The sequence below is a fragment of the Streptomyces yunnanensis genome, from assembly GCF_029011865.1.
Taxonomy (GTDB): Bacteria; Actinomycetota; Actinomycetes; order Streptomycetales; family Streptomycetaceae; genus Streptomyces; species Streptomyces yunnanensis.
In genome coordinates this window covers 913,305-970,975 of sequence record NZ_CP095749.1, presented here as the reverse complement: position 1 = coordinate 970,975, position 57,671 = coordinate 913,305, and the positions used below count along the sequence as shown (strand labels likewise).

45 protein-coding genes and 1 pseudogene (2 of these 46 cut by a window edge) are annotated in these 57,671 nt (G+C 71.7%); 19 read left to right on the top strand and 27 right to left on the bottom strand.

Going from position 1 to position 57,671, the window contains the following annotated elements:
* The 7 genes from MOV08_RS03920 to MOV08_RS03890 form a co-directional block, all read right to left on the bottom strand.
* Nucleotides 1-758, bottom strand: the 5' portion of a protein-coding gene (locus tag MOV08_RS03920) for a class I SAM-dependent DNA methyltransferase (protein ID WP_275306266.1). 1 nt of this gene lie to the left of the window's left edge; the window shows 758 of its 759 coding nt (coding positions 1-758); the start codon lies at nt 756-758; only part of the stop codon is in view: it crosses the left edge, with 2 bases visible at nt 1-2.
* A 248-nt stretch (nt 759-1,006) separates the two neighbouring features.
* A complete protein-coding gene (locus MOV08_RS03915) occupies nt 1,007-2,020 on the bottom strand; it encodes a DUF1259 domain-containing protein (RefSeq protein ID WP_275306265.1) in 1,014 nt (337 codons plus the stop codon).
* 621 nt (nt 2,021-2,641) lie between these two features.
* Nucleotides 2,642-3,070: a MarR family winged helix-turn-helix transcriptional regulator gene (locus tag MOV08_RS03910; RefSeq protein WP_039629507.1), complete on the bottom strand. Its 429-nt coding sequence runs from the start codon at nt 3,068-3,070 to the stop codon at nt 2,642-2,644.
* 62 nt (nt 3,071-3,132) lie between these two features.
* Entirely contained in the window at nt 3,133-4,977 is a 1,845-nt protein-coding gene (gene asnB, locus MOV08_RS03905) for an asparagine synthase (glutamine-hydrolyzing) (RefSeq protein WP_275306263.1), read from the bottom strand.
* 394 nt (nt 4,978-5,371) lie between these two features.
* The gene (locus MOV08_RS03900; RefSeq protein ID WP_275311690.1) at nt 5,372-7,552 is read right to left on the bottom strand and encodes an FUSC family protein; all 2,181 of its coding nucleotides are present in this window, start codon (nt 7,550-7,552) and stop codon (nt 5,372-5,374) included.
* A gap of 182 nt (nt 7,553-7,734) precedes the next feature.
* A complete protein-coding gene (locus MOV08_RS03895) occupies nt 7,735-8,679 on the bottom strand; it encodes an ornithine cyclodeaminase family protein (RefSeq protein WP_275306262.1) in 945 nt (314 codons plus the stop codon).
* A 108-nt stretch (nt 8,680-8,787) separates the two neighbouring features.
* Nucleotides 8,788-10,035, bottom strand: a complete 1,248-nt coding sequence (locus MOV08_RS03890; protein ID WP_275306260.1) for a chitinase — start codon at nt 10,033-10,035, stop codon at nt 8,788-8,790.
* A gap of 164 nt (nt 10,036-10,199) precedes the next feature.
* On the opposite strand from MOV08_RS03890, the gene MOV08_RS03885 reads away from it, so the two are divergent.
* The 3 genes from MOV08_RS03885 to MOV08_RS03875 all read left to right on the top strand — a co-directional run bounded on the left by MOV08_RS03885 (nt 10,200) and on the right by MOV08_RS03875 (nt 13,435).
* Nucleotides 10,200-10,820 (top strand): L-threonylcarbamoyladenylate synthase, encoded by a 621-nt coding sequence (locus MOV08_RS03885; protein WP_275306258.1) that lies wholly within the window; start codon nt 10,200-10,202, stop codon nt 10,818-10,820.
* 14 nt (nt 10,821-10,834) lie between these two features.
* Nucleotides 10,835-11,386, top strand: a complete 552-nt coding sequence (locus MOV08_RS03880; RefSeq protein WP_275306257.1) for a hypothetical protein — start codon at nt 10,835-10,837, stop codon at nt 11,384-11,386.
* Nucleotides 11,387-11,632: 246 nt separating this feature from the next.
* Entirely contained in the window at nt 11,633-13,435 is a 1,803-nt protein-coding gene (locus tag MOV08_RS03875; protein ID WP_275306255.1) for a coagulation factor 5/8 type domain-containing protein, read from the top strand.
* 120 nt (nt 13,436-13,555) lie between these two features.
* Here the strand turns inward: MOV08_RS03875 and MOV08_RS03870 are convergent, their stop codons facing one another.
* Nucleotides 13,556-13,963: a DUF3224 domain-containing protein gene (locus MOV08_RS03870; protein ID WP_275306253.1), complete on the bottom strand. Its 408-nt coding sequence runs from the start codon at nt 13,961-13,963 to the stop codon at nt 13,556-13,558.
* A gap of 102 nt (nt 13,964-14,065) precedes the next feature.
* Between MOV08_RS03870 and MOV08_RS03865 the strand changes: the two genes are divergently transcribed.
* The 3 genes from MOV08_RS03865 to MOV08_RS03860 all read left to right on the top strand — a co-directional run bounded on the left by MOV08_RS03865 (nt 14,066) and on the right by MOV08_RS03860 (nt 16,623).
* Nucleotides 14,066-15,049 (top strand): helix-turn-helix transcriptional regulator, encoded by a 984-nt coding sequence (locus MOV08_RS03865; protein WP_275306251.1) that lies wholly within the window; start codon nt 14,066-14,068, stop codon nt 15,047-15,049.
* Between the two features lie 261 nt (nt 15,050-15,310).
* On the top strand, nt 15,311-15,496 hold the full coding sequence (locus MOV08_RS44035; RefSeq protein WP_420834124.1) for a tryptorubin family RiPP precursor: 186 nt from the start codon (nt 15,311-15,313) through the stop codon (nt 15,494-15,496).
* Between the two features lie 77 nt (nt 15,497-15,573).
* On the top strand, nt 15,574-16,623 hold the full coding sequence (locus MOV08_RS03860; protein ID WP_275306250.1) for a cytochrome P450: 1,050 nt from the start codon (nt 15,574-15,576) through the stop codon (nt 16,621-16,623).
* A 48-nt stretch (nt 16,624-16,671) separates the two neighbouring features.
* Here MOV08_RS03860 and MOV08_RS03855 read toward each other — a convergent pair whose 3' ends face one another.
* Both MOV08_RS03855 and MOV08_RS03850 read right to left on the bottom strand, forming a co-directional pair.
* Nucleotides 16,672-17,547: an NmrA family NAD(P)-binding protein gene (locus MOV08_RS03855; protein WP_275306248.1), complete on the bottom strand. Its 876-nt coding sequence runs from the start codon at nt 17,545-17,547 to the stop codon at nt 16,672-16,674.
* A gap of 45 nt (nt 17,548-17,592) precedes the next feature.
* Entirely contained in the window at nt 17,593-18,012 is a 420-nt protein-coding gene (locus MOV08_RS03850; protein ID WP_275306247.1) for a nuclear transport factor 2 family protein, read from the bottom strand.
* A gap of 112 nt (nt 18,013-18,124) precedes the next feature.
* On the opposite strand from MOV08_RS03850, the gene MOV08_RS03845 reads away from it, so the two are divergent.
* Entirely contained in the window at nt 18,125-18,712 is a 588-nt protein-coding gene (locus MOV08_RS03845) for a TetR/AcrR family transcriptional regulator (RefSeq protein WP_275306245.1), read from the top strand.
* A 65-nt stretch (nt 18,713-18,777) separates the two neighbouring features.
* On the opposite strand, the gene MOV08_RS03840 is transcribed toward MOV08_RS03845, so the two are convergent.
* Both MOV08_RS03840 and MOV08_RS03835 read right to left on the bottom strand, forming a co-directional pair.
* Nucleotides 18,778-19,677: an RNA polymerase sigma factor SigF gene (locus tag MOV08_RS03840; RefSeq protein ID WP_039629493.1), complete on the bottom strand. Its 900-nt coding sequence runs from the start codon at nt 19,675-19,677 to the stop codon at nt 18,778-18,780.
* 293 nt (nt 19,678-19,970) lie between these two features.
* Nucleotides 19,971-20,426 (bottom strand): SRPBCC family protein, encoded by a 456-nt coding sequence (locus MOV08_RS03835; protein WP_275306243.1) that lies wholly within the window; start codon nt 20,424-20,426, stop codon nt 19,971-19,973.
* Between the two features lie 313 nt (nt 20,427-20,739).
* On the opposite strand from MOV08_RS03835, the gene MOV08_RS03830 reads away from it, so the two are divergent.
* Nucleotides 20,740-21,723 (top strand): HEAT repeat domain-containing protein, encoded by a 984-nt coding sequence (locus MOV08_RS03830; protein ID WP_275306241.1) that lies wholly within the window; start codon nt 20,740-20,742, stop codon nt 21,721-21,723.
* Nucleotides 21,724-21,798: 75 nt separating this feature from the next.
* On the opposite strand, the gene MOV08_RS03825 is transcribed toward MOV08_RS03830, so the two are convergent.
* Both MOV08_RS03825 and MOV08_RS03820 read right to left on the bottom strand, forming a co-directional pair.
* A complete protein-coding gene (locus tag MOV08_RS03825) occupies nt 21,799-27,225 on the bottom strand; it encodes a toxin glutamine deamidase domain-containing protein (RefSeq protein ID WP_275306240.1) in 5,427 nt (1,808 codons plus the stop codon).
* A gap of 194 nt (nt 27,226-27,419) precedes the next feature.
* Nucleotides 27,420-27,887 (bottom strand): hypothetical protein, encoded by a 468-nt coding sequence (locus tag MOV08_RS03820; RefSeq protein WP_275306239.1) that lies wholly within the window; start codon nt 27,885-27,887, stop codon nt 27,420-27,422.
* Nucleotides 27,888-28,216: 329 nt separating this feature from the next.
* On the opposite strand from MOV08_RS03820, the gene MOV08_RS03815 reads away from it, so the two are divergent.
* The 3 genes from MOV08_RS03815 to MOV08_RS03805 all read left to right on the top strand — a co-directional run bounded on the left by MOV08_RS03815 (nt 28,217) and on the right by MOV08_RS03805 (nt 34,573).
* The gene (locus MOV08_RS03815) at nt 28,217-30,430 is read left to right on the top strand and encodes an ArnT family glycosyltransferase (RefSeq protein ID WP_275306237.1); all 2,214 of its coding nucleotides are present in this window, start codon (nt 28,217-28,219) and stop codon (nt 30,428-30,430) included.
* A 185-nt stretch (nt 30,431-30,615) separates the two neighbouring features.
* The gene (locus MOV08_RS03810) at nt 30,616-33,441 is read left to right on the top strand and encodes a sensor histidine kinase (protein ID WP_275306236.1); all 2,826 of its coding nucleotides are present in this window, start codon (nt 30,616-30,618) and stop codon (nt 33,439-33,441) included.
* 190 nt (nt 33,442-33,631) lie between these two features.
* On the top strand, nt 33,632-34,573 hold the full coding sequence (locus MOV08_RS03805; protein ID WP_275306234.1) for an NAD-dependent epimerase/dehydratase family protein: 942 nt from the start codon (nt 33,632-33,634) through the stop codon (nt 34,571-34,573).
* Nucleotides 34,574-34,632: 59 nt separating this feature from the next.
* Here MOV08_RS03805 and MOV08_RS03800 read toward each other — a convergent pair whose 3' ends face one another.
* The 3 genes and pseudogenes from MOV08_RS03800 to MOV08_RS03790 all read right to left on the bottom strand — a co-directional run.
* Nucleotides 34,633-35,679 carry a methyltransferase gene (locus tag MOV08_RS03800; protein ID WP_275306232.1) on the bottom strand — a complete coding sequence of 349 codons (1,047 nt, stop codon included), beginning with the start codon at nt 35,677-35,679 and terminating at the stop codon, nt 34,633-34,635.
* A 368-nt stretch (nt 35,680-36,047) separates the two neighbouring features.
* Nucleotides 36,048-36,698 (bottom strand): RraA family protein, encoded by a 651-nt coding sequence (locus MOV08_RS03795; protein ID WP_275311689.1) that lies wholly within the window; start codon nt 36,696-36,698, stop codon nt 36,048-36,050.
* A gap of 393 nt (nt 36,699-37,091) precedes the next feature.
* Nucleotides 37,092-37,265, bottom strand: a pseudogene (locus MOV08_RS03790) (MerR family transcriptional regulator); the annotation flags it as partial.
* 228 nt (nt 37,266-37,493) lie between these two features.
* Here MOV08_RS03790 and MOV08_RS03785 point away from each other — a divergent pair.
* Nucleotides 37,494-39,038, top strand: a complete 1,545-nt coding sequence (locus MOV08_RS03785) for an FAD-dependent monooxygenase (RefSeq protein WP_275306231.1) — start codon at nt 37,494-37,496, stop codon at nt 39,036-39,038.
* Nucleotides 39,039-39,049: 11 nt separating this feature from the next.
* On the opposite strand, the gene MOV08_RS03780 is transcribed toward MOV08_RS03785, so the two are convergent.
* A complete protein-coding gene (locus MOV08_RS03780) occupies nt 39,050-40,696 on the bottom strand; it encodes a multicopper oxidase family protein (protein ID WP_275306229.1) in 1,647 nt (548 codons plus the stop codon).
* A gap of 114 nt (nt 40,697-40,810) precedes the next feature.
* Complete coding sequence (locus tag MOV08_RS03775; protein WP_275306227.1) at nt 40,811-41,335, bottom strand: hypothetical protein; 525 nt, start codon at nt 41,333-41,335, stop codon at nt 40,811-40,813.
* A gap of 434 nt (nt 41,336-41,769) precedes the next feature.
* On the opposite strand from MOV08_RS03775, the gene MOV08_RS03770 reads away from it, so the two are divergent.
* Complete coding sequence (locus tag MOV08_RS03770; protein ID WP_275306226.1) at nt 41,770-42,879, top strand: hypothetical protein; 1,110 nt, start codon at nt 41,770-41,772, stop codon at nt 42,877-42,879.
* Between the two features lie 40 nt (nt 42,880-42,919).
* Here the strand turns inward: MOV08_RS03770 and MOV08_RS03765 are convergent, their stop codons facing one another.
* Nucleotides 42,920-43,687 (bottom strand): GNAT family N-acetyltransferase, encoded by a 768-nt coding sequence (locus MOV08_RS03765; RefSeq protein ID WP_275306224.1) that lies wholly within the window; start codon nt 43,685-43,687, stop codon nt 42,920-42,922.
* Nucleotides 43,684-44,556 carry a class I SAM-dependent methyltransferase gene (locus MOV08_RS03760; RefSeq protein WP_039629482.1) on the bottom strand — a complete coding sequence of 291 codons (873 nt, stop codon included), beginning with the start codon at nt 44,554-44,556 and terminating at the stop codon, nt 43,684-43,686. The genes MOV08_RS03765 and MOV08_RS03760 overlap by 4 nt, the downstream gene beginning before the upstream one ends.
* Nucleotides 44,557-44,615: 59 nt before the next feature.
* On the opposite strand from MOV08_RS03760, the gene MOV08_RS03755 reads away from it, so the two are divergent.
* On the top strand, nt 44,616-46,100 hold the full coding sequence (locus MOV08_RS03755) for a N,N-dimethylformamidase beta subunit family domain-containing protein (RefSeq protein WP_420834123.1): 1,485 nt from the start codon (nt 44,616-44,618) through the stop codon (nt 46,098-46,100).
* Here MOV08_RS03755 and MOV08_RS03750 read toward each other — a convergent pair.
* Nucleotides 46,084-46,815, bottom strand: a complete 732-nt coding sequence (locus MOV08_RS03750) for an HAD family hydrolase (RefSeq protein ID WP_275306220.1) — start codon at nt 46,813-46,815, stop codon at nt 46,084-46,086. The genes MOV08_RS03755 and MOV08_RS03750 overlap by 17 nt on opposite strands.
* A gap of 5 nt (nt 46,816-46,820) precedes the next feature.
* A complete protein-coding gene (locus MOV08_RS03745; RefSeq protein ID WP_078875386.1) occupies nt 46,821-47,984 on the bottom strand; it encodes a serine/threonine protein kinase in 1,164 nt (387 codons plus the stop codon).
* A gap of 295 nt (nt 47,985-48,279) precedes the next feature.
* Between MOV08_RS03745 and MOV08_RS03740 the strand changes: the two genes are divergently transcribed.
* The 4 genes from MOV08_RS03740 (at nt 48,280) to MOV08_RS03725 (ending at nt 52,695) form a co-directional block, all read left to right on the top strand.
* Nucleotides 48,280-49,575, top strand: coding sequence for an extracellular solute-binding protein (locus tag MOV08_RS03740; RefSeq protein WP_275306219.1), 1,296 nt, complete (start codon nt 48,280-48,282; stop codon nt 49,573-49,575).
* Between the two features lie 5 nt (nt 49,576-49,580).
* Nucleotides 49,581-50,552: a carbohydrate ABC transporter permease gene (locus MOV08_RS03735; RefSeq protein ID WP_067343877.1), complete on the top strand. Its 972-nt coding sequence runs from the start codon at nt 49,581-49,583 to the stop codon at nt 50,550-50,552.
* Complete coding sequence (locus tag MOV08_RS03730) at nt 50,549-51,406, top strand: carbohydrate ABC transporter permease (protein ID WP_275306218.1); 858 nt, start codon at nt 50,549-50,551, stop codon at nt 51,404-51,406. The genes MOV08_RS03735 and MOV08_RS03730 overlap by 4 nt, the downstream gene beginning before the upstream one ends.
* 176 nt (nt 51,407-51,582) lie before the next feature.
* The gene (locus tag MOV08_RS03725) at nt 51,583-52,695 is read left to right on the top strand and encodes a radical SAM protein (protein WP_275306217.1); all 1,113 of its coding nucleotides are present in this window, start codon (nt 51,583-51,585) and stop codon (nt 52,693-52,695) included.
* Nucleotides 52,696-52,716: 21 nt separating this feature from the next.
* Here the strand turns inward: MOV08_RS03725 and MOV08_RS03720 are convergent, their stop codons facing one another.
* Genes MOV08_RS03720 through MOV08_RS03710 form a run of 3 tightly spaced genes read right to left on the bottom strand, consistent with a single transcriptional unit; the run spans nt 52,717 to nt 55,342 of the window.
* Nucleotides 52,717-53,769, bottom strand: coding sequence for a mevalonate kinase family protein (locus MOV08_RS03720; protein WP_275306215.1), 1,053 nt, complete (start codon nt 53,767-53,769; stop codon nt 52,717-52,719).
* Nucleotides 53,766-54,260: an NUDIX domain-containing protein gene (locus tag MOV08_RS03715; protein ID WP_275306213.1), complete on the bottom strand. Its 495-nt coding sequence runs from the start codon at nt 54,258-54,260 to the stop codon at nt 53,766-53,768. Before MOV08_RS03715 ends, MOV08_RS03720 begins: the two co-directional genes overlap by 4 nt.
* 50 nt (nt 54,261-54,310) lie before the next feature.
* Complete coding sequence (locus MOV08_RS03710) at nt 54,311-55,342, bottom strand: NAD-dependent epimerase/dehydratase family protein (protein ID WP_275306211.1); 1,032 nt, start codon at nt 55,340-55,342, stop codon at nt 54,311-54,313.
* Nucleotides 55,343-55,692: 350 nt separating this feature from the next.
* Between MOV08_RS03710 and MOV08_RS03705 the strand changes: the two genes are divergently transcribed.
* Nucleotides 55,693-57,525, top strand: a complete 1,833-nt coding sequence (locus MOV08_RS03705; RefSeq protein ID WP_275306209.1) for a hypothetical protein — start codon at nt 55,693-55,695, stop codon at nt 57,523-57,525.
* Between the two features lie 97 nt (nt 57,526-57,622).
* Here the strand turns inward: MOV08_RS03705 and MOV08_RS03700 are convergent, their stop codons facing one another.
* Nucleotides 57,623-57,671, bottom strand: the 3' portion of a protein-coding gene (locus MOV08_RS03700) for a Type-2Aa cytolytic delta-endotoxin (protein WP_275306207.1). 548 nt of this gene lie beyond the right edge of the window; 49 of the gene's 597 nt are visible here — the last part of the coding sequence; the start codon falls outside the window, past its right edge; it ends in the stop codon at nt 57,623-57,625.

Genomic DNA, 57,671 nt, shown 5'->3' with positions numbered 1-57,671 from the left:
CATCCCCCTTCCCCGCCCTCGTTCACCGGCTTCTCCCACACCGACACATGCCGATGACTCTCGTTCGTGAACGGTTCGCCCGTCCACCCCTCCCACCGCTCACGCAACCGCAACCCGGCCAGCTGCGCCATCAGATCGAGCTCCGCCGGCCAGACATACCGGAACGGGATCGACTGGTAGTTGCCGCGCCCTTCGGCCACGTCGACGTAGTTCGAACTCATCGCCTGGGTGGCCACGTCGTAGACGTCGAACGCCCACCGCGTCGGGCTGACGTGGAACGGCACGACGCGCTGGCCCGGTGGCAGCTTCCGCAGCTCGGGGATCCCGACCTCGATGACGAAACAGCCGCCCGGTTCGAGGTGCGCCGCGACGTTGCGGAAGCAGTCGACCTGTGCCTGTTGGGTCGTCAGATTCATGATGGTGTTGAAGACCAGGTAGGCGACGGAGAACGTCCCGTCGACCCGCGTGGTCGCGAAGTCGCCGATCGTCACGCCGACGTCGTCGCCACCCGGCTTGTCCCGCAGCCGGGCGACCATCGCCCGTGACATGTCGATGCCGTGGACGGGCACACCGCGGCGCGCCAGCGGCAGTGCGATCCGCCCCGTCCCGACGCCCAGCTCCAGAGCCCGACCCCGCCCGGCGAGCCGGGCCAGGAAATCGACGGTCGGATCCACGACGCCCGGCGCGAACATCCCGGCCGAGGCATCGTCATAGGTCGCCGCGACACTCTTCCCGAAGTAGCCGTCCTCGTCGTCCATGCTCGGACCGTACTGTCCACAGCGCCCGCTCCGCCCGCTATTTTCGCCGGGCCCCCGGCGCCCACCACACGTCCCTCGGGCGGACCGCCGTCGCGGCGTCCAGCTGAGCGCGGACATCGTCGTCCAGGAGCGGCACGGTCACCGGCGCGTTCCCCCGTCGGGGAGAACAGTGGGGATGCCCCACTGTGCCGGCCGGTGCCGTGCGGGCTTCCGTGCGTGGCCCTCCTTCCGTCGGCCGGGGCCGTGGTTCAGCTGCCGGCCGGCACGACGTCGGTGGCGTCCACCGCGTGGCGCAGGGCGCGGGCCAGTCGCACGGCGTCGCCGACCGCCCACACATGGACGAAGAACAGCCGGGGTTCGTCCGTCAGCCCGTGGTTGTGGAGTTCGACGAGCTTGGCGTCGGCCTTCCGCAGCGCCCGCAGGACGCGCGGCACCTCCTTGGCGATCATGCAGCAGTCCGCGCTGATCGCCGCCCGGCCGTGGCCGAGCGGTTGGAAGTTGAACGCGCTGGTCGAGCCCAGGCCCGGCGGCAGCACCAACTTGCCGTCGCTGATCTTCTCCTTACGGACGAAGATGCACTTGTAGATCCCGTCGTCGACGGAACCCTTGGCGCCCATCGCGTCATCGATCCCGTCGGTGTCCAGATCGACCTTCTCGTCCGGGTCGGACGCCTTGTCGGGCGGGGTGCCGGTGCCGTCGAACGCCTCGCGGAGACCGCGGGCCATGGCCACCGGTTCGTCGCCGTGCCCGTGCACATGGACCCACCAGACGTCGGGCCGCTGGGAGAGCAGGTGCTTGTGCAGCGCGGTCAGGTGGAGGCGGTGCTCCTGCAGGGTGTCGACGAAGTCCTGCAGCTCGTGTTCGGTCACGACGATGTCGCCCATCACCAGGGTGCTGTCGTCGGCGTAGCGGACGAACGAGACGTGCGAGCCCAGGGCCAGGGGCGCCTTGACGCGAACGTGATGGGAGTCCACGCGGAGGTCCCGGCGGGGCAGGCCGGTGTGGTACATCACCTTGCGTTTCATGTCGCCGGTCCGGCCCAGCGCCTTGGCCACTTTCTTCCAGTCGGCGAGGGTGGTGTGGACCGGTTCGATCAGCTTCCGTCCGCCCGACGTGATCGGTTCGTGCGGCAGGGGGGCGGGACGGGCGCGAGCCGAGGCGGGCGCCGCGGCCAGCAGCGGGGCGAGGGCCGCCGCGGTCAGTACCCGCCGACGGGGGGAGCCCGTGTGCGGGTCGGTGGTCTGCTGTCTGTCTCCAGCCATTACGTGAGCACCTCCACGATGACCTTCATGAGGAGATGGCAGCATGGCGGATCTGAAGCCCCGTCACATCGTTCTTGGCGGCCAGGTGGTCTCAGTGTCATCGTGATGGGTGAGCGGGTGGGGCCGGATGGCCATGGGCGGGGGTGCCGGCAACCGCCGTTCGCGGTGGCCGGCTCGGGGCGCCGCCGCCCTCCGGACGACACGGTGCCCCGTCCCTGCCGGGGCAGGAACGGGGCATCGCGTCCTTCAGCTCGTGGTCCGGCGCGTGTGTATGGCATCCGTCCAAGCGGCGAGCAGTCGCTCGTACTCGGCTTGCTCTTCGGGCCATAGTGGCCGACCGACACGGGCGGCCATGAACGTGCGTATCCGTTCGTTGGCCTCGGCGGTGGCGTCTGGGACGCATGTGGGCGCCATGGGGAAGATGATATTCGCCTGGCTGGTCTGGGGCTATTACCGCGTTTGGGTGATGCTGGCAAGCTCTGCCCTTGATGTCACGCACATATGCCCGCGTCGTGTTCGCTCGCGCCGCCGACCGGCTTCGCCGACCTGACCGGGGGCCGGCGGCCGACTCCCGGGAGGGCCGGGCCGGGCTCGGTACGTCCTTCACGACCCGCTGACGCATCAGTCGCCGGACTCGGCGAGCCGGCGCAGCAGCGGTTCGACCTCGGTCAGCCGGCGGATCTCGTCCGGCTGCAGCGCGGTGAGGCGGCGGGTGAGCACCCGTGCCTCACCGCGGGCGATGTCCGCCAGCGCCGCGGAGCCGCGTTCGGTGAGCAGGACCCGACTGGCGCGCCGGTCCTTCGGGTCGGCCTCGCGGCGTACCAGGCCCGACGACTCCAGGCCGAGGACCGCCGCGGTGGCGGTCGGTTGGGAGCAGGGCACCCACTGCGCGATCTCCCCGATCCGGGACGGCCCGCGCTGGGTCAGCAGCGCCAGCACGGCGACATGGGTCAGTTGGATGCTGCCTGCCGTGGCGGACCTGCGCAGGCTCCGGGTCAGCCGGTGCAGCGAGATCACCAGTTGCAGCGCCGCGTCGTCACCGATTGTCATCGCTCACCCATCGCCTCGTACCGGACCCGGTCAGTGGCGTGCCCCGCAGGGCCCGTCGTGGATCAAGTGAGCGTAATCGTGGGGGAGTACATCTCCAACCACAGCGCCAGATCCAGTGTGCGTTCGAGGCCGCGTCGTGATGCCTGGGTGATCTGCGGCGCCTCGTGTTGCGCCGCGCGCCGCAGCCAGTCGCGGTCGACGAGGTCGAAGACCTGGTGCGAGGGGCGCGCCAGCAGGTCCTTGGCGTGCTGCTGGAGTGCGACCGCGTACTGCGGATCCTGTGTGGACGGGTACGGGCTCTTCACCCGGTCGTACACCGACCTGGGCAACAGATCGGCGGTGGCCTCGCGCAGCAGGCTCTTCTCCCGGCCGTCGAAGGACTTCAGGGACCAGGGCGCGTTGTAGACGTACTCGACCAGGCGGTGGTCGCAGAACGGGACGCGCACCTCCAGCCCGACGGCCATGCTCGCCCGGTCCTTGCGGTCCAGCAGGATCCGGACGAAGCGCGTCAGGTGCAGATAGCAGATCTTCCGCATCCGGAACTCGAAGTCGCTCTCCCCGTCGAGCCGTTCGACGTCCTTGATGGCCCGGTCGTAGCCGTCCTGGATGTAGGAGCCCAGGTCGAGGGCGCCGGTGACGTCGGAGGTGAGGATGTTCTCGTCGTCGCCGAAGTGCTGGGTGAAGCGGACGAGCCAGGGGAAGGTGTGTGCCTTGCGCGCGTCCTCGTCGAAGAACTGCTTGTACCCGCCGAAGACCTCGTCGGCCGACTCGCCGGACAGGGCCACCGTCGAGTGCTCCCGGATCGCCTGGAACAGCAGGTAGAGGGAGGCGTCCATGTCGCCCAGGCCCATCGGCATGTCGCGGGCCCGCAGCATCTTGGCGCGGACGTCGAGGTCGGCCAGGGCGGCGGAGTCCAGCACGATGTCCTGGTGCTCGGTCCCGGCGAGCCGTGCCACGTCGTGCACGAAGGGGGTGTCGGGGGTGGCGCGCAGGTCGTCGGCGATGAAGTTCTCGGTCTGGCCGACGAAGTCGACGGCGAAGCTCCGCACCGTCTCGCCCGCGTCGGCCAGTTGACGGGCGGCCAGCGCGGTCATCGCCGAGGAGTCCAGCCCGCCGGAGAGCAGGGTGCAGCGCGGTACGTCGGCGACCAGCTGGCGGCGGACGATGTCGTCGAGCAGCGTCCGCACGTGCGCGATCGAGGTCTCCTGGTCGTCCTGGTGGGCCCGGGTCCGCAGCGACCAGTAGACGTGCCGGCGCAGTCCCTCGGAGTCGACGGTGACCACGGTGCCCGGCTCGACCTCGTGCATGCCGTCCCACACGGCGTGGCCGGGGGTCTTGACGAAGGCGAACAGCTCGCGCAGGCCGTCCAGGGCGACCCGCCGCCCGGCGAGCGGGTTGGCGAGGATCGCCTTGGGCTCGGAGCCGAACAGCACGCCGTCGGCGGTGGGGTGGTAGTAGAACGGCTTGATGCCCATCCGGTCGCGGACCATCACCAGCCGCCGGCGCCGCTCGTCCCAGACCGCGAAGGCGAACATCCCGTTGAGGTGGTCGGCGACCGCCTCGCCCCACTCCAGGTAGCCGTGCAGCACCACCTCGGTGTCGGAGTCGGTGGTGAAGCGATGGCCCCTGGCCGTCAGTTCGGCGCGCAGTTCGACGAAGTTGTAGGACTCGCCGGAGTAGACGATGACGACCTCGGTGCCGTCGGGCCGCTCGACGGCCATCGGCTGGCGCCCGCCTGGCAGGTCGATGATGGCGAGGCGGCGGTGGCCGAGCGCGGCCGGTCCCCGAACCCAGGTGCCGCGGTCGTCAGGGCCGCGGCAGGCCATCGTCTCGGTCATCGCGTCCACGGTCTCCTGCTCGGAGCGCAGATCGCGGTCGAAGGATATCCAGCCGGTGATACCGCACATGCCGTGTCCTCCTGCTCCGCACTCTGGGGCCGCCGATGCCGCGGACGGCGGGAGGTGCCGCCGTGGGTCGGGGTCGGGGAGGGGGTGGGCAAGGCCGGTGCGCCGGCTGCCCGATCCGCTCCGCCAGAGTCAGTTGTATCGAGCACCTATGTAACGAGAGTGTTCCTCGGGTGCCGGTCGCGTCAACCGGAGCGTAACGCGGAAAGGGGCGCGCAGTGGTGCGCCGGAGCGGCCGGTGATCCCTGGTGGCGCGCCGCTGAGCTGCGGTTTCATCGAGGGAGAGGGGGCGCCGGCGGCCCGGACGAGGGCCCGGGCGCGCCACCCGAACGGGGGAAAGGTTTTACCTGGAGATTGCGGAGGCGGGCCGGGCGGCGTGCCCCGCCCGCCGTCCGCGTCAGCCGTTCTTCCGGCCGCCCCGCCCGGCCACCGGCACGTCCAGGGCACGGGCGATACCCACCACACCCTCGTCGAGCCGCTGGAGGTGCCGCAGCACACGGAAGGTCACGGTGTGCGACGGCGGCACCGGGGAGCCGTCCGCGTCCAGCAGCGAGGCGATGCTGGCGCCCGCCTCCACCTCGCCGTCGGCGGGCTCGTCCGCCACCCGCGCCGCGATCAGCTCGATGTTGCGCTCGATGCGCCGGCCGACGCGTCCCAGCCGGGGGTCGGCCGCCACCGATCGGCTGGCCGGCAGGAGTTCCGCCGTCGCCGCCAGCGACCGGGCGTGATAGGCGCAGGTCTCCAGGAGTGCCACCAGATAGCGCGCGGTCTGCCGGCGGACCCGCAGCGGGGTGATGGGGTGCACCAGCGGCTGGGTGGAGTCGCGCAGGTCGTTCAGCGCGGTGTCCAGGTCGCGCGCCAGGGTCAGCAGGTCCGCCGTCGGCCCGCCGGACAGCTGGGCCACCGCCGCCGCAACCGCCTCCCGCAACCGTTCCAGGACGGCGCCCAGATGCTCGTCGGTGCGCCGGTCGGTGTGCACCGGAAGGATGACCGCCGCGGCGATGATCCCGCACGCCGCGCCCAGCGCGGTCTCCTCGATGCGCAGCACCAGCGTCGCGACGCTGTAGGTGTTCAGGACGGTGTAGAGCAGGCCGAGCATCGCGGTGACGAAGAAGGACATCAGCGCGTACGACAGCGGCGCGGTGAAGAACATGCCGAAGACGCACAGCAGCACCAGCGCGAACGCCGTCCAGGTGTGGTTGCCCACCAGCCCCGCCAGCGCCACACCGGCGATCACGCCCAGCACCGTGCCGACCAGCCGGCGGTACCCCTTGACCAGGACCTCGCCGGTGGACGCGGTGTTGAGGAACACCACCCAGCAGGTCAGCACCGCCCAGTACCAGCGCTGGGTGGACAGGAACTCCCCGCCGACGATGGCCAGCGCCGAGCCCACCGCGACCTGGAACGCGGCCCGGGTGGTGGGCCGCTGCAGCCCGGTGTGCACGTCCTCCTCGGCCTCCTCGGCACCGACGATCGCCAGGTCCTCGGCGTCGAACTCCTCCCGCGAGCGGATCGTGGCGGAGGTGTCGTCGGACTCGTCCTGCGGCCCGTCCAGCGCCAGCCGCAGACCCAGCACGGCGCGGGCGGCCTCACCGAGCGCGCGGAAGGCGTCCTGGACGGCGCCCGAGCCGCGCGGCAGGTTGTCCTCGTCGCGGTAGCCGAGCAGCCGGTTGCGCACGTGGGCCAGCGCGGTGCCGCGGTCGTCGGGCGCCCGGCGGGCCATCAGCAGCGCCAGGGCCTCCAGGTCCCGGCGGAGCGTGGCCACGGCATCGCCCTCGGACTGCATGCGGTTCGCGGTGGCCGGCACCGGGGCGTGCGGCAGGTGCAGGGTGAGGGTGTCGGTGCGCTCCGCGCTGCGCGCGTTGAGCAGCGTCATCCCCAGGCGTTCGGCGGCGATCTCGGCGTCCGCGATGCGGCGCTGGAGCAGCGCCGCGGTGGTCGCGTCGCGGGTGCCCTCCTCCAGGCGGCCCTGGATCATCAGTGCCGTCTCGTGCAGCCGGGCGGTGTGCCGCCGCAGGTCGTCGAGGACGCCGTCCAACTCCTCGGGCCCGGCGTCCACCAACTCCCGGTGGGTTGCCACCAGCTGCGCCAGGCGGGCCCGGAACGCCTCCCGCAGTCGGCTCAGGGTGCGCTCGGGGGTGTCCGGGAAGGCGGCGAAGCGGGCCACGGCACTGCACGCGAACGCGACGGCCAGGGTCAGGAACAGCTCCGGCAGCGTGGCCACGGTGGCGTGCACGAACAGCGAGATGAAGTAGACCTGAAAGCCGATCAGACCCAGCGCCGTGCCGCGGTCGCCGAACCGGCGGGCGTACGCGGCGCCGAAGATCAGCGCGATGAAGAACAGGTCACCGGCGATGATCCGACTGTGCAGCAGCGCCCCCAGCGCCACCGCGGCCAACGCCACCGGCAGGCCGAGGGCGAGGGTGACGGCCTGGCCGCGCACCTCCTTCTCCCGGATGGCGAAGGTGGCGACCATCGACGCCATGGCTCCCGCGACCAGGAGCGTGACGCCGGTGTCGAGCAGGGCCAGCGCGACGAGGGTCAGCACGATCGCCCCCACCGTCCGCAGCCCGGCCATCAGTCGCAGCAGTCCCGGGTCGGAGGCCGCGAAGCGGTTCCAGGTGCCCGTAACGGTCCGTCGTATTGCTGCCTTCACGCTGCCGTACGCTCCCCATCTTTGGCATCGGCCGAGGTCACGCGCCTCGGCCGGGCGCCCCCAGCATCGCACGAGGGCCGTCGGAACGGCCGTCGTGTGTGCCGTCAGGTGGCTTCGTAGGCGGCACCCGCGACCGCGAGGTCCTCCCAGGCCATGCCGACGCTCTTGAACAGGCGGGGGCGGTCGGGGTCGACGGCGGCGGCTCCGGTGGCCAGGCCGGCGAGCGTCACCAGTGCCTCCCGGTCGAGCCGGCCGCTCTCCAGCTCCGGGATGAGGTCGCCGGCTTCCCGGGCCGCGGCGGACCGGGACTCCACCACGACCGTGCTGCGCAGGACGGTCGTGCCGTCCACCTCGCGGCTCCCGCGCTCGTGGGAGCCGACCGCGGCCACCATGGCGTGCGGCGGGAGCAGGGCGCCGTCGAACAGCGGGGCACGGGCGGTGGTGCAGCAGGCGACGAGGTCGGCGCCGGCGACCGCGGACGGCTCGCCGGCCTCGACGCGCAGGCCGGTGTCCCGGCGGGCCGTCGCGACGAACCGCTCGACGTTGGCGGGGGTCCGCCCCACCACGGTGACGTGGGTCAGCGGACGCACCGCGCGCAGTGCGTCCAGGTGGCCGCGGGCCTGGGGACCGGTGCCGAACACCACCAGGCGGCTCGCCTCGCGGACGGCGAGCAGGTCGGCGGCGAGGGCGGAGACGGCGGCGGTGCGCACGGTGGTCAGCGCGATGCCGTCGAGCAGCGCGAGCGGGGCGAGGGTGGGGGCGTCGAAGAGCAGGTACTGGCCCTGCACGCGGGGGAGTCCGGCGGCCGGGTTGTCGGGGGCGACGGTGGCGATCTTGACGCCCGCGTACCGGCTGCGGTGCGCGGGCATCAGGAGCAGTTGGCCGTGCTCGACGGGCACGATGGTGCGCGGCGGGTCGGCTTCGGGGTCCGGCCCGTCGCGCAGCGCGGCGCGCAGTGCGTCGACGGCCGCGGCCATCGGGAGGGCGCGCAGCAGGCCGGTCTCGTCGATGGTCCGGGGCAGGTGGGGGACTGGGGGCGTGGCGCTCATACCGCCGAGTCTGCCCCGGCCGGCTGCCGGGATGCGTGATCTTCGACGCACCGGACGTGCGGGGCGGGGAGGGGAGGAGCGCCCGCCGGAGCGCTCCTCCCCACGGGGTCAGCAGGCGCCCAGGTCCTGCCAGACTCCCGAGCCGCCGGTGGACGGCGCCTCGCCCTGGGTCCACCACCGGGCCTTCCAGGTGTGGCCGCTGTAGGAGACGGTGTCGCCGCCGACGTAGACGGTGCCCGCGGCGTAGGGGCCGGCGGCGCAACTGCCGCCCGGGGGCGTGGTGGGCGGCGTGGTCGGGGGCGTGGTGGGCGGTGTGGCGCCGGCGAACTTCACCGAGTACTTGGTGAAGTCCCAGGCACCCTGCGGAACGCTGCTGCAGGTGCCGGAGGTCCGGCCGTTGTTGTCCGGCGGGGTGCACTGTCGGTCGCGGTTGACGGACCAGTTGGTGAAGCGCGCCATGTGGTGGGAGGTGGCGTAGTCCAACACGGTCTGGAAATCCGCCTGAGTGAAGAACTCCCCGGTGTCGCTGCGGCCGTTCATCTGGGAGATGCCCTCGTGGGCGTAGGCGGTGGCCTCGTCCCAGCCGAAGGTGGAGCGCAGGACGGCGTTGAAGTTGGTGAGCGCGGAGGTCTGGGCGGCGGCGCCGTTGAAGCCGCCGTCGAACGGCATGATGGAGAAGTTGTCCGGCACGAAGGACTGGGACTTGGCCTCGTTCAGCATCTGCTTGCCGAACCAGCCGGTGCCGTCGGCCGTCCCGGCGGTGGTGACGGAGAGATAGAGGCCGGGGTTCTTCTGCTGGAGGATCCTGGCGGCGCCGATCTCGTTGTGGATGGCCGCGGAGTTCTCGTACTCCGGCTCCTCCAGGTCGAAGTCGAGTGCCTTCAGGCCGTACTTGTCGATGACCTGCTGGTAGGCGGCGGCGGTCGCCTCGGGCGTGCCGCACGCCTGCCCCAGCTTGGTGCCGTTGTAGCCGCCGATGGACGCGGAGACGTCGCCGCCCTTGGCGCGGATCGCGGAGATCACCCCGGCCACCGCGGTGTCCGACGCCACCGGGTGGAGACCGTCCCAGGTCGGCGAGCAGCCGCCGCCGTTGGGCGCCAGGACGAAGGCGAGCTGGAACGCCTTGAGGCCGGTGGCGTCCATCACCGCGCCCGCGTCCGGCGGGTCGTTGTCGAGCGGCATGAGGTACGGCGCCGCCGCGTACCAGTTGCCGCCCAGCGCCTTCGGTGCCGGTGTCGCGGTGGCGGGCCGCGGGGCGGCGCGCTGGCCGGTGGCGAGCGCCGTGCCGGCGACACCGAGCGCGATACAGGCCGCCGAGACGGCGGCGGCGAGGGTTCTGACGTGACGAGGTGGCACTTGACCTCCACGAGCCGACGAGGGGGTGGTCCAGACCAATCGACCACAGCGTGAACCCTCGCCGTGGGCACGTCAACACTTTGGACCGGACCAAGTCGGCGCGGTGGGCGGGCCGTCGAGGCGGCGAACGCCGACCGGCCGCACGATCACCTAGACTCGCGAAAATGGCCAAGTACTTCGACGTCCACCCGGACAACCCCCAGCGCCGCACCATCACCACGGTCGCCGACGCCGTCCGCTCCGGCGGGCTCATCGCCTACCCGACCGACTCCTGCTTCGCCCTGGGGTGCCGACTGGGCAGCCGCGACGGCATCGACCGCATCCGCTCGATCCGCGCCCTCGACGACCGCCACCACTTCACCCTGGTCTGCCAGAACTTCTCGCAGCTGGGCCAGTTCGTACAGATCGACAACGACGTGTTCCGCGCGATCAAGGCGGCGACCCCCGGCCGCTACACCTTCATCCTCCCGGCGACCAAGGAGGTCCCGCGCCAGCTCCTGCACCCGAAGAAGAAGACCGTCGGCGTCCGGATCCCCGACCACACCGTCACCCAGGCACTCCTGGAGGAGCTGGGCGAACCGCTGCTCTCCAGCACCCTGCTGCTGCCCGACGAGGACGAGCCGCTGACCCAGGGCTGGGAGATCAAGGAGCGCCTCGACCACGTGGTGGACGCGGTGGTCGACTCCGGCGACTGCGGCACCGAACCCACCACCGTCGTCGACTTCTCGGGCGGTGTCGTGGAGATCGTGCGGCGGGGCGCCGGGGACGCGTCGCGGTTCGAGTGAGCGGAGGCGGAACGATGGCAGCAACACGGAACCGCGCGATACCGGCGCTCGCGGTGGCGCTGGCGCTCCAGGCGGGCGTGGCCGGCGTGGCCACGGCCCAGGCGGCCCCGGCGGTGGCGAGCGCCCCCGCCGCGGCCCCGGCCGCCGCGATCAGGATCACCGAGGGGCAGGTCGGCGAGGTCGGGCCCGGCCGCACGATCGTCTACCCCGCGGTCACCAGCTGTCTGACGGTCACCGTCCGGCTGGCGGACGGCGGGAAGGTCGGCGCACACGCCAGCCTGTTCCAGGTGCCCGGGGAATACCGGTCCGACCGGATCCTCGCCGCGGTCCAGCAGCGGATCGGGACGCGGGCGGTACGCGCCGTGGAAGTGCGGGGCGCGGTCGGTGCCTGGCATCCCAGCTACTTCACCAGGGCGATCGAGAGCTACCCGGAGGGCGCACAGGTCCCGGTGCCCACCGCGCCCGACCCCGACGGCCTGGCCCGGGCGGTGGCGGACGGCCTCGGCCAGCCGCGCGGCAAGGTCACCGTGCAGGACCTCCCCGACGGGGACCAGACGGTGGAGTGAATCGGAGGCCGGACGCCAGAGGCCGGACACTTCTTGAACGCGGCGAGGGTGAGTCCCCTGTGCCGCACGGAAGTGCGTGGCGGCACCAACTGCCTCTATCAGCACATTTGTTGACGGTCGGTCGGTGTCGTCGCGCGAAACTCAGGTCTGGCTCTTGACGCACCCTTCATGAAGCTGAAGCATGCGACGGCGGGAGTACGCTCCCCACCCCCCACATCTTCACTTCCTGAATCAGGAGAGTCACCCATGACCCCTGCCTCCAAGGAATCCCCCACGCCCGAACGCCCCACCGTCGGCCGCCGCACCGTCCTCGGCGCCGCCGCCGCGGTGGCCTCGGCCCCCGCCCTGCTCGGCCCCGCCCGGACCGCCCACGCCGCGCCGCCGCACAGAACCCCGGGTGCCCTGCCCGGCGGCGGCGACCTCGGCCCCAACGTCCTCGTCTTCGACCCGGCCACCCCCGGCATCCAGGCGAAGCTGGACGAGGTGTTCAAGCAGCAGGAGAAGGCCCAGTTCGACACCGGGCGCTACGCCCTGCTGTTCAAGCCCGGCACCTATCACGGCCTCAACGCCCAACTCGGCTTCTACACCTCCATAGCCGGCCTGGGACTGTCGCCCGACGACACCACCATCAACGGCGACGTCACCGTCGACGCCGGCTGGTTCAACGGCAACGCCACCCAGAACTTCTGGCGCTCCGCGGAGAACCTCGCCCTCGTCCCGGTCAATGGCACCAACCGCTGGGCCGTCGCCCAGGCCGCGCCGTTCCGCCGGATGCACGTCCGCGGCGGCCTCAACCTGGCGCCCGCCGGGGACGGTTGGGCCAGCGGCGGCTACCTCGCCGACAGCCGCGTCGACGGGACCGTGGAGCCGCGTTCGCAACAGCAGTGGTACGCCCGCGACAGTGCGGTCGGCGGTTGGTCCAACGGCGTGTGGAACATGGTGTTCTCGGGCGTGCAGGGCGCCCCGGGGCAGACGTTCCCCAACCCGCCCTACACCGTGCTCGACACCACCCCCCTCTCCCGTGAGAAGCCCTTCCTCCACCTCGACGGCGCCGACTACCGGGTCTTCCTGCCGGAGCTGCGCACCAACGCCCGCGGTGTCACCTGGGGCAACGGCACCCCGCGCGGTACCTCGCTGCCCCTGTCGCAGTTCTACGTCGCCAAGCCCGGCGTCTCCGCCGCCACCCTCAACCAGGCGCTCGCGCAGGGACTCCACCTGTTGCTCACCCCGGGCATCTACCACCTCGACCAGCCGATCCAGGTGACCGCGCCCAACACCGTCGTCCTGGGCCTCGGCTACGCCACACTCATCCCTGACAACGGTGTCACCGCCGTGCGGACCGCCGACGTCGACGGCATCCGCCTGGCCGGCTTCCTCATCGACGCCGGCCCGGTGAACTCCGCCACCCTCCTCGAAATCGGCCCGGCCGGCGCCGCCGCGGACCACTCCGCCAACCCGACCACCGTCCAGGACGTGTTCCTCCGCATCGGCGGCGCGGGCCCGGGCAAGGCCACCACCAGCATCGTCGTCAACAGCCGGCACACCATCATCGACCACACCTGGGTCTGGCGCGCAGACCACGGTGACGGCGTCGGCTGGGACACCAACCGTGCCGACTACGGCATCCGCGTCAACGGCGACGACGTCCTGGCCACCGGCCTGTTCGTGGAGCACTTCAACAAGTACGACGTGCAGTGGTACGGACAGCGGGGCCGCACCGTCTTCCTCCAGAACGAGAAGGCGTACGACGCCCCCGACCAGGCAGCCGTCCAGGACGGGGACGTCAAGGGCTACGCCGCCTACAAGGTCGCCGACTCGGTCACCTCCCACGAGGCGTGGGGGCTCGGCAGCTACTGCTACTACAACGTCGATCCCAGCATCGTCCAGCACCACGGCTTCGCCGCCCCGAACGCCCCGGGGGTGAAGTTCCACGACCTGCTGGTCGTCTCGCTCGGCGGCAAGGGCCAGTTCGAGCACGTCATCAACGACACCGGCGCGCCGACCTCGGGCAGCTCGACGGTTCCCTCGACCGTGGTGGCGTACCCCTGACCTCCGGCCCGTCCGGCACCACCACCCGGCCCGCCGTGCCATGGGACGAGGCCATGGCACGGTCGGTCGGCTTCGGCCGCGGCGTCGAACTCCTCGTCCGCCACCGGCGACGGGCGGCGCTCAGTCCATCCGGTAGTCGAAGGTGTACGGGAAGGACGGACTGCCGGCCTCGCACCTGAAACTGCCCGACCCGCTCAGGCCGACCAGGTCCCCGGTGGCCGATCCGGGGACGACCTCGAAGGTGCAACGCACCGTGCCGTCGGCGTCGAACGCGCCGCGCTCTTCGAGCACGAAACTGCCCTCCCGCCCGTCCAGCCGTCCGGTCAGCAGCTCCAGACCGGTGAACGTCCCGGTCTTGTCCGAGGTGTAGACGATGGTGTACTCGCAGGCCGTGCGGTCGGCCTCGATACCGCCGGAGAAGTTGTTGGTGACACAGGCGCGCGCGAGCCGCGGGCTCGTCGCGACCGAACCGATCGGCTGCTCGGTCCAGTTGGCGTAGCTGATGCAGCCGGTGGTCTGTGCGGGCATGGTTGTCCTCTCGGTCTCCCGCACGGCCGGTGCCGGGCGGTGTGCAGCCATCCTGACCGCCGTACCTGACACCTTCTGTCAGGTACGCGAGACAATCGGAGCATGCGCGCCGACCGGCTCCTCGCCCTGCTCCTGCTGCTCCAGAACCGCGGGCGGATGACCGCCGCCGAACTCGCCGCGGAACTGGAGGTGTCGGTCCGCACGATCTACCGCGACATCGAGGCGCTCGGCGCGTCCGGCGTCCCGGTCCGCACCGAGCGCGGGCCGGACGGCGGCTACCGCCTGATGGACGGGTACCGCACCCGACTGACCGGGCTCACCGGTGCCGAGGCCGACGCGCTCTTCTTCGCCGGAGCACCCGGCCCGGCCCGCGACCTGGGGCTGGGTGCGGTGCTGGCGACCGCCCAACTGAAGGTGCAGGCGGCGCTCCCGGTCGAACTCGCCGAGCGGACCCGGCGGATCCAGGACCGCTTCCACCTCGACGCACCCGCGTGGTTCCGGGACGCCGATCCGGTCGCCCACCTCGCGCCGGTCGCCCGGGCGGTGTGGGAGCAGCGGGTGGTCCGCACCCACTACCGGCGCTGGCGCGGCGAGGTCCACCGCGAGCTGCGCCCGCTCGGCATCGTCCTCAAGGGCGGCATCTGGTACGTGGTGGCGCTCGCCGACGAGGCGGTGCGGACGTACCGGATCGCACGGTTCCAGGCCGTGGAGCTCACGGACGAGGCGTTCGCACGGCCGGCCGGCTTCGACCTGGCCGCGTATTGGGCCGAGTCCTCCCGCCGCCTGGCGGCCGCGCTGCACCAGGACACGGCGCACCTGCGCATCTCCCCGCGGGCCCGGCGCCTGCTGCCGATGCTCTACGGCGCGGTGGGCCGGCGGGCGCTGGAGGGCGCCGGGGAGCCGGACGCGGACGGCTGGACGGAGGTGACGATGCCGGTCGAGGGGCCGGCCGTGGCCGTCGGCGACCTGCTCCGGCTGGGCGCGGAGGCGGAGGTCCTCGGCCCACCCGCGCTGCGACGCGCCGTGGCGGAGACGGTGGCCGTCCTGGCCGGCCGCTACGCGACGACGGACGACCCGTCGGAGTGACCCGCTCCGTCCAGGACCGGGCTGGTCCGCACGGGAGTTCAGCCCTGCGGACCGAGCTCCGCGGGGCGGCCGGGCCGCCCGACTCCGTAAAATCAACAAAATCTTCGATCCTTCTCCATATCTGTCAACGCTGCCTATCCATACGGTATTTGGCATGAACATCCGCTACATCGGGACCAACCGCCCCATTCATACGGCGCTTTTCGGCGCTCCGCACCGCGAACTCCCCTGAAACATGGGTTGGTTGTTTTTCCGCGTGATATGAGCCACTTGACACCCCAACCGCCCCGGCATTCACTTCTGCGGCGGTCGAAGACCCTTTCGGCGGCCTGCCACGGGGCACAGTCAGCCCCTGCCAAGGAGGTACGGATGAAGTTCGTTCGTCTCGTGAAGCGGATGCGCACCGAAAAGAGCCTCAAGGCGTACGCCTGGTACGGCTGGATCTGATCGGCCCACGCCCACAACGGACGGTGGCGGGCCGCACGCAACGGTCCGCCACCGGCCCGCGTTCCCGGAGGTTCCCGATGTCCCAGCGACCGACCGTCACCCGCGGCGACCGGCGGGTGCGCTTCGCGCCCAGGATCGACGCCCTGCTGCGCCGCCACACCGGTCAGGAGCTGTTCCGACTGGAGCCCACCACGATCGGCGTCGCGGGCGCCGACCTGATGGACGCCCTGCTGCGCAGCCGGCCGGCCAACGCCGAGGAGCGGCCGACCTTCAAGCCCGTCCTCGGCCGGCAGGTCGGCCGGACCGACGCCGCCGCCTACATGCAGGCCCTGGGCGCGGACGTGCGGAAGGCCCTGCAGCGCCCCTTGGAGACCTCCGTCGATCTGACCGGCACCTGGCCGGCGGTGCCGCACGCCTACCTCCGCGACCTCGTCTTCGGACAGGAACTCGGCCGCCTGCGGATCCTGGTCGACCGGAGACTGGAACTCACCCCGAAGCTGACCTGGTCCGCCGTCGCGTCGGGCGCCGCCCTGCTGCGCCGCCCCGACCCGGCGGAGCCGCTGTCGAAGCTCGCCACCCTCGCCCTCGGCGCAGCCGGCTACGCCGACCGCCGCTACGCCCTGTACCTCTACCGCCGGGTGGCGGCACCCATCTGCTTCACCGTGGCCGCGTTGGTCACCAACGCGGTCTGGCTGGGCGCCCCGTTCGACGACGCCGTCCCGAACCGGCAACTGCTCGCCGAGGCGCTCCGGCTGTTGCCCCCGTCGTGGAACATCCTGCGGATGGCCTCGCCCGAACTCACCGCCGTGGACGACCGGATCGGCCCGACCGACGACGTCCTCCTGTTGCCCCTGCTGAGCCACCGCGACCCGGCGTTGTGGGAGGACCCCGATGCCTTCCGGCCCGAGCGCTGGGCGGATCTGGACCCGGACAACCACCCCGGATATCTGCCGTTCGGCCACGCCGACGAGCGCTGCTGGGCCCGCCACATGGTGCTCCCGCTCGCCGAACGCATCCTGGACCTGGTACGCCGGGACGGCCTCACGGTGCGCCCGACCCAGACCGTCGGCCAGGTTGAACTCGACGGTCTGATGGAGGTCGCGGAGGTTCGGGTGACCCGAGGCTGAACCCCGTCCCGCCGCTACGAGCCAGCGGAGGGGAGCCATGATGGACCATCACAAGCTGCTCAACGACTGGATGTTGGCCCGGCAATAGGTGGCGAAGGAACGGGGTGGCCGCCCGGTGACGCGGGTGACGGCATCGGTCACCCGGTCCTCGGCGCCGTCGGCGATCCGGCGGTCCAGGTCCGCGAGGATCGCCGCGAAGTCCGCCGGCAGATGCCGCGCGAGCCGCGTGCGCAGTTCCGCCTCGGACACCGCCCGGTGGCGTACCGGTCGGCCGGTGACCTCGGTGAGGATCGCGGCGACGGCGTCGTAGGAGAGGGCCGCCGGCCCGGTGAGCACCCAGTCGGTGTTGTGGGGCACGGGGTCGGTCAGTGCGTGCGCGGCCACCGCGGCGATGTCGTCGGCGTCGATGAACGCCACCCGGCCCCGTCCCGTCGCCGTGGTCAGCAGGCCGTCGGTGCGGACGGCGTCGGCGTGCGGGTGGTGGCCGGTGAAGTTCTGCATGAACCAGGAGGGGCGCAGCACGGCCCACTCCGGGACGAGGCCGGGCAGGGCCTGGTGGACGGTTCCGGTGGCCGGACCGCCCGCGGGGATCAGGGAGGAGCTGAGCAGGACCGCCCGGCGCACTCCGGCGCGCCGGGCGCGGTCGAGGAAGGGCAGCATGACGGCGGCGGGGTCCGTGGCGCCGGGCGGTGGCACGAGGTAGACGGCGCTCGCGCCGTCCAGCGCCGCGTCGTGGGTGCCGGGGTCGGTCCAGTCGAAGGCCACCGGTTCCGCACCGGCGACGGGAACGGGGTGGCGGCCGGCGGCCCTGGTGGGGTGTCCGGCCCGCGTCAGCCGGGCCACCAGGCGGCTGCCGGTGGTGCCGGTGGCGCCGGTGACGAGGACGGGGCCGGTGGTCGGGGACGTGTGGCGGGGTGTGGTCACGGGGGCCTTCCGGGCGGGATGGGTGGGCGTGCGGAAAGGGGCGGGTCAGCTGCGCATGGAGGCCGGGACGGCCAGGGGATTCCAGTAGTCGCGGTAGTGGGCGATGCGGCCGTCGGCGACGGTGACCACCGCGACGTACGACATCGCGAACGGCTCGTCGGTGGCGACCAGGCGGCCCACGGCGCTCATCTCGGCGATGATCGTGCCGGTGCGCTGGGTCTGATGGATCGTCAGGTGCGGGAAGTCGTGCAGCTCGATGTGTTGGGGGTAGTCGCGCATATAGGCGGCGACGGCGGACTTGCCCTCCAGGCGGCGCGGGCGGCCTTCGGGCGCGAAGGGGAACTCGAAGACGCCCTGGTCGTCCCAGAGGTCCACCCATGCGGCGAAATCCTGGTCCAGAAGGAGGCGGAGCCCGTGACGGAAGAGGTCCTCCGGAGTCCGATGGGCGGTCGTGGTGGGGGTCATCTCGCTTCTCCTCGATCGGGAGCGTGCGGTGCGGTCGTCCGATACGGTTGGACCGCCGGTCCGTTTCGACGATACGGACCAGTGGTCCGTTTCGCAAGAGAGGTCATGACCGATGCCCGAACCCCGACAGCGCGCGGACGCCGTCCGCAGTCGTGAAGCCGTTCTGGACGCCGCCGAGGCGCTGTTCGCGCGCAGCGGTCCCGCCGAGGTGAGCATGAACGCCGTCGCGTCGGCCGCCGGCGTCGGCAAGGGAACGGTCTTCCGGGCCTTCGCCGACCGGGCGGGACTGCTCCAGGCGCTCGCCGAACGACGCACCGCGGCGCTCCGCCGGGCCGTCGCCGAAGGGCCCGCCCCACTGGGGCCCGACGCCCCGCCGCACGAGCGGATCCCCGCGGTGCTCGACGCCCTGGCCCGCTTCAAGCTGGACAACCTGAGCCTCTACCTCGTCCTGGAGGAAGCCGGCGCGGCCAGCCCGTACCGGAGCCCGTCCTACACCTGGTGGCACACGACGCTGCGCGACAGCCTGGCGCAGTGCGCCGACGCAGGGCGCGCCGACTTCGTCGCCCATGCCCTGCTGGCCGCCGTCCGCGCCGACCTCATCGCGCACCTGCTTACCGTGGAGGGGCTGTCGGTCGACGAGATCCGCGACCGACTGGCCGTCTATGTCCGCTCCGTGCTGCCGCGCGACACGCACGCGTGAGGCGCCCCCGGTCGGGGCCACGGCCGGCGGCCCATCGGGTCCCGGGGTCCCGACCGGCCGTCACGTCATGCCTGGCCGATCAGGCCCGTCCGCAGCCGGCCCAGGATCCGGGCGAGCAGTCGGGAGACATGCATCTGTGACACCCCGAGCTCCTCGCCGATCTCCGACTGCGTCTTCTCGTGGACGAACCGCAGGGTGAGGATCCGGCGATCCCGCCGATCGAGCTTCCGGACCAGAGGAGTCAGCGCATGGAGGTCCTCGGCGAGCTGCAGCCGCGGGTCCTCGTCGCCGAGGGCGTCGGCCAGGCTGCGGGCCGACTCGTCCTCGGCCGGGTCGCTGGGTTGGTCCAGCGACCCCGCGGTGTAGCCGTTGCCGGCGATCAGCCCGTCGATCACCTCGTCCTCGCCCAGGCCGAGGTGCTCGGCGAGTTCGGCGACCGTGGGGTCCCGGTCCAGGCGGGCGAAGAGGCGCTCCTTTGCCTGGGCGATGTCGATCCGCAGTTCCTGCAACCGCCGCGGTACGTGGACCGCCCAGGTGGCGTCCCGGAAGAACCGCTTGATCTCGCCCACGATGTAGGGCACCGCGAACGTCGTGAACTCGACCTCGCGGGACAGGTCGAAGCGGTCGATGGCTTTGATCAGCCCGATGGTGCCGACCTGGACGATGTCCTCCATCTCGCTCGGGTCGCCGCCGCGGTTGCGGAACCGGGCGGCGGCGTACCGGACGAGGGAGAGGTTCATCTCGACGAGCGTGTTGCGCACGTACTGGTACGCGTGGGTGCCCTCCTCCAGCACCGCGAGCCGCTCGAAGAACGGCCGGGACAGCGCCTTGGCGTCCCTCGGCGCCACCTTGGACGCCTCCGCGATGTACGGCAGTCCGCCGGTTCCGGAACTCACGGTCCGGTGGCCCTGTCCCTGGCGCTGCCCGTGCCGCGTTCCGGTGTGCGTGGAAACCGCCGTCGTCATGGCTGCCCTCCCATAATTTGGATCATGGTCCGGTAAGCCGCGTCTGCCCTTCGTTCGCGGAACAAAACTTAAGCCCCATCTTTTTTGCCATCCCTGATCTTGACGTTGTGTCAGCAGATGTGGTCCGGCGATACGCACAGCTCTCTTCTGGCCATCGGACGCATCGCGACCTTCGTCTCGCGCTCGGTTCGGTCTCTCCGCGGCCCTTGCTCGGCCCTTCCGTGGCCCTTCCATGGCCTTTCCGTGGTCTCTCCTCGGCTCGCCCAGGGTCCCTCTCGGCCCGGTCCGGGACGTCAGTGCGCAGCCCCGATGCGCCGGTCGAGCTGTTCCAGGACGTGCGGCCAGGCGTCCCGGTGGCGGTCGCGCGCCGCCTCGTCGGCGAACCCGGCATGGCTGAGCCGCAGCCGCGTCCCGGAGCCCTCGGCGGCGAATGCGACCGTGACCACGGTCTCCGCGCCCTGGGTTCCGCCCGCGCCGGTGACCCACGTCAGCTCGACCAGTCGATCCGGATCGAGCCGCAGGAAGCGGCCGTAGTGCGGGTGGCGGGCCCCCTCGTGCTCCGTCTCGAAGAAGAACGCCGTGTTCACCCGGCCCGCCATCAGCACCGATCCGGGGGCCGCGAACCAGCGGTCGAACTGCTCGGTCCAGGCCCGGTACAGCGCGGCCGGCGTTCCGCTCATGAGCCGCTCGACGGCGAGCTGGTGCGGCCGGGAGGACAGATCGGGCAGGCGCATCGGTTCGTTGGACATGGAGGGAATGTAGCGTAATGGGGCAAAAGCGGCGGCTCTTTGCTGGCTCGAAGGGTGCCCGACCGGAGTCCTTGCCTTCGCTGACCGCAACTCTTCCGCACCGTTTCCCGGACCTCCGCGGAATTCGCCGGGAACGGGCCGGGTGCGGGTGGGGCGCGGGTGGGGAAAACTGGGGCCGACGCGGGCCGGAACGTGGATTTCTACGGGGAGTTGGTGTTGGCGGGGACGCTGCGCCGGCTGCCGAGATGAGCGCACTCCGGTCTTTCCCGCGGATGGCGGAAGTCGCCCGGACCGCTCGGTTAGGGTCGGACGCATGAGTGAGGAGATCGCCGCACTGGTACGTCGTCTGGCATCCGAGAGCCGGGAGGATCGCGCGGCCGCACAGGACGCACTGACCGCTCTCGGGGCCCCGGTCGTCAAACACCTGCTGCCGCTGCTGCGCAATGAACAAACGCCGGGCAACTCGGCCGCGGAATCCTGCCTGGAAAGTCTGGGGCACGCGGCAATCGATCCGCTCCGCGAGGTGCGCGCGGAGGGTCCCGGAAGCCTGCGGAAGGCCGCGCTGCGCATGCTGGCCACGATCGGCGGCGCCGATGCCCTCAGTGACGCGGATCGGGCGGCCGTGGAGCGGTTGGTGCAGATCAAACTGCCGGACGAGGAGCCGGGTGATCTGCCCGCCGACTGCTGGATCGCGGTGCCCGAGGCGGAAATCGGCGATATCGTCCGGGCGTTGGACCTGCACGACGCCCGCCCGGTCACGACGGCCATGGGTCTGTCCGCCGCCGTCGAGCACGAGAATTCCCTCCGGCGCCCCACGGAAGACGGCGGCGTCACCACGGCATACCGGGTCTTCATCACCCCGGAATTCGACGGCTGGCGACTCATCTACGGTGCCGATTACCTCAACGACAACTGGGCGCAGATCGTGACACGGCTCAGCGCGCACTGCTGGGAAGCCCACTTCTACGCCATCGACGACTACAACGGCGCGCAAGTGTGGTGGGTTTCGGAGAACGGACACGACAAGCGCGGCTACCGCACCTACGGCGACCCGGAGTGGATCGGGGAACCGATGGAATTCGAGCGGAACTTGATGCCGGGTGGCGACGCCCATGACGACGAGGACGACGACGCCGAGCAGTACGCCGAGGGTGTCCGTGATCCGGAGGAGGTCGCTTCCTCGATCTCCATCCAGCCGACCGTGGTCGAGGTGCTCGACCGGGTCGGGCACGGCTGGCTCGCGGTGACCGACCCGGACGTCGGGCACGGCCGGTTCCGCGGCGCCCTGGACATCTGAGGGCGCCCCGAGGCGGTGCCGCCGCCGTGGCAGAAGGCCGGCGGCGGCACCCGCGGAGTGCGTCGGCGCTGCCCGCTACAGCAGACTCGGCTGAATCTTCTTCCAGGTCGAGTCCAGATGGGCGATATGCCGGTCCATTTCGCGGACCATCGCCTGCTTTTCGGGTGTCGTCATCCCGTTCTTCCGCTTGGTGAACTCCGTATCGATCATGTCCGAGAGCTTCTTGCGCTGTTCCGCTTCGCTGAGCTTGTCGACCTTGTCCTTCTCTGCCGCGATCCAATTCGCGCTCTTGCCCTCGCGGCGATCGAGCCGGTCGCTGATCTCCTTCTGTACGTCCGCGATGGACTTCTTGTCGAACTCCTTCTTCAGCTTCTTCTTCTCCGTGTCGAGCTGCTTCTTCGCCTTGACGTCTTCCGGGTCGGTTCGGTAGGTCGTGCTGTAGTACACCTTCGTGTCTTTAGGGGTCATTTCCCTCAGCACGTTCGAACACTTCGCGTGTCCCTGGCCGTTGCCGCACGGTTCACGCTCGGTGTAGAGGGCCTTCGCGCTGTATTGCGCGCCCTCTTGGTTGGCCCGTTTCAGCCACTCCATGAGGTGTTTCTCCGAGTGGCGCCCCGACACGTTCTTCTCGCCCACCGGAACCGAGGAGTCGGCAACGTAGTGGGTTTCCCGTGCGGGCGGCGGCCCTTCGACCTCCAACACCGCGTAGTTGCGGTCTGTGAAGTCCGGACTGTTCTGCTTCAGGCTCTCCGGCATCGGACCGTCGTGCTTCAGCTTGTCGAGGTACTTGTTGCCACTGTTGCGGTGCCCTCGGACACCCAGCGACTCGTCGGAGTTCTTGGCGGCACTGTCCGTCGTGCCGTCCTTGGCATCCGGCTCGTTCGGAGGACGGTACGGCTTGTCGACGTCCACCGGATTGCTGCCGACACCGTGCTGCTCGTGGAATCCCACACTGAGCCGGGTCAGGGACGAGACGACGGCGAGTTTCTCACCGCGGTCCAGGTCCTTGAATCCGGGCAGCCGCTTCTCCAGGTCGCTCTGGGTGAATTTCTGCGGTCCCTTGCCCGCGTCGGGGTCGTTGGTCTGCGGATGGCCGGAAGAGGCCCGGAGCACCCGTGCCAAACTTCCGTCGTCCGCCCAGCCGGTCAGCCGGTCGTGGACCCGGTCGAGCGGGATGCGGTGCACGTCCCGATCATTGCGGAGCTGCGCCTGGAGCTTGTCCGGAACCTTCCCGTACTCCTTGGAGTCCTTCTTCTCCGCGTCGAGGGTGTGCTTCCCCTCCTTCTCCTGCTTGGAGGTGTCGCTCGTGCCGCGATCACGCGGATCGGCGTAGGGCTCTTTACCGCTCGTCTTGCCGCTCGTCTTGCCGTCTGTCGTGCTGTCCGTCTTGCCGTCGGTCTTGTTGTCGCCCTTCCCGCCGTCCGTGCTGTTCCCGTTGTCCTTCTTCGGCTCCGCCGTGGAGCCGGTCGACTGCCTGTGATCCTGCTTGGAGGCGTTGCCGCCGCTGTTCGACGGCCCGGCGGGCGGCTGGCCGTCGAGATCCATCGGGGTATCGGGAGTGGGCTTGCCGTGCGGCGGCCCGGAGGTGGGATGCTCCGTCGTGCCGGAGCCGGTGTTCGTCCCCTGGGTCTGCGGTGCCTGCTGTGGCGGTGAATGCTGCTGCGTGGGGTCGTCGTCGACGTCCATGCGGTGGTCGTCGAGGCCCAGGGCGTCCATGTGGTCCGGGAGGGAACCGAGGGTCGCCTGGGGCGGCGACGGGGTGTCGGTGTGGGGATCGTTACCAGACTGCTGGCCCGGCTGTCCCTCCCCGTCCACCTTTATTCGGGTCCGCCGGTGGGAATCGGAGCCGGACTCGGGGGTCGAGCTGACGGACTCACCGTCGGGCGAAGGCTGTTCGCTGGCCTTGCGCTTGAGGGCGGCGGGGTCGGCCGCCGAAGGCCGGTCGTCCTTCCCGTGGTCCGGGCTCGGCGTGTCGTGCCTCCCGGTGCCGTCGCCCGTGTCGGGGGAACCGTTCGCCGCAGGGGGCGACTGGTCCGCGTGCCCAGTGTGGTCGGAGTGGTGGTCGGAGTCCGTGCCGCCGGAGTTGTGGTGCGAGTCCGTGGCGTCGGAGTCGTGGTGGGAATCGGTGGCACCGGAACCGTTGGAGGCATCCGGGGCGGGATGCAGCGGCTTCCGGTCGGCGTCCAGCGGAATGTGGAAGACGTCCGTGGCGCCCTCGGTGTTGATGGGGTGGTGACTGACCTCACCGCTCTGGGTGTCGACCCAGACGATCTTCCCGTTGTGGTTGACGGCGTTGAACGCATGACCGCCGCCGTCCGCCCAGTTGACCTGGACGATCGCCGCGGAGCCCGGCCCTGCCTTCAGCAACTCCTGGGCGATGGCATGGTGGCCGTCAGGACTGGTGCCGGCGTAGGAGTGCGGCGCCCCGGCCCAGTCGATGATGTTCTCGTTGGCCTTGGACTCCGGAGACCAGTGGTCCGGGGTCCCGTCCGGGGTCTGGTCGGGGGTCCGGGGCGCGGAGACCTGGGGGTTGCCGTACCAGGTCTCCAGGAACGAACGACTGCAGTCGGCGCAGTTGTTGGAACGGCCCGGCACGCTGGTGCCGCCGTCGTTCTGCAACTGGGCCCAGCCGGCGGTCGGATCGGGGAAGCGCTGTGGGCTGCCGTCGTCATTGCGCGGGACGGCGCTCTCCAGCGCCTGCTGGTCCACGGTGTCGGGCGGCAGCAGGCCGCCGGGGGACTCCTGGATACCGGACCGGATCTCGTCGAGGCTGGGACGGTCGTCCGGTGTGGCGGTGGCGTCGGATGGGTCAGGTGCATCAGACGCGTCAGACACGTCAGACACGTCAGATGGGTCAGACGGGTCGGGCGTGTGGGCAGTGTCGTCCTTGTTGTCCGGCGCTTGGTCGTCCTTGGGGTGCGACTCGCTGTCCGGCTGGTGCCCGTCCTCGGCCTTCTGGTCGTTGGAAGGCTTCGGGTCGTGGTTGGTGTTCGGCGACTGCGAGTCGTGGTCAGGGGTGGTGGGCGACGGCGGTGCGTCGTTGGTGTGGGGCGGTTGCTGCGTGGGCCGGGACGGACGCGGGGACGGCTGCTCGTCGTGCGGGCGCTCGGTGCGCGGAGGTTGGGCGGTGCGCGGAGGTTGGGCGGTGCTACGCGCAGGCGTGGGCCGTGGGCGCGACGACTGGTCGGCCGCGGTGGGGTTCCGCGGGTCACAGGTCGGTGTGCCGCGCGGGGGTGCGCCGCCGTTGCCGGCGGGGGAGGACGGGGCGGTCGACCGCGGGGGTGTCGTAGCGGAGGGGGATCCGCTCGCGGGAGTCCCGGCGGGAGCGCCCGTAGGCATGGTGCCGCCCATGACGACGCCGGGCTGCGGCGATTGCTGTGTGGACGGCGGCGGTGTGCCGGCCGAGCCGGGGGCATCGCCGCCTGCATGCGACGGCTGGGCGACGCCCGGCGGCGGAGGTGCCAGGGTCGCGCTCTCCGTGTGCACGGTGACCGGGCCGTCGTCCTGGGGCCGGTTGGGATCGGGCTGGTGCGGCGCACCGGACGAGGAGGGACCGGAGTACCCGTGTCCGGACGGGGCCGCATGGGGAGCGCCGCCGCCCGATGCCACTCCACCGCCCGTCGGCATGCTGGTACGGCTGCCCCCGCCGTTGCTGCTGCTGCCGTCGTCGTGCTGGGCGCCGGAGTGGTCCGGCGTCGGGGACGGGGAGGGAGATGGGTCAGGGGCTGGCGATGGCGCGTGCTGCGGTTGCGGGCTCGTATGGGTACCGGTGTCAGTGGTGCCGTCGTTCCCACTGTTGGTGACGCTGCCGCCAGTGTTGCCACTGCCGCCGTTGGGGTCGCTGATCCCGTTGCCGTGATGTTCCGGAGTGGGGGCAGCGGGGTTGGGGCTTGGGTCGGGGCTGGGGCTGGGGCTGGGGCTGGGGCTGTCTGCGTGGGCGGGAGTCGGTGCCGGTGCTGATGCAGTATCCGGCCTGCTGTCGGAGTCCGGGCGCGGGGCGGTGTTGGTGCTGGTGTCGGTGTTGCTGTCGTTGTTGCTGGTGTCGTGGGAGGTGGGTGTATCGGTGTTCGGTCGGGCGGACGAGTCCGTGTCCGGGCGTGCCGTCGAGCCCTGGCCGTGGTCCGAGCCACGGTCTGGGCCTTGGTCCGAGCCGTGCCCCGATCCCGTGTCGGGCGACGGGGCCGAGTCCGAGGACGACGGGGAAGAGGTCGCGGACGACGAGGCGTCAGGCGTGGGCGATGCCGCCTGTGCTTCCCGGTAGCCCGCGTCGAACGGCGTCAGCTGGCTCGGCGGCGGGGCGGCGGAATGCGCCGACCGGGGCGAGTTGCCGCCGTCCGGCGAGTGACCATTGCCTCCGGCCGAGGAGGAACTTCCGCCCTCGGCGGGTGAACTCCAGCCGTCGGAAGGGGAGTTCGGTGCCGTCGAGGGGTTGTTCGTGGGGGCGGAATGGCCTGCCGACGACGATCCCCCCGATGCGGGGGCCCCACCGCCCGCCGACGATCCGGCGGCCGACGTTCCGCCCGCCGACGCCCCACCCGTGGACGGCGATCCGTCGCCGCCCGATGACGATCCGTCGCCTCCCGGCGATGAACTACCGCCGTCTGACGGTGAGTTGCTACTGCTCGACGGTGAGTGGTTGCCCCCGGGCGACGACTGGCCGCCGCCCGAAGTGTCGGATCCCGAGGACGTGCTTCCGCCCCCGCTCCCGCCGCCTGCGGACTCATGTCCCGAACCGCCGGCCGAATCGCCGCCGGAGTTGTGGCCGGCGGCCGATTCCAGGCCGTTGCGGACGTGGTGGCCCGCCTTGGCGCCCGCGCCGTCGCGCAACGCCTCGGTGAACGTCTGCCCCGAGTTCTTGAGCGCGTTGACGCCTTCTTCGGCACCCTTGTTGACGGTCCGGCCGACGTCGAATCCGCTCTGCGCGCCGAAGCTCATGTTCACGGACTGTGCGATGACGTCCGAGATCATGGCCTGGAGCGCCGAGACCGCGGGCTCCTTGGCGGTTTCCAGCGCCGCGTCGAGGACCTGCTTCGCGGCCTCCTTGATGATTTTCCGGACGATCGCCCGGGTCGCCGCGGTGGCCGCCGCAACGCCGATCTCCGACAGGCCGAACGTGAACGGCGCCGCCGCCTGGGCAGCGATGATCTCCGCCGCAAGGATCGCCAATTGGGCGATCACCGCGACTTTCATGCCGATGACGAGGCCGGCGGCGACGTCCAGGGCGACGGCGATGGTCTCCGCGGCGGTCCGGGCGTCGGCGAAGTACCCGGAGCCGGAACCTCCGTTGAACTTCTCCCAGGTGGTGTTGAAGCCGTCGATCGAGTCACCGGAGTTCTGGGACACCACATTGCCGGCAGCGGTGACGCCGCGCTGCTGGAGCTCTTCCACGCCGGAGGCGAAGTTCCGCCACTGCTGGGCGGATTCCCGCAACTTGTCTTCGTCTGCCGTGGGCCAGTTGAACCCCAGCATTTCGAGGACCCACTCAAGTGCGTCCGGCAGCATTAACGACACGGTGGGGATCTCCAGGCAGGCGCGAGGTCAGGAAGAGGGGGCGGAGCGGAAAGGGGTGCGGAGGTGGACGGGAAGGGCGGCGCGAGCAGGGGCACCGCGAGGGGCGGCGGGAGGGGCGGTGCGAGGGGCGCCGTGAGGGGCGACGCGAGGGGGCGCGGGTGGCGGGGGTGAGGTGCGGTGAGTCGCTAGACGTTGGGGCTCCGGAAGCGGGCGATTGCCTGGTGCTCCGTCTCGGCGTTCGCGATGTGCTGCCTCAGCATCGAATCGTTGAAGTCCTCGTCGGCCTCGTGGTTCTTGGCCATGTTGTTCAGCCCGCCGCCGATTTCTTGGAGCTTGGAGGCGAGATGGCCCATCGATTCGTACATACCGTCTCGTAAGCCCTCATAGACGACACCGAACTTCTCGCCCAGGTCGTCGTCCCCCCACGGGGGTGTGTCGTCGCCCTCCAGGGAGGTCAGTGCGTCCTTCAACTTGTCGACGAGGCCCTGGTAGTCCTTGCTGATCTGGTCGAAATCGGCACCACCGGTGCGCAGTGACGCTATATCAGCTTTTAGGCCGTCTCCCACCAGAATCCCCAGGTAGTTCTCATGTGCATGGCCGTGAGGCCGCAACGTTGGTGGAAAGTTTAAACAGTTGACCTGGTCAATTCTCAAGGATGTCTTTGCAACAGCTTTGTTGCATGGTTCGATTCGCGCCACCCGGGTTGGGAGCTTGCATCCCCGGCGTCGATGTGCGTCCCGTCGGTGCCTCGCCGCCCGGCCGTGCGATCTGAACGTTCGCTGAACAATCGGCGGCCCGCGGATCCCCGACGCCCCTCCGGCCATCTCGCACACCGACCGGTGAGTACCACCAGGGAGGATCGTCCATGGCCAGCACGACCCCAGCCGGGAATGCGTCTCCAGTCGGGAACGCGTCCTCGGCGTTGAACGGGCCCACAGCGTTGGACGGGCCCGCAAGGGGGGAAACGTTCCCGGCGGCGAGCGTGCCGACCGGGCGGGCCGACGGCAGTCGCCTGCTCCGCCGGATCGGCGCGGCGCGCCGGACGCCGGAGCCCCGGCCGGCGTACTCCAGACCCGTGCTGCTGGCGATCCTCGTCATAGCGGGGGTGCTGTTCGCCTGGGACATCCAGCACAGCGCGTTCCACGCGTTCTACTCGGAGACCGCGCGCAGCATGTCAGAGAGCTGGCATGCCTTCCTCTTCGGCTCCTTCGACCCCGGCGGCTCGATCACCATCGACAAGCTGCCGGGCTTCCTGTGGCCGCAGGCGCTCTCCGCGCGGATCTTCGGCTTCCACCCGTGGGCGCTGACCTTGCCCCAGGTGATCGAGGGTGTGCTCAGCGTCGCCGTCCTGTACCGCGCGGTGCGTCGCTGGGCGGGCGAGAACGCCGCTCTCCTGGCGGCCGCCGCCTTCGCCCTCACCCCGGCGATCGCCGGGCTGTTCCGCACCGAGGTCGAGGACCCGGCGTTCACGCTCTGCGTCCTGCTGGCCGGCGACGCCACGTTGCGCGCGGCGCGCGGGGCCCGACTGCGTCCGTTGCTGGCCGCCGGGGTCTGGGTGGGGCTGAGCTTCCAGGCCAAGATGCTGGAGGCGTGGGCGGTGCTCCCGGCGCTCGGCCTGCTGTATGTGCTCTCGGCGCCGACGGTGCTCCGCCGACGGCTGGCGCATCTGGCGGCGGCGGGCGCGGTCTGCGTGGCGGTGTCGGCGTCGTGGGTGCTGCTGGTGACGTTCACCCCCGCCAAGGACCGCCCGTACATCGACGGCACGACCAACAACTCCGCGGTGAGCCAAGTGGTCGGCTACAACTTCCTCAACCGTTTCTCCAGCGTCAGCGTGAGCGCCAAGGACACCGGGAGCGTCGCCGTCTCCACCATGGCCGGCACCGCGCCGGCGCCGCCGACCGGACACTCCCGGCCGACCGCCGGGCAGTGGGTCAAGATGTTCGCCCCGTCGCTGGTCTCGCAGATCGGCTGGCTGTACCCGGCCGCCGCGCTCGCGGCGGTGTGCGGCGTGGTGTGGCGGCGCGGCCGGCCGCGTACGGATCCGCTGCGCGCCGGCTTCGTGCTGTGGGGGGTGTGGCTGGTCACGTACTTCCTGGTGTTCAGCGCCGGGGCGGTCGGTGGCCATACGTACTACATGGGGGTGGTGGCCGTTCCGCTGGCGGCGCTGTTCGGGGCCGGGACGGTGCAGTTCTGGCGTGCCTGGGTGCGCGGCGGCCGGGCCCGGGCGTGGGCGCTGCCGACCGTCGTGGTGAGCACGGTGGCCTGGTCGGCGGTGATCGCCGAGCTGTTCCCGACCTACCTGCCGTGGCTGGCGCCGGCCGCGGTCGTCCTGGGGGCGGGCGGCCTGGGTCTGCTGGCCTGGGGCCGTCGGGGCACCCACACCCGCCCCCGCCCGGCTTCCGGGGACGGCTCATCCGAAGGCCCCGGCTCGCCCGCAGGCACCGGATCGGCCTCCCGCCTCGGTACGGCGTCCGCTTCCGGCCCGGACTCCGGCTCCGGCAGTGACGCGGCCCGACGGCGGACGGCGGTGCTGGGGCTCGTCACGGCCCTGGTGGCGATGCTCCTGCCGTCCGCCGCCTGGGCGTCCTCGGTCCTCGACCTGACGTACGGGCACTCCGGCATGGGCTCGACCGGTCCGGTGGCCATCCGGCACCGCACCGCGGCCCACCACCCGGCAGCCCACCGGGCCCCTTCCGCCGACCCGTCCGACGGCACCACCGGTCGGACCGACGCGTCCACCGGCCACTCGCCCCGACACCCCGAGACGTCCGACGGGACGGCCCACGAGACTGCCCGCAAGACTGCTCACAAGACCTCGGACGAGAACTCGCTGAGCCCCGCCCAGCGCCGGCTCCTCGCCTACACCCGGGCCCACCAGGACGGCGCCACCTACCTGTTCGCCACCACCAGTTGGCGGGTCGCCTCGCCCTACATCCTCCACGCCGGTGCCGCGGTGCTCCCCATGGGCGGCTTCACCGGCACCGCGCCGTCACCCACCGCGTCCGGATTCCGCGACCTCGTCGCCACCGGCCAGCTGCGCTACGTCGTGCTCGGCGGTCCGGCGACCACGCCCGGCCGTGCCATCGGCCCGTGGGTGCGCGCCCACTGCGACCGCGTGCCGGGCCAGGCGTACCAGCTCTATCGCTGTGCGCCGGAGTCCGCCACGGCCGACCGGTCCGGGGCCGGGCGCCGCTGACCGGCACCCCGTTCCGGGTCAGGGTTGCGTCAACGTCGGCGCAGCGCAGCGCGGTTCCCGGCGGTGGGCGGTGACGATGCTCGCAGGACTCAAAGGAGGAGTTCGCGCGCCGGCCGGTGACAACCGCGGGGAGACGCTCCACGCGGTGCCGTCCGGCGCGCCGTGGTACTGAAGGGACGTACGTCATGGGGTGGGGCAGCGAGGGGGCCGCGGCGGATCGGCCGCGGCCCGGCAGGCTCAAGGTCTTTCTCGGGGCCGCCCCCGGTGTGGGCAAGACCTACCGGATGCTGGACGAGGGTCGGCGCCGGACCGCGCGGGGCACGGACGTGGCGGTGGCGTACGCCGAGTGCCACGGCCGCCCGGCCACCGAGGCGATGCTCGACGGGCTGGCCGTGCTGCCGCGCGCGGTCCGCAGCCATCGCGGCACCGAGTTCGGCGAACTCGACCTGGACCTGGTGCTGGAGCGGCGCCCCGAGGTGGTGCTCATCGACGAACTCGCCCACACCAACGCGCCGGGCTGCCGGCACACCAAGCGCTGGCAGGACATCGAGGAACTGCTCGGCGCCGGGATCGACGTGGTGGCCACGCTCAACATCCAGCACCTGGAGTCGCTCACCGACGTCGTCGAGAAGATCACCGGGGTGCCGCAGTACGAGACCGTGCCCGACGAGGTGGTCCGCCGCGCCGACCAGATCGAACTGGTCGACCTGCCGGCCGAGGGCCTGCGGCGCCGCATGGCGCACGGCAACATCTACCCGCCGGAGAAGATCGATGCCGCGCTGTCGCGCTACTTCCGACTCGGCAACCTCAGCGCGCTGCGGGAGTTGGCGCTGCTGTGGGTCGCCGGCCGGGTGGACGAGGCGCTGCGCAAGTACCGGCACGAGCACCGCATCGGCCCGGTGTGGGAGACGCGCGAGCGGGTGGTGGTGGCGCTCTCCGGCGGCCTGGAGGGCACGACGCTGATCCGTCGTGCCGCCCGGATAGTCAATCTCTCCCGCGCTCTCAGCTCCTCCCCGACTCTCAACTGCGTTCGAGCGGGGGGACCCCCATGCGCAGGGGGGACCCCCATCCCCGCGGGTGACCTGCTGGCCGTGCACATCACCCGCAGCGACGGCCTGGCCGGTTCCTCGCCGGCCGCGCTGGCCGACCAGCGGCAGCTCACCGAGAGCCTGGGCGGCACCTACCACGCGGTGGTCGGGGACGACGTCCCCGCCGCCCTGCTGGACTTCGCCCGCGCCCAGAACGCCACCCAACTCGTCGTCGGCGCCAGCCGTCGCGGCAGACTGCGGCGGTTCCTGGCGCCGCGCGGCGTGGGGGAGACCGTGGTCGAACTCTCCGGCGACATCGACGTCCACACCGTCGGCCACGAATACGCCGGGCAGGGGCGCACCTGGGTCATCCCCGGCAGCGGTCTGCCGCACACCCGCCGGGTGGCCGGGCCGATCGCCGGCCTGGTGCTGCCCCTGCTGCTGACCCTCGTACTGCGCGGCGTCTCGGGCCCGTTGTCGCTCAACCTCACCAGCGAGGCGCTGCTCTTCCTGCTGACCGTGCTGGGTGTGGCCTGCATCGGCGGAGTGGTCTCCGCGCTGCTCGCCTCGGTCACCACCTCGCTGCTGCTGAACTACTACTTCATCCCGCCGGTCGGCCAATTCACCTTCGCCGAGGCCAATATCGTCGTCGCCCAGGCCGCGTTCACCACCGTCGCGGTCACCGTCGCCGCCATCGTGGACCGTTCGCTGCGGCTGGGGCGGCGCGCCGCCCGGGCGACCGCGGAAGCCGAGACGCTGTCCTCGTTGGCCGGCGGCATCCTGCGCGGGGACCGGGCGGTGCCGGACCTACTGGAGCGCACCCGCGAGACCTTCGGCATGGACCGCATCGAGCTGTGCCCGCGCGACGACGTGCCGGAGCCCTGGCCGTCCACGACCGGCCGGACGGCCATGGGATCCGCACGAGCCGTCCACACCGCGGGTACCGCCGGTGACGTGGGAACCGACCACCGGACCGAGGTCGCGATAGGGGACGACAGCGTGCTGGTGTTGATCGGGCGCCGCCTGCCCGCCTCCGAGCACCGGGTGCTCACCGCCTTCGCGGCCCATCTGACCGCGGCCGTCGAACGCGCCCGGCTGGCCGAGGCCGCCGCCGAGGTCGAATCCGTCAAGGCGGCCAACCGGATGCGTACCGCACTCCTGGCCGCGGTGGGGCACGACCTGCGCACACCGTTGGCCGGCAGCTGGGCGGCGATCAGCTCGCTGCGCAGTCGCGAGGTGGACTTCTCGCCCGAGGACCGTGAGGAACTGCTCGCCACCGCCGAGGAGTCGCTCGCCAAGCTCAGCCGCCTCGTCGACAACCTCCTGGACATGAGCAGACTCCAGGCCGGTGCGCTGACCCTGCACCTGGAGCCGGTGGCGCTGGCCGACGTCCTGCCCGCCGCGCTGGACACCCTCCCCGGCTCGCCTCCACAGGCGCCCGGACGCGTCGTGGCGCGGGCGCTGGACACCGCCCCCGACGTGCTGGCGGACCCGCCCCTGCTGGAGCGCGTGGTCGCCAACCTGGTGTCCAACGCGGTGCGCCACTCGCCCGCCGGCCGCCCCGTCACGATCGGCGCCAGCGCCCTGGGCGGCCGCGTCGAAGTACGGATCATCGACCGCGGTCTCGGCATCCAACTACCCGACCGGGAGCGGGCGTTCGAGCCGTTCCAGCGCCTCGGTGACACCGACAACACCACGGGCCTCGGCCTCGGCCTGGCGCTCTCCCGCGGCCTGACCGAGGCGATGGGCGGCACCCTCACCCCGGAGGAGACCCCCGGCGGCGGCCTCACCATGGTCGTCTCCCTCCCGGCCGCCCCGGAGCCGCACCTCCCGGAATCCGAGGAGGTTCCGCCTCCGCCGGCCACCGGTGTCGCCGTCCCGCCCACGGCGGTGAGGGCGGAGAAGGTCGCCGCGGCCAGGCATGCCGTGATCGCCCGGACCGTGGGCACTGCCGGGACCGTCGGCACGGCCGACGAGGCGTGAACCGGGCGGCGGCCCTCCTGGCCGGCCCGGCCGACCGCGCAGGTCAGGAGGGTCGCCGCACGACTTGCACGCGAGGCGATTGGCCGAAAGTCGTCGTCGAGTCGATCAGGGTCGGTGGCGCGGCGCACCGGGACCACTGCGCCCCGCCCCGCCCTGACCCGCTCCAGCCGCTCCGCGCTACTGTGCGCGCGTGAGTCTTTACGTCGTCGTAGGTTTCGGTCCCGCCGGGGCGGCCACCGCTCGGCTGCTGGCCGGAGCGGGCCATGAGGTGCGGGTCGTCACCACATCGGGCCGAAGCCCGGAGCCGGGCATCGAGCACCTCGCCATGGACGCCACCGACCACGAGCGACTGACCGAGGTCGCCCGGGGCGCGGCGGCGATCTACGGCTGTGCCGCACCGCCCTACCCCCGCTGGGCGCGCGACTGGCCGCCGCTGGCCGCGTCGCTCCGCGCGGCGGCCGAGGCGACCGGGGCCGTCCTGGTCATGCTGGGCAACCTCTACGGCTACGGCCCCGTGACCGGTCCCATGACGGAGCAGCTGCCGCTCGCGGCGACCGGCCCCAAGGGACGGGTGCGGGCGGACGTTTGGGAGCAGACGCGGAAACTGCACGAGCAGGGCCGGATCACGGCGGTCGAGGTGCGGGCCTCGGACTTCTTCGGGCCCGGCGTGACCGACGGCGGACACCTGGCCGCGCGGGTCATGCCGAGACTGCTGCGCGGCAAGCCGGTCTCCGCGCTCGGGGATCCGGACGCCCCGCACAGCTGGAGCTATCTCCCCGATGTGGCCAGGGCCCTGGTGGAGGTCGCGGCCGAGGAACGTGCCTGGGGGCGGGCCTGGCACGTGCCGACGGCGCCCGCACTGTCCACCCGGGAGATGGTCGACCGCCTGGCCGCCCGGGCGGGCGTGGGGCCGGTCGCGGTGCGCGGGCTGTCGCCGGCCGTGCTCGGCATCGCGTCGCTCTTCTCCCCGCTGATCCGCGAACTCAAGGAAGTCCGCTACCAGTTCGAGCGTCCCTTCGTCGTCGACACCAGAGCGTACGAAGCCGCGTTCGCCGTGCGCGCCACCCCGGTCGACGCGCAGGTCGAGGCGACGGTGGACTGGTGGCGCGAGCGCCCGGCCACCACCGACTGACCTCGGCCCGCTGCGACAACCCCGCGACGGCGGCGGGGAGTTGACAGACCTGACAGACCCTAGGCCGCGACCGCCTCCACGATGGAAGCGAAGGTGGGCGTGGGCAGGATCCGGGTGCGGCGCAGGCCGGCCCGGGCGAAGAGGTCGTCGAGCTCCTTCGGGCCGCGTTCCTTGCCCGTCACGAGCGTCATCATCGCCACGTCCAGTGCCTTGCCCGGATGGGGGGCGTTGCCAGGGGCGGGGACGGAGTCGACGACCAGGACCTTTCCGTCCGGGGCCAGGCCGTGCCGGCAGGCGGTCAGGATGCGGACGGCCGAGGCGTCGTCCCAGTCGTGCAGCACGTGCTTGAGCACATAGACGTCACCGCCGTCCGGCACGGAGGTGAAGAAGTCACCCGGTTCGGCGCGCCAGCGGCCGGCCAGCTCCGCGGAGTCCAGCACGTGGTCCTGCACGGCCGCCGCCTGGTCCAACAGCACTCCCGACAGGCCCGGATGCCGCAGCAGGATGTGGCGCAGCAACCCGCCCCGCCCGCCGCCGACATCGACCACGGTGCCCCGCTCCGGGAACGGATAGGCGCTCGCCACCAGGTCGTCGATCGGCTCGGAGAACGCCGCCATGCCCGAGTCGAAGAGCTCCCGGGTCTTGGGGGCGCCCTGGAGGTACTCGAAGAACGGGGCGCCGAAGACCTTGGCGAAGCCCGGCGCCCCGGTGCGTATGGTCTCGTCGAGCGCCGAGGACGAACGCACGAAGATCTCGTCGGTGAGCATCAGCACCGCGTCGCGCAGCGAACCGGGCACCCCGGCGCGCAGGAACTGGGCGGTCGGCGTCAGATGGAATGCGCCGTTGTCGTCCTCGCGGAAGACCTCGCGCGAGGCGAGGTAACGCAGAGCGCGGCGGAGGAAGACGGCGTCGGTGCCGGTGAGCCGGGCGAGTTCGGCGGCGGTGCGGGGGCCGCCGGCCAGATGGTCGGCCAGGTGGTGGAGGGCGGCGGTCCGTAACGCCGCGGAGTACAGGTGCCCCAGCGACTGTTCGATCAGATGGGCCGCCCCCGCGTGCGCCGCGGCACCGGTGAGGTCGGGGTGGTCGGTCGGGTTCGGGGTGTTCACCGTCAGCCTCCGGGCAGATGGGTCGGTGAGTCGGGCAGGTGCCCCTTCACTCTTGCCGCGTCCTCCCGCCTCCGGCACCGCCCAGGTATGGATCTTCGTCTCGGCCTTCCGGCCTAGGGCTTCCCGACATGCCGGCCCAGGGTTCGCGAGGGGAACCGTGTGGTCGATCGGCGGCGGTGTCCGGGAACGGCAGGACCGCCCCCGTCAGCAACGGGGATTCGAGAATGACGCAGCGCGTGGCGCTCGGCAAGACTGCCAGGCGGGCCGTGGGTGCGGGCCGGGCCGTCCCCCGCCGCGGCACTGCGTCGAGGGGCATGCCGCTCCGAACGGACCGGTGCCGCCCGCCGGTACGGGCGGGCACGGCCCAGTCAGCCGACGAACCCCCCGTCCCGCAGGATCTCGTCGATACGGGTGCGGTGCGCCAACTCCCAGGCGTCGAGGGACTCCTCGGCCTCCTTGGCCAGTTTCGCCCGGGCGGCGCCGAGGGCCTCCTCCTGCCGCGCTCGGGGCACCACGACAACGCCCTCCTCGTCCGCGACCACCATGTCGCCGGCGGACACGTCCACCCCACCGCACCGCACATCGACGTTGAGCGGCTCAACGGCCTTCTTGCTCCCGGGGAACGGGATCACGCCGCGGGCGAAGACGGGGAACCCCGTCGCGCGAACCTCCGCGAGGTCGCGGATCAGCCCGTCGGTCACGAACGCCGCGACTCCCCGGCGCTGGGCCACGGCGCAGACGTTGCCGCCGGCCAGCGCGTGGTCCAGGTCGCCCGATTCGACGACGATGACCGAACCCGGTGCCGCGCGGTGGATGGCCGCGTGCAGCATGAGGTTGTCGCCGGGCGGGCAGCGCACCGTGAACGCCGGCCCGGCGACCCGCGGCACCGTGGACCACAGGGGTCGGATGCCGACGTCCATGACCTGCCCGCGGCCCAGGACGTCCGCGAGCGTGGTCGGCGAGATCTCCCGGAAGGCGTTGGGGGTGGCCGCGGGGGAACCGGCGTGGTCGTCGGTCATGCTCTTCCTCCGTTCGGGCGGGCTGCGGCGCACGGTAGCACCGGCGCGGAGCGCGTCCGTCGGGCCGTGGACCGGCAGCCCGGGCCAGACGTCCGCCCCGCCCGCCGCACCGCGGTCCGGCCGCCGCCGAGGAGGACTGTTGCGGAGCCCGCCCAGCGCCTCGTTCACGGCATGGTCGAGTTCCGTGCGCAGCGGCGTGCATTCGCGGACCGGATCGGCCTTCGGGCAGGTCAGCAGGTGGGCGAGGAGGCGTTGGGCGGCCTGCAGATGAGTCATCCGGTCCTTGATCGCCGCGATCGAGGCGGTCAGTACCGCACGGCCCGATGGGCGGCCGTCGGTCGGACCGTCGCTGATCAGCGCGGCGGTGTCGGCCAGGCTGACCAGTCCGCGGTGGTGCAGCCGTTGGACGAGGGCGAGCCGGCGCAGTTCGGCGTGGCCGTAGTAGCGCACGTTCCCCCGGCGTTCGGCCGCCGGGAGGAGCCCCAGGTCGTCGTAGTAACGCAGCGTGGACACCGGCACGTTGAAACAGCGGGCGGCCTGACTGATCGAGTAGCGCTCGTCTCCCATGAGCTCATGGTGCGCCCGATGTTGCGCTCAAGTCGGCTTGAGCGGGGAGTGTGGTGATCGACCACCGCGCGGCGGAGCGGCGGTGAAGCCGTGACGTCGTGAAGCGGTGACGTCGTGAAGCCGTGAAGGCGTGAAGTCGTGAAGTCGTGAAGGGAGCGTGCCATGAGTGCCGGATGTGGCGGGGGAACGGGAGCGCAAGGAGCGGGACCGCGAGCCGATGTGCGCGATGTGCCTGATGCGCCCGATGTGCCGGTGCTGGTGGTGGGGGCCGGGCCCGTCGGGCTCTCGACGGGGATGTTTCTCGCGCACTGGGGCGTCCGGCCGTTGGTCGTCGACAAGCGGCCGGACGCGATGGCGGCGGTGCCGCGGGCGAGCACCAGCCTGCGCACCCTGGAGCTGTTCCGGGCGATGGGCCTGGGCGCCGCACTGGAGCGGGAGGGCTGGGAGGGCGGCATGCCGATGCGGACCGTCTTCAAGGACAGTGGGCTGGGCGGCACGCTGCACCGCGGAGGTCTGCCGCCCCGCTACGCGAGGCTGGTGGAAGACTGTAGCCCGGTGCCTCCCCGACTCGTCCTGACGCATGATCAGGTGCAGCGGCTGGCCTGGGAGGAACTGCGCCGACGGGGCGGTGAAGTCCGGCTGGGCGTGCGGCTGGTGGGGCTCACGCCCGGTGACGATCACGTGCGCGCCCGGCTCGTCGATGTCGCCACGGGCGAGGAATCGGAGATCACCGCCGGCTATCTGATCGGTGCGGACGGGGCGAAGAGCGACGTCCGCACCCGACTGGGCATCACCATGCCCGACCGCACGGTCATCGACCACCTCAACACCGCCTTCTACCGCGCCGACCTGGGGCCCGTGCAGCGCGACTGGGGAACCCACGTCTGCTTCGTCCGGAACGATGCCGTATATGCCACGCTGATGTCGAAGAACGGGCGTGACCAGTGGGCCACGCACATCCTGGACCATCCCGGCAAGCCGCCGGCCGGCCCGTCCGAGCTGACCGAGGACGCGACCCTCGCACTGCTGCGGTCCGCCATCGGCGACGCGACGATCCCGATCGAACTGCAGGCGGTCAACGCCTGGGAGGCCGCCATCGGCATGGCCTCCGCCTTCCGGCAGGGTCGGGTCTTCCTGGCCGGTGACGCCGCCCATGTGCAGAGTTCGGCCGGTGGTCTCGGCATGAACACCGGCATCCAGGACGGTCACAACCTCGCCTGGAAGCTCGCCGCCGTTCTGCACGGGCGCAGCGCACCCACGCTCCTGGACGGCTACGAGCCCGAACGCCGGGCCGCTGCCCGGGCGTCCCTGGCCCTCTCCCGCAATCTCCTCCAGGGGTACCAGGCATTGGACGGCGATCCCAACGACCTCTACGACAAGATCGCCGTCGACTACCTGCGCGGAATGATGTTCTACGGATACCCGCCGCACGGCATCGCCACGGGTCCAGGCCCGGACCCCCTGGACGACATCGTCCGTCCCGGCCACCGCTTCCCCCACCGCTGGCTCAACACCCCACCCCACAGCCGGATATCGACCCTGGACCTGATCGGTTCGCGCTGGACGCTGTTCACCGCTGCGGATCTCCCGCGCTGGCGCGCTGCGGCCGCCCCCTTGGGGCTGACACCGCAGCGCGTCCACAAACTCGGCGCACCGCACGCGAGCGACCTCGCCATCGGGGACGATGCCGTACTGGTGCGACCCGACGGCTTCGTGGCCTGGCGCGGCACCACGGAGGAAGCCCTACGGGCCGCGCTCCGCGAAGGGCGGTAGCCGCCCCCGCGTCATGCTGTGCGGTAGGCGAGCAGCCCCATCATCCCGCTCTCGCCGTGATAGGCGTTGTGACAGTGGATCAGCCACTGACCCGGGTTGTCCGCGTCGAAGTCGCAGGCGACCGTCGCGCCCGGCAGGACGACGACGGTGTCCTTGCGGGGACCGTTGGCTCCGAGTTGGTAGGTGTGCCCGTGCAGATGCATGGGGTGCCACATGTCGGTGGAGTTGACGAACTCCAGCCGGACCCGCTGGCCGCCTTCCACGGTGAACGGATGGGCGTCCGCGTCATTCATGTCGAACCGCCGCCCGTTCAGCGCCCAGTCGTACTTCGCCATCCCACCGGTCAGCTTGATGCGATGGGTGACGTCCGGCTGACGGGCCTTCAGCCGGACGCCCTCGGCGGGCCGCAAGGCGGACGCGGTCGGGATCCGGCCGTTGAGTTCCTCGGGCCGCACGGCGGCGGACGGAGCACGGCCCGAGCCGGTCCGCACCAGGGCCAGGCCGGCGGCCCCCTTGCCCTCGGCCAGCGCGACGAGCGGGAAGACGCCGTCGCCGAGCGTGACCAGGGCGTCGTAGCGCTCACCGGGGCCGATCAGGAGGGCGTCGGCGGGCTCGTGGGTGAGGGGATAGCCGTCGGCGTGGGTGAGCGTCAGCCGGTGGCCGCCGAGGGCGACGCGGAAGGCGGTGTCCCCACCGGCGTTGATGATCCGCAGCCGCAGTTTCCGGCCCGGCTTGCCCTGGTACGTGGCAGGCGCGGTCGGTACGCGGCCGTTGATCAGGTAGTGCGGGTACCGCACATCACCGGCGTCCCCGCCCAACAGGGGGCTGGTCGCGCCCATCAGCATGAACGGGTCGTCCATGCCCCCGCCCGTACCGCCTCCCGTGCCCATGTCCGTGCCCGCGTCCATGTCCATGCCCGGCATCCCCGCCATGCCCTGCATACCGTCCATGCCGGCCATGCCGCCGTGCGCGCCCGTCTTCCCGTTGCCTCCGTGGGACGACGACCCGTGATCCATGCCCCGTTGCAGGGCGGCGAGCGCCTGGTCCGGGGTGCCGGTGACGCCGTCGAGCCAGTCGTCGAGCACGACGACCCACTCGTCGTCGTACCGCAGCGGCTCGTGCGGGTCCTCGACGATCAGCGGACCGTACAGGCCGCGGTCCAACTGGACGCCGACGTGCGGATGGAACCAGTACGTGCCGGGAGTCTCGGCGACGAAGCGGTAGGTGAAGGACCCGCCGGCCGCCACGGCCCGCTGGGTGACGGGCGGCACGCCGTCCATGTCGTTGCGCAGGGCGAGGCCGTGCCAGTGGACGGAGGTGCTCTGCGGCAGGTGGTTGGCGAGGTCGGCGACGAGTGTGTCGCCCGCGGTGAGCCGGATCTCCTTGCCCGGCAGCGCACCGTCGAAGCTCCAGGTCCGCACGGCCTTCCCGGCACCCAGGTCGACCGTGCCGGCGGCCGCGGTGAGCCGGACCCGGTGCTCCCGACCGGAGTGGCGCCGCTTCTTCTCGGCGGCCGCCACGGCCGGCCCGGACGGGCTGAGCAGGGTCGGCGCGGGCCGGGCGGAGCCCTGGCCGTCGCCGGAGCAGGCGGTGAGCAGGCCGGCGCCTGCCGCGCCCAGGCCCGCCAGCAGAACGGAGCGTCGGTTGAGCGTGTTCATGGGGTGGTGTCCTTACGCAGATGTGCCCGGCGCGGCGGCGCGCGCACCGCCGGGGTGCGCAGCGCGCGGGCGCCGTGGGAAAAGGCCGAGGTGGGGCAGGGGAGGACGGTCGGCCTAAAGGCGAAGGACGGAGAGGGACGCCGGATCGGGCGGGGCGGGCCCGCGGGCCGGGCCGGCACCCGACCGGCAGGAGGGCGTGGGCGCAGGCGCGCGGACCTGGCCGAGCAGCGGTGGTGGCGGGACCAACTGCTCGGCCCGCACGTCGTACGACGAGCAGTGCGCCCCGCCGTCGTGCCCGTGCCCGGACTGCGCTTCACCGGACCGTGCCCGGTCGGGTCGAGCGTGCCGGGGCTGGCTGTGGTCGGGGCCCGCCCGGTGGGGTGCGGCGAGCGCAACGGGCACCGTCGGCCGCACGGACGGGACCGGATTCAGGGACGCCGGCGGCTGCGCGGAGGGGACCGACGGCATGGCCGCCGTCGACTGCGTGGACGAGGCCGGCTGCATGGCCATCATCGGCGCGCAGGTGTCGGGCAGCCCGTGGTGGGCGATCACGGAAAGGGCCAGCCAGACGAGGGCGAGTAGCACCGTCGCCGGACGACCGCCCCGCGCATCCGAACGCGTCCGCACGGTACGGCTCATCGCCCTTCCCCGAGCCGTTCTCCGCATGCGCAGGCTCACGATCCTCACCTCCCTCCCACGTCACGGACTGCCGGGCCGCCTCACGTACGACTCCGCGCCCCGACGCTCGACCATACCCCCCAGGGCTATGGGCGAGACGACGGCCTCCCCCCCCCGTGCCGTTCGTCCGTCCGCGCTTCCGTCTGTGCTTCCGCCTGATCTTCGGCCGGCGGTCGGCGGTCGGACGACGGCCGGACGACGGTTGGATTGCGCCTCCGTCGGTCGGTGGACGGGGCGGTAGGGATCGGATTCGGCCACTCTCTCCTCGGCATGGCAGGAGATGCGCGGTGATCTGCCACGATGTGGCGGCCCGACAGCGGTGGCCGTGCGGTGCCTGTGTGCGATGTCTGCGCGGACGCCGCGGAACGTCTCCGCGAGACGAGAGGAGTGGCCCGGTGAGCAGAGCTTCCCTCAGTTCGGCCGTGATGACCCACCCGGTGCGCGAGGAGCAGGCCGCGGCGCTCGCCGCCCGGCTGGGGCTCGGGGGGCTGGCGCTGGACCCGGACCCGGGTGGACCGCCGTCCGCGCTGCGCACCGCGCTGGTGGCCTGGGCGGCGCGGGCGGCGGACGCCGGGCACCACCTGGTCGTGCAGGACGACGTGGCCGCACCGCCCGAGCTGCTGGAGCTGGTGGCCGGATCGGTGGCGCGGTTTCCGGACGAGGCGTTGATCTTCTACACCAACTGGCATGCCCGGAACGGCGCCGCGGCCCGGCTGGCGGCGCTGGCGGGGGCCGGGTGGGTGCGGGCCGTGCCGGAGGAGTTCGCGCCGACGTTGGCCATCTGCCTGCCGGCGCGCACGGCGGACGCGTTCCGGGCGTTCGCCGCGGACAGCGCCGAGCGGCACGATGACGAGGTGATGGCGACCTTCCTGCGGGCCGAGGGACGCGCGGGACTGCTGGCGGTGCCGAGCGTGGTCGAGCACATCGGGACGAGCAGCATCAACGGGCACGCCGCACAGGGGATCCGGCTGGCGGTGTGCCCGGTGGGGGCGGCGGAGGCGCGCCCGCTGCTCGACCGCGGATGGCTGCTGGAGGAGTTGGACTGGCTGCCGTACATGCGGTACGGCGAGGGGTACGTGCGACCGGCCGGACACGAGCGGAGCGCCGATCCCCGGCGGCATCTGCGATGGACCGAGGCATTGCCGGACACTGGTCTGACGGAAAGTCAGATATGGGACGTGGTGCGGCGGCACCGGCCCGAGGACGCCGCGGCGGCCGTGGGCCGGCTGTTCGGCGCCGCCTTCGCGGACGAACTGTGGATCCACTGCCTGCTGTTGGGGCGGCAGGCCGAGGACGCCGCCCGCCGGCACGCGGCCCAGCGGGCGGCGGCCGGGCCGACCGGGGAGGCCGGGGCCCGGGTCCGGGCCGCCGCGCTGTCCACGGTCGGCCCGGCCGGTCTGCCGCCCGAGCGGCGGCCCGAGGTGGTCCCGGACCATGCCGCGCTGATGACGGCGTACGCGGAGAGCGCCGTGCGGTGCGGCGGTGCGCTGCTGGGGCGCTCCTGACGGATGTCCGCGGCGTCCACGGGGATCCGTCAGAAGTGCCCTACGTCGGTGCCTGGTCGCGGTCGCGGACGTCGTGGGTGATCCAGACGCAGGGTTCCCAGTACGCACCGCGGTCGTGGTGGTGGTCGATGTCGAGGAGGGCGAGTCCGCCGGGGAAGACGTAGCGGCCGTCGTCGGGGAAGGACATCCGGGTCCACGCCTCCCATTCGGCGACGGTGCCGGTGATGCGGGAGGACTCGGCCACCGCCGCGGCGATGGTGCCGCCCTGGCGCACCTGCGTCCGGATCCAGGGGTCGAACGGGGCGCCGTCGGGGCGGGTCCAGGTCGCGTAGCGCTCGATGGGGACGAGGGGGTAGCGGTCCTTCCAGGTGGGGCGGACCGGGACGATCACGTGGCAGAGCCCGGCGGCGCGGGCCATGGCCGCCATGTGCGCCAGGAGGCGGGCCGAGTACCCCTTGCCCTGGTGGGCGGGGGAGATCTCGATGCCCAGGGCGCACAGGGCGTTCGGCGCCGCCCCGTTGTCGTGGTCGCGGAAGGCCGCCTCGATGGAGGCGTCGAGGCCGGTGCCGAGGCCCTCGGGGGTGCCGTCCCAGGTGCGGGGCAGGGTGCGGCCGGCACCCAGGACGGTGTCGGTCGCGGTGTCGTGGAGGAGGAACTGGTGGTCCGGGAAGTCGGTGAACAGCCGGTTCCAGAAACCGGAGTTGATATCACCGTGCAGGTTGTATTCCGGGACCACTCCAGCGAATTCTCCGGTGAGCCGGTCCCACAATTCCGGCCGTTGGGTGTGATGGACGAACTGGAGCGTCATACGGCGCTCTCCCGGGGATTTACCGCGGGCTTCTCCGCGGCCCACACGATGACCAGCGGAATTCCGTCCCAGGCGGCCCGGGCGGCGTCCGCGATGGCCTCCTCGTAACCCCCGGGCGCCAGCCGGCCGTTGAAGGTCGGCTCGTGACATTCCCGCACGGTCAGCCCGGCGGCATGGAAGGCGTCGAGATAGCGGCCGGGGAGATGCACGTGATTGCGGACGAAGGCCAGACGGTCCGTGTCGTGCACGAAGACGCACTGGCCCTGGAGGGAGATGACGAACGGGTGCATGTCGGAGAGGATGATCCGGCCGCCGGGGCGGAGCACCCGGGCCAGTTCCGCGATCCCCGTCGAAACGTCCGGGAGATGCGTCATGGCCAGGGAGCAGACCGCGAGATCGACGCTCCCGTCGTCCAGCGGGAGGTCTTCCAACCGACCCCGTCGGAATTCCGCTTCGGGCACCTTGCGGCGCGCGTGCGCCAGCATTTCGGGCGACTGGTCGACGCCGATGGTGCGATAGCCGCGGGCGGCCAGTGCGGCGGTCTGGCGGCCGGTGCCACAGGCCGCGTCCAGCGCGGTGCCCACCGGGCCGCGGTCCAGCAGCCCGTGCACCACCGGCTCCTCGACCTCGATGTACGAGCTGGGCAGCGAGTCGTAGCGGGCGGCCCAGGAGGCGTAGCCGGCCGCCGCGTCCAGTTCGCCGACCGCCGCCCCGCCGTCCGGAAGCGCCGCGCCCGGACCCGTCGCGAGGGCGCGGACTTCCTCGATCCGGGCCTTCAGGAAATCCTCGTCGGCGTCCATCGCATGGCGCAGCAGGGCCAGTCCTTCGATGCCCAGCATGAGTTCGCGTACCCGGAATTCCTTGTCCATTTCGATCGATCTCCGTTGGCTGGAAGGGCTGTTGTCGGCAGTGTGTCCGCGCTCCTAGCATGACGCGGATGATCGAGGGATATATGGAACGTGAGAGCGTGACAGTCGGTCGACGTCTCGGATTTCATGTGTCGACGGACGCCGAGGAATTTCGCGTCCGTTTCTATCGCTTGGGGAAGGAACTTTCCTTCATGGCGGAGGCCGGGCCGTATCCGGGTGTGTCGGCCGCCCCGCCGCCCCACCCGGACGGCGTCCCGGAGCACGCCTCGCCCGCCGTGGACTGGAATTGGCCGCCGTATCACCACACCGTTCCCGAGGACTGGCCGCCGGGAATCTACCTCGCCCATTTCGTCGCGGGGACGGAGCAGCAGGTCCGGCGCGTGCCCATGCTCGACGACTCTGACATCGAGGGTTTCGAGCGGGAGTTCTTCGTCGTCCGGCCCCGCCGGGCCGGTGCGACCGGGGCCCGGATCCTGTACAAGAAATCGACGTACACCCGGCACGCGTACAACCGTGCCGACCGGGCGGACGTCCAGCGGGCCGCCAGTCTCTACGACCACCCCGTCCACCGGCAGGCCGGTCCGGACGGGCCGCGCGGCCACCGCCTCAGCCTGCACCGACCCGGCGGGGTCATCGATCTCGCCTACTGGGACGCGCCGTTCATCGCCTGGCTGGAGCGCGGCGGCTACCCCGTCGAGTACTGCACCGACCTCGACCTGCACGAGGAACCGGGGCTGCTGGCCCCCTACCGGCTGCTGCTCAGCGTCGGGCACGACGAGTACTGGAGCGCGGCGATGCGCGACCACGTCGCACAGTTCGTCCGAGACGGCGGGAACGTGGCGTTCCTGAGCGCCAACACCTGCTGGTGGCGGGTCCATCCGGTGGACGGGAACAGCGCGTTCGTCTCCGACACCGACCACCACGTCGGCGAGGAGTATCCGCACCTCCCGGCGACCGACCAGTGGTGGCCGGCCCCGCCGGACGGCGTCGGCGAGCCGGAGAACACCCTGACCGGCGTCAGCTTCCGCAACGGCGGGATGTGGCCGGGCGACTGGCCCGGCGACCGGCCGCGCGACGGCTACCGGGTGCAGCACGCGGACCACTGGGTGTACGAGGGCACCGGGCTGCGGGACGGTTCCGACGGCGGGCCGGCCGACGCCCTGGGTGCCGGGACGCCGCTGATCGGCTACGAGTGCGATGGCGCGGCCTTCGCCCGGGACGCGAACGGCGTGGCGCACGCCACCGGGGTGGACGGCACGCCCGAGTCCTTCCTCATCTTGGGGATCTACCTCCTCGATCCGGTGCACGACGACTTCCACCACCTGAAATGGGGGCACTGGAACTGCCCGGCGCGCGAACCGGCGATCACCGGCCCGCGCGCCGCCACCATGGGGCTCTACACCGCCGGCGGCACGGTGTTCACGGCCGGGACCACCGACTGGCCGGTGATCTGCGGCCGGGAACTGGACGCCGGCGTCGTGCGGGTGACCCGCAACGTCCTGGACCGGCTCTCCGGCCCGGGGCCGACTACACCAGAGCGCTGAGCGCGGTCAGCGAGGCGATGCGCGCGGCCCCGTCCGGAAGCGACGGGGCCGCGCCCGCCACCACCCGGTCCGGGCGCCACAGGTGCACCGCCCGCATCCCGTAGGCGAGCGGTCCCGCCACGTCCGACTCCCACATGTCGCCGACGAACACGGCCTGTTCGGGGCGCAGTCCGCACTGCTCCAGCACCGTCCGGTAGATGAGGGGATGCGGTTTGCGGGCGCCGGCGCGGGCCGAGGTGACCGCGATGTCGACCAGCCCGGCGATCCCGACGTCCTCGATGGCGCGGTCCAGGTCCCAGAACCAGTTGGAGCAGACCGCCACCGTCAGGCCCCGGGCGCGCAGCCCGGCCAGCGCCGCCGGGACGTCGTCGAACAGGGCCAGTCGCAGGTCCTTCATCGCCCGGTCGAGGTCGGCGGCCAGCGGGCCGGCCGCCGCCCCGGGGACGCCGCAGGCCAGCGCCCGCCGTCGCAGTCGGTCCAACTCCCAGGTGTGGTAGGCCCGTTCGCTGGTGGAGTGCGCGGTGTGCTCCTCGCCGTCCCGGGGCCCGACGGTCCACTGGTCGCCCCACTTGTCGGCGGCCTCGACCAGCCCCCGGCTCAGGAAGAACGACCGGTGGCTGGGCGGCAGCGGCTCGACCAGCCGGACCAGCGTGCCGTAGAAGTCGAGGATCACGCCCCGGACGGCGCCCTGGCGGGGCGGGGACTGGGCCGACACCGCCCTCAGTACCGTCCGTGGCGGTGCGGGAAGTAGTCCTCCAACTGCCCGTCCCGTTCGATGTCGAAGGTGGCGCAGTGCAGTCCGCCGCCGAACGGCCCCACCGCGCGGAACGGCACCGGCACGATCTCGAAGCCGTAGCCGGACAGCTGCTCGGCGAGCGCGACTTCCTTCTCCTCGACGCACAGGGTGTCGGGGCCGAGGTTGAGCATGTTGCCGGCCAGCCACGGGCTGCAGTACGACAGCTTGGGCGGATGGTCCCAACTCGCCGGCTGCACCGCCTCGACGATCTCCCAGTCGTTGCGCCGGAAGAACTCCATCAGCTCGGCGTCCGCCAGCCGCTCACCGCAGTGCAGCACCAGTCCGGGCCGCAGCGGCACCCAGGTGGCGTCGATGTGCAGCGGATGGGTGTTGGTGGAGGTCACCGCGTGCACCCGGTGGTCGGGGAAGTGCCGTTTCAGCCACTGGTAGCCGCTGCGGTTGGTGACGAACGACAGCTGGACGAAGAGGTCCTTGCCGAACCGGGCGATGTCCGCCGCGTCGAACAGCGGCTCCTCCTCGGTCAGCACCAGGTCGTAGTCCCGCACCCGCGCCAACTGCACGTCTGTCGGCAGGGTGTTGTAGGTGTCCCAGAACCCCGGCTTGTAGGAGGCGTCGGTCAGCCGGGGCTTGGGGGCCGCCTCCCAGCGCATGTGCGGGTCGGCCTTGAAGATCCCCTGGAGGAGCGGCCGGTAGCAGAGGTACTCGAACCAGCGGCTGCGGTACGACATGGTGGCTTCGAGGATCTCGTTGCCGACGGTCAGCAGCAGATCGCGCGGCGGCATGCAGCCGGACATGGTCTCCTGGGTCCAGTCCGGGGTGCTGACCCGCTGGTTGAAGTCCACGGGGGCGGGGCGATCGACGCGGATGCCGCGGCGCCGCAGCAGCTCGGCGAAGTTGTCGAGCTGTTCGTTGGCCTCCGCGGTCATCTCGGCCGGCATCGGGCCGTAGGTGCCCAGCGGGAATCCGTCGTCGGGGAAGTCCCGCCGGATCGCGGGCTCGGGGGCCTGCACCACCGTGTTGTCGGCGCGTCCGACGACGACGTGCCGCAGGGGATCCCAGCCGTTCCAGGAGTTGACCTTCACCGGGCGGGTGGCCGGATCTGCGGCCGGCGTGCCGTACTCAGTCACGTGCAAACCCTTCGATAGGGGACGTGGGAGACACCCGAGCAAAACTGAGGCAGCAGGGGCGGCACCGTCAAGAGCCGATCATTGAGGCAGCGCGCCTTTTGCGTCAAAACAGCGATGCCTTTGCTCCGGTGAACTCAAGATCGGAATGCGGTCCGGCCTGCCGGACGGCCGTTCATGGATTCTCCGGCCGCACAGTTCCGGCCGTCGGATTATCTGGCCGGAAAGCCTCCCCGAGGTGAGAGATCGGATACCGGGGGTAGATACAGCCGGTTCCGACAACCCGACGGAGGAGATCATGGCCGAGCGCATCTCCCGTTTGGCGGCGGGCCTGGGAGCGATGGTCCTGATGGGCGCGGTGGCCGGCTGCGGTGGCGGCAAACCGGTCGCCGCCGCGGACCGCACGGGGGAGCTCACGGTCTGGCTGACCGTGGACGCCCAGGAGAGCTGGCCGGATCTGGTGAACGAGGTCAACGACCGCTTCCGGAAGACCTATCCCAAGGTCAAGGTCACCGTGCAGTACCAGCAGTGGACCACGAAGAACCAGAAGATCGACGCCGCACTGGCCGGTCGCAAAGTCCCCGACGTGATCGAAATGGGCAACAGCGAGACCACCAATTACATCGTCAACGGGGCCTTCGCCGCCGTCGATCCGGCGAAATTCGACCACTCCGCGGAATGGCTACCGGCACTTCGCGACGCCTGCCGGAACGACGGCAAGACCTACTGCGTCCCGTATTACGTCGGTGCCCGGGTGGGAATCTACCGCACCGATCTGCTCGCCCAGGTCGGCGTGACCCGGGCACCGCGCAGCTATACCGAACTCCGCGTCGATCTCGACAAACTCAAGGCGAAGTTCGGCGCCACCGACAAGAATTTCTCGGCCTTCTACATGCCCGGCCGCTACTGGTACGCGGCGATGGCCTTCGTCAAGGACGCCGGCGGCGAGATAGCGGCGCGCGGAAAAGACGGCCGCTGGCACGGCGCGCTCTCCTCCGCCCGTTCCATCGCCGGACTCACCGCCTGGAAGGACCTCCTCGACTCCTATTACAGCGGCGACCGTTCCAAGGACAACGGCGACGAACCGGCGGTCGTCGGCCAGGGCAAGGTCGGCATGTTCTACGGCAACACCTGGGAGGCCAAGGCCGCGACCGACAGCAGATCGGGCGGCGACCCGGCGCTGCGCGGGAAGTTCGGCACATTCGCCTTCCCCGGCCCCTCCGGCACGATGATGCCGTCGTTCCTGGGCGGCTCCACCCTGGCCGTCCCCGCCAAGTCCGAGAACCAGGACCTGGCCCAGGACTGGATCCGGCTCTTCACCGACCGCACCTCCCAGCGCCGCCTGATAGCCGCCGACACCCTGCCCAACAACACCGCCCAGCTCAAGGAAGTGGCCGCCGACAGCGTCAACGGCCCCGCCGCACAGGCCGCCACCCGCGGCTGGGTGACCCCGCTGGCCCCCGGCTGGGGAGCCGTCGAGAAGTCCAACGTCCTCCAGGAGATGCTCCAGGACATCGCGACCGGGAAACAGTCGGTGCCGGACGCCGCACGGGCCGCGGACCGCCGCATCGACGCAGTGATCAACGAGAACTGACGGCGGTGGGGAGCGTGGAACTGCCCGGACCGCCCCGCGCCGCCCGGCCGCCGCGACCGGCCCGGGCACCCCGCCCGCGGCGCACCATCCGGCGACGGGCGCTGCCGTACCTGCTGATCGCACCGACCGTGCTCGCCCTCGCCGCGGTCCTCGGCTACCCGCTCGTCGACCTGGTGGTGCTGTCCTTCCAGGACATGACCCGGCGCGAACTGTTCTCCGGGGCCACGCCGCCGTGGGCCGGGCTGGCCCACTACCGCTCGATCCTCTCCGACGGTTTCTTCTGGACCGTCGTCGGCCGCACCGCCCTGTTCACCGTCGCCTGCGTCGCGGCCACGATGGTGCTGTCGCTCCTGGTGGCGCTGCTGATGCGACGGGTCTCGCCATGGGTGCGGACGGTCATGACCGGCGTCCTGGTCGCCGTCTGGGCCATGCCGGTCATGGTCGCCGCCTCCATCTTCCGCTGGCTCTCGGACGCCGACTACGGCGTCGTCAACTGGCTCCTCGGCCTGCTGCCGGGGCTCGACTTCAGCAAGCACAACTGGTTCGAGAACCCCTGGCAGGGCTTCGCCGTCATCACCGGCGTGGTGGTCTGGGGCGCCGTCCCGTTCGCCGCACTGACCCTGCAGGCCGCGCTCAGCCAGGTGCCGGCCGAACTGGAGGAGGCGGCACTGGTCGACGGCGCGCGCCCCGGCCAGCTGTTCCGGCACGTCACCTGGCCGGTGATCAAACCGTCCGCCGTCCTGGTCACCTCGCTGTGCGCCATCTGGGACTTCGGGGTGTTCAACCAGATCTGGCTGATGCGTGGCGGCCAACCGGAGAAGGACTACTACCTGCTCGGCGTCTACTCGTTCATCGAGTCCTTCGCCGTCAACCGCTACAGCGCCGGCGCGGCCATCGCCGTCCTCACCGTCCTGATGCTGCTGGGCGGCGCGGTCGTCTACGTGCGCCAGCTCGTCCACCTGGGAGCGGCCGAGTGAACACAACCCCACGTACCGGGCACGCCCCCGGCCGCCGACGACGGCGCGCGACGGCGAACGCCCTCGGCCTCGCCTTCAGCGCACTGATGGCCTTCCCGCTCTACTGGATGCTGCTCACCGCGTTCCGCCCGGCCACCGAGATCCACGCCGATCCGCCGCACTTCTGGCCCGACCACCTGACGCTGGAACACTTCCGCCGCGCCCTGAGCACCCCGACCTTCTGGGCCAACGTTCGCTCCAGCGTCCTGATCGGCGTCGGCACCGTGCTGGTCTCCCTGTTGATCGGCACCCTCGCGGCCTTCGCCCTCGCCCGCTTCTCGTTCGCCGGGCGCAAGGCCCTGGTCCTGATCATCCTCGGCGTCCAGATGATCCCGCTGGCCGGCCTGATCATCCCCGTCTACCTGCTGCTGAGCGACGCCGGACTGACCGACAGCCTGCCCGGCGTGATCCTCACCTATCTCGTCTTCATGCTGCCGTTCACGGTCTGGCTGCTGCGCGGCTTCATCGCCGCCGTCCCGGTGGAGCTGGAGGACGCCGCGATGACCGACGGCTGCACCCGCCTGGGAGCCTTCCGCCGGGTCGTCCTCCCGCTGCTCGCCCCGGGCCTGGTGGCGACCTCCATCTACGCCCTGGTCCAGGCGTGGAACGAGTACGTCCTCGCCTACGTCCTGCTCTCCAGCAACGACAAGCAGACCCTCAGCATCTGGCTGCTGTCCTTCCAGACCAGCTTCGGCACCGACTACGGCGGACTGATGGCCGGCGCCACCCTCACCGCGCTGCCCGTCGCGGTCTTCTTCGCCCTCGTCCAGCGGCGGATCGGCGCGGGCCTGACCACCGGCGCGGTCAAAGGGTGAGCCGCCGAAGACGGGACGCCGGTCCCGCGCGGGCCGGCCGCCGCTGAGCCGCCGGGCGCCCGGCCGCCGGCACGACCGCCCCGCCGGGCACGCCGCCCCAGAGCCATGTCGCACGCACTCGACCGGCGGACCGACGTCCGCCGGTATACGGAACCTCCGACAACGCAGGAGAACACGTGACGTTCGACCGTCTCGACCTGGTGTCCAAGCTGTACCAGCCGGCCGGTTGGCCGCGGATCCTCGAAGCCGCCACCGGGACCCGCTCCAGCGGCCCGCTGGTCGTGGACCTGGACCCGACGACCTTCTGCGACCTGGCGTGCCCCGAATGCATCAGCGGGAAGCTGCTCAACCAAGGACGCTTCACCCCCGAACGGCTCGCCGAACTGGCCGGCGAACTCGTGGAGATGAAGGTCCGGGCGGTGGTCCTGATAGGCGGCGGGGAACCGCTCGCCCACCGGGGCACCCGCCAGGTCCTCCGCGTCCTGGGCGAGGCCGGCATCGCCATCGGAGTGGTCACCAACGGCACCCTGATCAAACAGAACCTGGCCGAACTCGCCGCCTACGCCTCCTGGGTGCGGGTGTCCATCGACGCCGGGACCAGCGAGACCTACCGGCGCTTCCGCCCCGACCGCAAGGGCCGCAGCGTCTTCGACAAGGTCATCGCCAACATGCGACTGCTGGCCGAGGCCAAGCGCGGCGCCCTGGGCTACTCCTTCCTCGTGATGAGCCGCCAGGAGCCGGACGGCACCGTCGTCAGCAACCACCACGAGGTCCTGGAGGCAGCCGAACTCTCCCACGACATCGGCTGCGACTACTTCGAGACCAAGGCGATGTTCGACGACGGACACCACGTCATCCAGGTGCCGGACGAGGTCCTCGCCTCCGTGGAGGAGCAGCTCGCCAAGGCCGCCGCCCTGACCGGCGACGCCTTCGAGATCGTCAACTCCTCGACCCTGACCTCGCTGCGCAACCGGGTCGGGCCCGTCCAGGACAAGGACTACCACCGCTGCCGGGTCGCCGAACTGCGGACCCTGGTGACCCCGTCCGGCGTCTACGTCTGCTCCTACCACCGGGGGAACGCCGGGGCCCGGATCGGGGACGCGGTGACCGAGCGCCTCCCCGAGATCTGGCGGGCCTCGGACCGCGGCATCGTCGACCCCAGCCGGGACTGCCGCTTCCACTGCGCCCGCCACCGCTCCAACCTCGAACTCGACCGGATCGGGACCGGAACGGCGGCGGGAACGCTGGCCGCACCGGAACCCGGCACGGACTACGACCCGTTCATCTAGCAGGGGGCAGGAGCAGCCCGGCTACGGGGCCGGCGCCGCGGCGATCTCCGGCGCGAGGCCCGCCGCGGCCCGGGCCGGGATCACCCGCGCCCGGGGGTGCGCCGGGCCGAGCGCCCGCCGCAGCCGCGCCACCACCTCCGCCTGGTCGGCCGCCGGACAGACGCCGACCAGTGCCCCGCCACCGCCGGCCCCGCTGAGCTTGAGCGGCAGGTCGGCGGCGCGCAGGGCCAGCGACCGCAGCTCCTCCAACAGCGGCGTGGACATGCCCTGGAGGTCCCGCATCGCCCGGTGCGCCCGGCTCATCGCCGCACCGAGGGCGGACAGGTCACGGCCCCGCACGGCCTCCCACACCGCGGCCGAGGCGGCGTCGGTCCGCTCGCGGTACGCGGCGAGCCGGGCGTCCCCGGCGGCGAGCTGCGCGCGGACCGAGCGGATGTGGTCGCTGGTGTCCTTCCGGGTCGCCGAGTCGAGCACGACCACCGCCCACTCGTCGGGGAAGTCGGCCCGCTGCGCGATCTCCGGCAGGCCGGTGGTCCGTCCGTCGAGCAGCAACAGCCCGCCGGCGATGACCGCGAGGTGGTCCATGCCACCGCCGTTGAAGATCGCGAACTCGAACTCGTACGCCCACTGCGCCAACGTCCGCGCGGGCACCGACCAGCCCCCGGCGTCCCCGGCCACCGGCACCGCGGCCTCGGTGAACGCCCGGAACAGCGCCACGATCAGCGCCGTCGACGACGACAGACCGCTGGCCGCCGGCGCCTCGCTGCGCGCGGTCACGACCGGTGGACGGGGGCCGAGGCCGGGCAGTCGCCGACGCAGGAACGTCCACACCTCGCCCGCCCAGGCGCCGGCGCCGCCGTCCGGCGCCGCGCCGGCGGGCGGCCGGGCGCCCGGCGGCCGCACCGTGACCGAGGTCGTCAGGTCCAGCGCCAGGCTGACCGACCGGCCGCCCAGCCAGTCCAGGTCCTCCCCGGACAGGCAGGCCCGACAGGGCACCACGGCCCCTCCCGCCGGGCCGCCGCGCGGCGCCGCCGCCCCGTCCTCCGCTCCGGACGCCCTCGTCGGTGCGTTCATCGGGTCTGGAACCTTCCGGTCGAGCTGAACTCCCGGAACATCTCCAGGACCACAGCGGTGGGTGGGTGCAACGGCCGCGGCGGATCCCCGAGGGCCCGGAAACCGGCCCGGGTCACCTCGTCCGGTCCGGGGGAGAGCTCCCCGGACCAGCGGCGGGCGACGAAACACAGCGCGAAGCAGTGCGTGATGTCGCCGTTGGGATAGGTCAGGGTGTGGACCGCGGGGTCGGACAGCGTGCCGAACGCCTCCAGGTCGTCCCGCTCGACGTGCAGCCCGGTCTCCTCCGCCAGTTCCCGCCGGGCCGTCCCGACGAAGTCGTCGCCCTCCTCGCACGCCCCGGCCGGCAGCTCCCAGACGCCGGTGTCCGCGCGCTGCTGGAACAGCCCCCGACCGGCCGCGTCCAGCAACAGGACCTGGGCGCCGGGCACGAGCAGCGGCCGGCTGCCCACCTTCTGCCGTAGCTCCCACAGGTACGAGCCGACATAACTCACCTGAGTGTCACCTTTCATCGCGCCTTATCCGCATATCCGGGGGCAGATTGTCATGCGGCGGCCTCGGCGGCCAGCCACCTCGGCACCGCGTGCGGGGTGGCGGACAGCCAGCGCACATACCGCTCCACGCCCGCCCGGACATCGATCCGCGGCCGCCAGCGCAGCAGTTCACGGCAGTGCTCGGTGGCCGCGTACCCGCCCAGCGGGTCGCCCTCGGGCAGGGGAGTGGTGACGAAGTGCGCCCGCGGGAAGTGCGGCGCGATCAGTTCGCCGACCTCGCGGACCGAAGTCGGCACGCCCGTACCGACGTTGACGGTCGCCCCGGCCATCTGGTCCTCCACCAGGGCCAGCGCGGTGGCCGCCGCCACGTCCTCGACGTGGACGAGGTCCCGCACCTGGACCCCGCCCCCGTTGAGCCGCATCGGGCGGCCCAGCCGGGCCTGCATGGACAGCCAGGCGACCATCCAGGAGTGGCTGCCGGGCTTGGGAACCTGCGGATCGCCGTAGACGGAGAAGTACCGCAGCACCGCGTACTCGGGGGTGTCCGGACCGCTCAGCAGCAGTCGGGCCTGGTGCTCCGCCCAGAGCTTGGAGTTGGCGTACACCGACACCGGCAGCAGCCGCTGGTCCTCGCGGAAGACCTGCGGCCCCCGTACGGACGGATCGCCGTTCCCGTACACCGCCGCCGACGACACCAGCACCAGTCGCCGCACCTCGGACGCCGCGACCTCCTCCAGCACCACCTGGGTGCCCTGGACGTTCGCGCGGAACGCGATATCGGGCCGACGGGTGCAGGCGGCCACATCGGCATAGGCCGCGGCGTGCACCACATAGTCGGCACCGGCCAGCACCCGGCGCACCGCTTCGCGGTCGCAGACGTCCCCGACCACCAACTTCGCCCCGAGGCTGTCGACCCCGAACAGCGAGGAGTGCACCGCGTCCGGATAGGCGTCCAGCCGGTCCAGCATCGTCACCTCGGCCTCCGCCCGGCGTAACAGCCGGACCAGCCGACTGCCCACCAGACCGGCGCCGCCCGTCACCACCACCCGGGAATCCCGGAGTTTCTCCAGCCGGGCCTCCACCGATTCTCCGTGGACATCGGGCGCCGGACTCCCCGTTCCGGCACCGCCATTACCCCGCGCATTGCCATTCATCCCGACGTCCCCGTTTCCGTTCACCGTTCCGGGCATGGAACCCCCTCTTCCCACATAACAGCGCACGAGCCGGCCCGGCGTGGGCCAGCGGTCAGCATGTCCGCCGTCGATTCCGGTGGCCAGAGCGCCATTTCGGCAGTCTTGCGGCGCGTGCGCGGACCGCCGTACTGTCCGGATTCACGTGCCGGATCCATCCGATGCGATGCAAAAGCCCGACGGGCCGGGGAAACGGAGAACCGGAGGAATTGATGACCCGTTATCGATTGAGCGGGGCCGTGATGACCCATCCCCAACGCCAGGCCGCCGCCGAAAGGTTGGCACGGTCCGCTCCGCCCGGAGCCCTGCGCGTCGTCATGGACCCGGACCCGGCCGGAAAACCGTCCGTATTGCGGACCGCACTGTGCGCCTGGGACGCGATCGAGGACGGTGCCACCCACCAGCTCGTCGTCCAGGACGACATGATCCTTTCCGATACGTTTTTCGAACGCGCCCGGATGGCGATTGCCGAGATGCCCGACGCCGCGCTGGCGCTTTTCGCACTCTGGGACTCACGGAACGGCGCCGCGGTGCGTTTCGGCGCCATGGCCGGCGCCCGGTGGGTGGGCGCCGTCAACGAGTACTTTCCCTGTGTCGCCATCATTCTCCCCAGGGAAGTCGCCTCCGGATTCGCGGCTTTTGGGCGACGCCATCTTGACAGCTGGCCCGACGACATCCTGATGAACCGCTACTTACGCGCGCATGGAATCCCGTCCTACGTTTCGGTGCCCAGCCTCGCCGAGCACGAGGACCACGGCAGCATCTCCGGCAACGCGTTCCGCGGACCGCGCCGTTCGGTGTGTTTTCTGCCCCAAGATGTTCCCGGGCGCGAAGGCGCACGACTGACCGGTCTGCGGGTGCTCCCGTTCTTCAAACAGGGCGTCGCGCAGTGCGCGGTACGCACAGTGCCCGCGGGCGCACGCGCCCCGCACGCGCCCCAGGGCCCGGACGCCGGCCGCTGGCTCCACCTCGACTGCGAGCAGTACCTGGAGGGCTCCGGCGTCCGTATCGGAAGGCAGCAACCGGCCATCGTGCGAATGGCCGAAGCCACCACCCCCGAGGCGGCGCGAGGAGCCTGGCTCACCGCCTTCACGATGGGATTCGTCCACCAGAAGGACGGACTCCGCTGCGACCCGGCGACGGGCGGTCCCGGCGACGCCCCGGGATCGGACGCCGTACCGGACCCCGCCGTGCTCGCCGAGGCGCTCGCCACCGTGGGCCCCGGCGGCATCAGCTACGCCCAGGCGGAGGAGCGGATCGCGCAGCAGCGCGACGAACTGGCGCGGATCACCCGGGCCGGCCTCGACGCCGGCCGCGACGCCGCCGAACGGACCCGACCGCCCCGCCGGGCCCACCCCACGCCGACCGACGCCCACCCCGCCGACGCCCACCCCGCCGACGCCCACCCCGCCGACGCCCACCGCGCCGACGCCCACCGTGTCGCGATAGTCGGCGGCGCCGGAACCTCCCTCGGCGAACACCTCGTCCGCGGACTAAGGGACGCCGGACACCACGTCACCACCCTGACCCGACGACCGACCGGCCATCCCCCGCACGCTCTCCTGGACCTGACCCCCCTCGCCCTCCCGCCGACCGCTTCCCCCAACCCCACTCTCACCCTCGAACTCACCGTCCCCGCAACGAAGTTCACGATCCACCTGGGCGACCTCTACGGACCCGGCTGCCCCCATGACTCGCGCATCGGGCGCCTGGTCTGGGACGCCCTGCGCAGCTACCCCCTGACCCTCGACGCCCCCGCCGAGACGCTGCGCCCGCTGCACACCCGGGACCTGGTCACCGCCCTGTCACTGCTGCTCCGCACACCGCCCCTGGAGCCGGTGATCGGCCTGGCGGACGCCCCGATCACCGCCACCGAGTTGGCGGAGGCCATCCGCACCGCCGTCCGTCCGGTCCCCCTCGCCCCGCCCGAGGAAGCCGCGCACGCCACCCCCGAGACCGCCGCCTGGCCCCCCTCCCCACCCGGCTGGAAGCCCGTCACGGAACTCCGCTACGGGCTCCACACCCACGCCCAATGGCTCGCCTACGAAGGCATCCACCTCGTCCTGGAGGTCTGACCCGGGCCCGTCGACCACGGCGAGCCGCCGCGCCCAGAAGGGCGTCGGTCCTCGCCGCGGTCGCGGTCGTGGTGGGGAGCGCTCCCCACCACCGCCATCAGGCCGCCGCGCGCACCGGCTGACGCACCGTGATCGCGTTGACCCGG

Bases quoted from the DNA above. Each gene is read 5' to 3' on its own strand.
- MOV08_RS03860 (WP_275306250.1), top strand. From the start codon at position 15,574: ATGTCCCAGCGACCGACCGTCACCCGCGGCGACCGGCGGGTGCGCTTC.
- MOV08_RS03830 (WP_275306241.1), top strand. From the start codon at position 20,740: ATGAGTGAGGAGATCGCCGCACTGGTACGTCGTCTGGCATCCGAGAGC.
- asnB (WP_275306263.1), bottom strand. From the start codon at position 4,977: ATGTGCGGTATCACCGGCTGGATATCCTTCGACCGCGATCTGCGCTCC.
- MOV08_RS03900 (WP_275311690.1), bottom strand. From the start codon at position 7,552: ATGGCCGGGCTGCGGACGGTGGGGGCGATCGTGCTGACCCTCGTCGCG.
- MOV08_RS03845 (WP_275306245.1), top strand. From the start codon at position 18,125: ATGCCCGAACCCCGACAGCGCGCGGACGCCGTCCGCAGTCGTGAAGCC.
- MOV08_RS03880 (WP_275306257.1), top strand. From the start codon at position 10,835: ATGGCAGCAACACGGAACCGCGCGATACCGGCGCTCGCGGTGGCGCTG.
- MOV08_RS03870 (WP_275306253.1), bottom strand. From the start codon at position 13,963: ATGCCCGCACAGACCACCGGCTGCATCAGCTACGCCAACTGGACCGAG.
- MOV08_RS03915 (WP_275306265.1), bottom strand. From the start codon at position 2,020: ATGGCTGGAGACAGACAGCAGACCACCGACCCGCACACGGGCTCCCCC.
- MOV08_RS03765 (WP_275306224.1), bottom strand. From the start codon at position 43,687: ATGACGCTCCAGTTCGTCCATCACACCCAACGGCCGGAATTGTGGGAC.
- MOV08_RS03875 (WP_275306255.1), top strand. From the start codon at position 11,633: ATGACCCCTGCCTCCAAGGAATCCCCCACGCCCGAACGCCCCACCGTC.
- MOV08_RS03720 (WP_275306215.1), bottom strand. From the start codon at position 53,769: ATGAACGCACCGACGAGGGCGTCCGGAGCGGAGGACGGGGCGGCGGCG.
- MOV08_RS03840 (WP_039629493.1), bottom strand. From the start codon at position 19,677: ATGACGACGGCGGTTTCCACGCACACCGGAACGCGGCACGGGCAGCGC.
- MOV08_RS03740 (WP_275306219.1), top strand. From the start codon at position 48,280: ATGGCCGAGCGCATCTCCCGTTTGGCGGCGGGCCTGGGAGCGATGGTC.
- MOV08_RS03775 (WP_275306227.1), bottom strand. From the start codon at position 41,335: ATGAGCCGTACCGTGCGGACGCGTTCGGATGCGCGGGGCGGTCGTCCG.
- MOV08_RS03895 (WP_275306262.1), bottom strand. From the start codon at position 8,679: ATGAGCGCCACGCCCCCAGTCCCCCACCTGCCCCGGACCATCGACGAG.
- MOV08_RS03865 (WP_275306251.1), top strand. From the start codon at position 14,066: ATGCGCGCCGACCGGCTCCTCGCCCTGCTCCTGCTGCTCCAGAACCGC.
- MOV08_RS03835 (WP_275306243.1), bottom strand. From the start codon at position 20,426: ATGTCCAACGAACCGATGCGCCTGCCCGATCTGTCCTCCCGGCCGCAC.
- MOV08_RS03810 (WP_275306236.1), top strand. From the start codon at position 30,616: ATGGGGTGGGGCAGCGAGGGGGCCGCGGCGGATCGGCCGCGGCCCGGC.
- MOV08_RS03885 (WP_275306258.1), top strand. From the start codon at position 10,200: ATGGCCAAGTACTTCGACGTCCACCCGGACAACCCCCAGCGCCGCACC.
- MOV08_RS44035 (WP_420834124.1), top strand. From the start codon at position 15,311: ATGAGCCACTTGACACCCCAACCGCCCCGGCATTCACTTCTGCGGCGG.
- MOV08_RS03795 (WP_275311689.1), bottom strand. From the start codon at position 36,698: ATGACCGACGACCACGCCGGTTCCCCCGCGGCCACCCCCAACGCCTTC.
- MOV08_RS03705 (WP_275306209.1), top strand. From the start codon at position 55,693: ATGACCCATCCCCAACGCCAGGCCGCCGCCGAAAGGTTGGCACGGTCC.
- MOV08_RS03760 (WP_039629482.1), bottom strand. From the start codon at position 44,556: ATGGACAAGGAATTCCGGGTACGCGAACTCATGCTGGGCATCGAAGGA.
- MOV08_RS03755 (WP_420834123.1), top strand. From the start codon at position 44,616: ATGACGCGGATGATCGAGGGATATATGGAACGTGAGAGCGTGACAGTC.
- MOV08_RS03825 (WP_275306240.1), bottom strand. From the start codon at position 27,225: ATGCTGCCGGACGCACTTGAGTGGGTCCTCGAAATGCTGGGGTTCAAC.
- MOV08_RS03780 (WP_275306229.1), bottom strand. From the start codon at position 40,696: ATGAACACGCTCAACCGACGCTCCGTTCTGCTGGCGGGCCTGGGCGCG.
- MOV08_RS03910 (WP_039629507.1), bottom strand. From the start codon at position 3,070: ATGACAATCGGTGACGACGCGGCGCTGCAACTGGTGATCTCGCTGCAC.
- MOV08_RS03850 (WP_275306247.1), bottom strand. From the start codon at position 18,012: ATGACCCCCACCACGACCGCCCATCGGACTCCGGAGGACCTCTTCCGT.